The organism is Paenibacillus sp. J22R232 (assembly GCF_056269165.1).
Window position 1 is genome coordinate 922,746 of the sequence record NZ_JBWDNK010000002.1, and the last position, 57,671, is coordinate 980,416.

At 47.6% G+C, this 57,671-nt stretch carries 38 protein-coding genes and 4 pseudogenes (1 of these 42 only partly in view); 25 read left to right on the forward strand and 17 right to left on the reverse strand.

Features of this window, described 5'->3' with window-relative positions; all coding sequences use genetic code 11:
• Positions 1–290 precede the first annotated feature (290 nt).
• The 7 genes from AC0YN3_RS10385 to AC0YN3_RS10415 form a co-directional block, all read right to left on the reverse strand.
• The gene (locus AC0YN3_RS10385; RefSeq protein ID WP_475774984.1) at positions 291–908 is read right to left on the reverse strand and encodes a histidine phosphatase family protein; all 618 of its coding nucleotides are present in this window, start codon (positions 906–908) and stop codon (positions 291–293) included.
• A 53-nt stretch (positions 909–961) separates the two neighbouring features.
• On the reverse strand, positions 962–2,722 hold the full coding sequence (locus tag AC0YN3_RS10390) for a methyl-accepting chemotaxis protein (RefSeq protein WP_475774985.1): 1,761 nt from the start codon (positions 2,720–2,722) through the stop codon (positions 962–964).
• Between the two features lie 9 nt (positions 2,723–2,731).
• The gene (locus tag AC0YN3_RS10395; RefSeq protein ID WP_475774986.1) at positions 2,732–3,193 is read right to left on the reverse strand and encodes a DinB family protein; all 462 of its coding nucleotides are present in this window, start codon (positions 3,191–3,193) and stop codon (positions 2,732–2,734) included.
• A 140-nt stretch (positions 3,194–3,333) separates the two neighbouring features.
• On the reverse strand, positions 3,334–3,996 hold the full coding sequence (locus AC0YN3_RS10400) for a response regulator (RefSeq protein WP_475774987.1): 663 nt from the start codon (positions 3,994–3,996) through the stop codon (positions 3,334–3,336).
• Positions 3,993–5,216 (reverse strand): sensor histidine kinase, encoded by a 1,224-nt coding sequence (locus AC0YN3_RS10405; protein WP_475774988.1) that lies wholly within the window; start codon positions 5,214–5,216, stop codon positions 3,993–3,995. The genes AC0YN3_RS10400 and AC0YN3_RS10405 overlap by 4 nt, the downstream gene beginning before the upstream one ends.
• Positions 5,217–5,685: 469 nt before the next feature.
• Positions 5,686–6,039 carry a hypothetical protein gene (locus AC0YN3_RS10410; protein WP_475774989.1) on the reverse strand — a complete coding sequence of 118 codons (354 nt, stop codon included), beginning with the start codon at positions 6,037–6,039 and terminating at the stop codon, positions 5,686–5,688.
• 348 nt (positions 6,040–6,387) lie between these two features.
• A complete protein-coding gene (locus AC0YN3_RS10415; RefSeq protein WP_475774990.1) occupies positions 6,388–8,859 on the reverse strand; it encodes a beta-mannosidase in 2,472 nt (823 codons plus the stop codon).
• 211 nt (positions 8,860–9,070) lie between these two features.
• Here AC0YN3_RS10415 and AC0YN3_RS10420 point away from each other — a divergent pair, with 211 nt between their 5' ends.
• From AC0YN3_RS10420 to AC0YN3_RS10450, 7 genes are all read left to right on the forward strand, one after another.
• Positions 9,071–9,895 carry a helix-turn-helix domain-containing protein gene (locus AC0YN3_RS10420; protein ID WP_475774991.1) on the forward strand — a complete coding sequence of 275 codons (825 nt, stop codon included), beginning with the start codon at positions 9,071–9,073 and terminating at the stop codon, positions 9,893–9,895.
• A 177-nt stretch (positions 9,896–10,072) separates the two neighbouring features.
• Positions 10,073–10,966, forward strand: a complete 894-nt coding sequence (locus AC0YN3_RS10425; protein WP_475774992.1) for an ABC transporter permease — start codon at positions 10,073–10,075, stop codon at positions 10,964–10,966.
• A gap of 3 nt (positions 10,967–10,969) precedes the next feature.
• A complete protein-coding gene (locus tag AC0YN3_RS10430; RefSeq protein ID WP_475774993.1) occupies positions 10,970–11,866 on the forward strand; it encodes a carbohydrate ABC transporter permease in 897 nt (298 codons plus the stop codon).
• Between the two features lie 100 nt (positions 11,867–11,966).
• Positions 11,967–13,661: a type 2 periplasmic-binding domain-containing protein gene (locus AC0YN3_RS10435; protein WP_475774994.1), complete on the forward strand. Its 1,695-nt coding sequence runs from the start codon at positions 11,967–11,969 to the stop codon at positions 13,659–13,661.
• Positions 13,662–13,863: 202 nt separating this feature from the next.
• Positions 13,864–15,708, forward strand: a complete 1,845-nt coding sequence (locus AC0YN3_RS10440; protein WP_475774995.1) for a cache domain-containing sensor histidine kinase — start codon at positions 13,864–13,866, stop codon at positions 15,706–15,708.
• The gene (locus AC0YN3_RS10445; protein ID WP_475774996.1) at positions 15,701–17,335 is read left to right on the forward strand and encodes a response regulator transcription factor; all 1,635 of its coding nucleotides are present in this window, start codon (positions 15,701–15,703) and stop codon (positions 17,333–17,335) included. The genes AC0YN3_RS10440 and AC0YN3_RS10445 overlap by 8 nt, the downstream gene beginning before the upstream one ends.
• Before the next feature lie 388 nt (positions 17,336–17,723).
• Positions 17,724–20,219, forward strand: coding sequence for a glycoside hydrolase family 27 protein (locus AC0YN3_RS10450; protein WP_475774997.1), 2,496 nt, complete (start codon positions 17,724–17,726; stop codon positions 20,217–20,219).
• A gap of 699 nt (positions 20,220–20,918) precedes the next feature.
• Here AC0YN3_RS10450 and AC0YN3_RS10455 read toward each other — a convergent pair.
• A pseudogene (locus tag AC0YN3_RS10455) lies at positions 20,919–21,482 on the reverse strand (SpoVR family protein); the annotation flags it as partial.
• 315 nt (positions 21,483–21,797) lie between these two features.
• On the opposite strand from AC0YN3_RS10455, the gene AC0YN3_RS10460 reads away from it, so the two are divergent.
• From AC0YN3_RS10460 to AC0YN3_RS10480, 5 genes are all read left to right on the forward strand, one after another.
• Positions 21,798–22,745, forward strand: coding sequence for an ABC transporter permease (locus AC0YN3_RS10460; protein ID WP_475774998.1), 948 nt, complete (start codon positions 21,798–21,800; stop codon positions 22,743–22,745).
• Positions 22,746–22,757: 12 nt separating this feature from the next.
• On the forward strand, positions 22,758–23,633 hold the full coding sequence (locus AC0YN3_RS10465; RefSeq protein WP_475774999.1) for a carbohydrate ABC transporter permease: 876 nt from the start codon (positions 22,758–22,760) through the stop codon (positions 23,631–23,633).
• A gap of 171 nt (positions 23,634–23,804) precedes the next feature.
• Entirely contained in the window at positions 23,805–25,349 is a 1,545-nt protein-coding gene (locus AC0YN3_RS10470) for an extracellular solute-binding protein (protein WP_475775000.1), read from the forward strand.
• A gap of 283 nt (positions 25,350–25,632) precedes the next feature.
• Positions 25,633–27,273 (forward strand): response regulator, encoded by a 1,641-nt coding sequence (locus tag AC0YN3_RS10475; protein ID WP_475775001.1) that lies wholly within the window; start codon positions 25,633–25,635, stop codon positions 27,271–27,273.
• Complete coding sequence (locus AC0YN3_RS10480; RefSeq protein ID WP_475775002.1) at positions 27,266–29,137, forward strand: sensor histidine kinase; 1,872 nt, start codon at positions 27,266–27,268, stop codon at positions 29,135–29,137. Before AC0YN3_RS10475 ends, AC0YN3_RS10480 begins: the two co-directional genes overlap by 8 nt.
• 230 nt (positions 29,138–29,367) lie before the next feature.
• On the opposite strand, the gene AC0YN3_RS10485 is transcribed toward AC0YN3_RS10480, so the two are convergent.
• The 6 genes from AC0YN3_RS10485 to AC0YN3_RS10510 all read right to left on the reverse strand — a co-directional run bounded on the left by AC0YN3_RS10485 (position 29,368) and on the right by AC0YN3_RS10510 (position 34,661).
• On the reverse strand, positions 29,368–29,676 hold the full coding sequence (locus AC0YN3_RS10485) for a hypothetical protein (protein ID WP_475775003.1): 309 nt from the start codon (positions 29,674–29,676) through the stop codon (positions 29,368–29,370).
• Positions 29,677–29,746: 70 nt separating this feature from the next.
• Positions 29,747–30,616 (reverse strand): hypothetical protein, encoded by an 870-nt coding sequence (locus AC0YN3_RS10490; protein WP_475775004.1) that lies wholly within the window; start codon positions 30,614–30,616, stop codon positions 29,747–29,749.
• 17 nt (positions 30,617–30,633) lie between these two features.
• Positions 30,634–31,146 carry a 2-oxo-4-hydroxy-4-carboxy-5-ureidoimidazoline decarboxylase gene (gene uraD / locus AC0YN3_RS10495; protein ID WP_475775005.1) on the reverse strand — a complete coding sequence of 171 codons (513 nt, stop codon included), beginning with the start codon at positions 31,144–31,146 and terminating at the stop codon, positions 30,634–30,636.
• A gap of 66 nt (positions 31,147–31,212) precedes the next feature.
• A complete protein-coding gene (locus AC0YN3_RS10500) occupies positions 31,213–32,826 on the reverse strand; it encodes an ABC transporter substrate-binding protein (protein ID WP_475775006.1) in 1,614 nt (537 codons plus the stop codon).
• Complete coding sequence (locus AC0YN3_RS10505; protein ID WP_475775007.1) at positions 32,823–33,722, reverse strand: carbohydrate ABC transporter permease; 900 nt, start codon at positions 33,720–33,722, stop codon at positions 32,823–32,825. Before AC0YN3_RS10505 ends, AC0YN3_RS10500 begins: the two co-directional genes overlap by 4 nt.
• An 18-nt stretch (positions 33,723–33,740) precedes the next feature.
• Positions 33,741–34,661: an ABC transporter permease gene (locus AC0YN3_RS10510; RefSeq protein WP_475775008.1), complete on the reverse strand. Its 921-nt coding sequence runs from the start codon at positions 34,659–34,661 to the stop codon at positions 33,741–33,743.
• Positions 34,662–35,053: 392 nt separating this feature from the next.
• Between AC0YN3_RS10510 and AC0YN3_RS10515 the strand changes: the two genes are divergently transcribed.
• From AC0YN3_RS10515 to AC0YN3_RS10530, 4 genes are read left to right on the forward strand one after another with little or no spacing between them, the layout of a single operon-like run.
• Positions 35,054–36,226 carry a M24 family metallopeptidase gene (locus AC0YN3_RS10515; protein WP_475775009.1) on the forward strand — a complete coding sequence of 391 codons (1,173 nt, stop codon included), beginning with the start codon at positions 35,054–35,056 and terminating at the stop codon, positions 36,224–36,226.
• A gap of 27 nt (positions 36,227–36,253) precedes the next feature.
• Complete coding sequence (locus AC0YN3_RS10520) at positions 36,254–37,321, forward strand: sugar phosphate isomerase/epimerase family protein (RefSeq protein ID WP_475775010.1); 1,068 nt, start codon at positions 36,254–36,256, stop codon at positions 37,319–37,321.
• A 30-nt stretch (positions 37,322–37,351) separates the two neighbouring features.
• Complete coding sequence (locus tag AC0YN3_RS10525) at positions 37,352–39,085, forward strand: sensor histidine kinase (protein ID WP_475775011.1); 1,734 nt, start codon at positions 37,352–37,354, stop codon at positions 39,083–39,085.
• A complete protein-coding gene (locus AC0YN3_RS10530) occupies positions 39,082–40,632 on the forward strand; it encodes a response regulator (RefSeq protein WP_475775012.1) in 1,551 nt (516 codons plus the stop codon). Before AC0YN3_RS10525 ends, AC0YN3_RS10530 begins: the two co-directional genes overlap by 4 nt.
• Positions 40,633–41,541: 909 nt before the next feature.
• Here the strand turns inward: AC0YN3_RS10530 and AC0YN3_RS10535 are convergent.
• Positions 41,542–42,828: pseudogene (locus AC0YN3_RS10535) on the reverse strand (SpoVR family protein); the annotation flags it as partial.
• A 10-nt stretch (positions 42,829–42,838) separates the two neighbouring features.
• On the opposite strand from AC0YN3_RS10535, the pseudogene AC0YN3_RS10540 reads away from it, so the two are divergent.
• Positions 42,839–43,113 (forward strand): annotated as a pseudogene (locus AC0YN3_RS10540) (IS110 family transposase); the annotation flags it as partial.
• A 211-nt stretch (positions 43,114–43,324) separates the two neighbouring features.
• Here AC0YN3_RS10540 and AC0YN3_RS10545 read toward each other — a convergent pair.
• Positions 43,325–43,744, reverse strand: a pseudogene (locus AC0YN3_RS10545) (DDE-type integrase/transposase/recombinase); the annotation flags it as partial.
• Positions 43,745–44,875: 1,131 nt separating this feature from the next.
• On the opposite strand from AC0YN3_RS10545, the gene AC0YN3_RS10550 reads away from it, so the two are divergent.
• Positions 44,876–46,327 carry a cellulase family glycosylhydrolase gene (locus AC0YN3_RS10550; protein WP_475775013.1) on the forward strand — a complete coding sequence of 484 codons (1,452 nt, stop codon included), beginning with the start codon at positions 44,876–44,878 and terminating at the stop codon, positions 46,325–46,327.
• Between the two features lie 158 nt (positions 46,328–46,485).
• On the opposite strand, the gene AC0YN3_RS10555 is transcribed toward AC0YN3_RS10550, so the two are convergent.
• Positions 46,486–47,490 (reverse strand): LacI family DNA-binding transcriptional regulator, encoded by a 1,005-nt coding sequence (locus AC0YN3_RS10555; RefSeq protein ID WP_475775014.1) that lies wholly within the window; start codon positions 47,488–47,490, stop codon positions 46,486–46,488.
• Between the two features lie 410 nt (positions 47,491–47,900).
• Here AC0YN3_RS10555 and AC0YN3_RS10560 point away from each other — a divergent pair, with 410 nt between their 5' ends.
• The 7 genes from AC0YN3_RS10560 to AC0YN3_RS10590 all read left to right on the forward strand — a co-directional run.
• The gene (locus AC0YN3_RS10560; protein WP_475775015.1) at positions 47,901–49,262 is read left to right on the forward strand and encodes an ABC transporter substrate-binding protein; all 1,362 of its coding nucleotides are present in this window, start codon (positions 47,901–47,903) and stop codon (positions 49,260–49,262) included.
• Between the two features lie 171 nt (positions 49,263–49,433).
• Entirely contained in the window at positions 49,434–52,364 is a 2,931-nt protein-coding gene (locus AC0YN3_RS10565) for an extracellular solute-binding protein (protein WP_475775016.1), read from the forward strand.
• Positions 52,365–52,381: 17 nt separating this feature from the next.
• The gene (locus AC0YN3_RS10570; protein ID WP_312891140.1) at positions 52,382–53,287 is read left to right on the forward strand and encodes a carbohydrate ABC transporter permease; all 906 of its coding nucleotides are present in this window, start codon (positions 52,382–52,384) and stop codon (positions 53,285–53,287) included.
• 4 nt (positions 53,288–53,291) lie between these two features.
• Positions 53,292–54,158 carry a carbohydrate ABC transporter permease gene (locus AC0YN3_RS10575; RefSeq protein ID WP_475775017.1) on the forward strand — a complete coding sequence of 289 codons (867 nt, stop codon included), beginning with the start codon at positions 53,292–53,294 and terminating at the stop codon, positions 54,156–54,158.
• Between the two features lie 14 nt (positions 54,159–54,172).
• Positions 54,173–55,666, forward strand: a complete 1,494-nt coding sequence (locus AC0YN3_RS10580) for a gluconolactonase (RefSeq protein WP_475775018.1) — start codon at positions 54,173–54,175, stop codon at positions 55,664–55,666.
• Positions 55,663–56,283, forward strand: coding sequence for a Yip1 family protein (locus AC0YN3_RS10585; RefSeq protein WP_475775019.1), 621 nt, complete (start codon positions 55,663–55,665; stop codon positions 56,281–56,283). The genes AC0YN3_RS10580 and AC0YN3_RS10585 overlap by 4 nt, the downstream gene beginning before the upstream one ends.
• A 14-nt stretch (positions 56,284–56,297) precedes the next feature.
• On the forward strand, positions 56,298–57,671 hold the 5' portion of the coding sequence (locus tag AC0YN3_RS10590; RefSeq protein ID WP_475775020.1) for a DUF5696 domain-containing protein. The gene runs 1,206 nt beyond the window's last position; only the first 1,374 of its 2,580 coding nucleotides appear in the window; its start codon is at positions 56,298–56,300; its stop codon lies beyond the right edge, outside the window.

Here is a 57,671-nt window from a genome sequence, read left to right on the forward strand (position 1 = left end):
CGATCATCATAGGGTGTGCTTTTTGGAGTGGCTGAAAGGATAGAACGTTTGAATGGACAAAAACATACACGCATCGCGGTTGCGAGGTGTGTATGTTTTTTATTAATCAATGACCGTGATATCCGAAGAGACGACAAACATCTGAATTTGTCCTACTGTACTCGAAAACACTAATTCATTTGGTTATCCATCCTCGACTTGTGAGCTAGTAATAAAAGCTGTATTCAATCAAAACCATTGTTGTAGCACTGCCAGAGGAGGGGAGCAACTTGCCGCGCCGTAACTCCACTCTAAGAGAGTGGATGGTGGCTGATATCCCCATGCATGACGATCTTGGCAGTTTGGCCAGAGATGTCGACCCTAGATAAGCTAGCAGGTTCGATTTCAGTCGAGTTCCATAGATGCTTCATGTCAGTTCCCTGAAAATGCGCCATGAGTAGCTTAATGACGATGGTATGAGTAACAATCAGCAACGACTTCGAGGAGTGTTTCCGGATGATCTCATTGAGCAGCTTTAACGCTCTCGTTTGCACTTGAGTATACGTTTCGCTATTTTCGATCGCGAACTCTTCGGGGTTATTCCAGAAACGATCCCATTCCTTGGGGTAATGAGCTTGAACCTCCGAATGGACTTGTCCCTCCCATATCCCGAATCTCATCTCCATAAGCGATTCGGATGCTGTCAGGGGAATTTCTCTTGCTCCTCGTAAGATCTCTGCGGTTCGCATCGCCCGCGGACTTGGACTTGCGTAAATCACATCTATATCCACTTTATCCAAGACGACTTTTAAGCTCTCAGCTTGGCGTACGCCTAGCTCGGTTAAAGGGGAGTCCAGTTCCCCCTGCATGCGATGGACCACATTCCATTCCGTCTCTCCATGGCGCGTCAAGTATAGTCTCGTGCTCATGAGCAAAACCTCCGCTTCCCATAATCATGATCATTAGACCAACGAATCTCCCTCTACAACCTAAACCGTTGAACCAGTCGAAGCATGTCCTCGGAGATTCGGTTCATTGAGTCTGCCGAGGCCGAAATTTCCTCCATGGCGGCGAAATTTTGCGCAGCGGCAGTCGAAATTCCCTGTGCCAGATCATTGGAACGCTCCGCCATATGGTCGATCTCCAGCAATGACGCGGTAAATTCCTGCGAGCTCGCGGAGATCTGTTCAGAAGCCGAAGAGGTCTGACGCACGTGGTGAACGGCGCCGCGCGTGGCTAATAGGATTCGATTGAACGCTTCGCCGGAATGTTGGATGAGTTGGGCTCCGACAGTTACCTCGCGCTCCCCCTTGCCCATGGCCGCAACGGCGGTGTCGATATCTCCGCGTGTATCGCCGATCAGCTCCGCGACCTGCATGGCGGATCGTTGCGAGCGCTCAGCCAGCTTTTTCACCTCGCCGGCGACGACGGCGAAACCTTTGCCCTGATCCCCGGCCCTTGCCGCTTCGATAGTCGCATTCAGTGATAGCAAGTTTGTTTGCGCGGACAACTCGCCCATCGCTTCAGCAATCTCTCCAATGTTACGTGATCTCTCGGCGAGTCGGCTGACTATGGAAGACAGTTCCTCCACGGTGGAAGTTATCGCCCCCATCTGCTCAGAAGATTGAATAATGAGCTCATTGCCTTGTTCCGCATGGCCTAATGTGGTTAGAGAAGCCTCATGAGCCAGCGAAGAGGAAGCGGCTATGCGCTGCGCATCCTCCGCCAATTCCACCATGGCGAGCGTGCTTTCCCGCAGGCTTCTCTTTTGCGTATCGTTGCTAGTAGCAACTTCCTGCGCGGAGGCGGAGATGCTGTCCGTCGCTTCCGTCGTCTCCATGAAAGTCGCCGACAGGTCTCGCGAGGCCGACGACAAGGCGGCGGCATGATCAAGAAGCCCTCGGGACATATTTCGTAGACTGTCCCGCATTATGGTGAACGAGAGGAACAAGTCGCCGATCTCGTCGCGGCTCTGAATGATTTTGCTATCGTTTGGCGACAAATCGCCTTCTGCGATCTTCTTGACCTGTCGGTTTAACAATACGATCGGCTTGGAGAGCCGCATGGCAAACAAAATAATAACGACGGCACCGGCCACCAAGCAGCCGACTAGCGTATACAACGTGCCTTGCACGATACGATTTTGCCCCGCCTTGTAGTCTTGAATATACGATCCCGCGACGAGGGTCCATCCCCAATTCGAATCTTTCAGTGAGTACGCAATTTTCATGGCCTCTGCAGAGTTATCAGGGAGAGGCCATTTGTAGACGGTAAAGCCACCGTCCGGTTGTCCGCTCTTACTAAGCATATCCCGAATATGATAAAAACCATCGCTCGTCTGCTGATCATAGAGGTTTCGTCCCTCCAGCGAAGGGTGCGCCAGCAAATCGCCTTTATCGTTAAGTATAAAGAAGTAACCGTGTTTTCCGAGATCGATATTCGTGTTGATCGTCCTCGATCCGTCCGCTTGCTTGGGACCTAGGAGCATCTCTTTCATTTGCTCCTGCGCGGTCTCCCTGTCGAGCGATCCTTTCATCGCTGAATCTTCGAATGCCACCATAACCTCCGAAGCCATTTTGACCGTGTTACGCAGGTTCGCCCTCATCTGCAGATCGCTCTCACGGGCCGTTACCCATAGGCTCATGGCAGCCATCGTTAACATTGTCACGACGAGAATGGCTAGTGTTACGAACAATAGTTTGTTTTGAATAGAGAATCGCCATTGGTCTACTTTTATTTTCATGGGATTGCGCTACTTCAATGCTTTCAACATGGCGGCGACATTGCCAACATGGTAGGAGGCATGAAGCGCCGTGGAGACGACCAAATCTCCTATCGTTTCGGCTTTAAAAAAGTTTTCTTTCACAGGTTGTTCGATCTTTTCATGTAGCCATTTCCGCAGTTGCAAAGGCTGCGCAATCAGCTGGTCAATCAATACTTCCCATTGTGGAGGCTCGTCTTGCCAATCTGAAGGTTTCGTGCCGTAACCGAAATAAACCATGTACTCAGCCGGGAGTGTCATCTCTTGTGTATTGCCGGATAAATATAAGATATGAAGCTCCGTGGAGACGAGCACGTGTCCTAAATGCCAGATTATCGTATTGTTGAAGCCGTCCGGCACCTTATTCCGCGCATCAACCGGGCATCTTTCCGCAAACTCCAGAAGTTTGGAGTATTGGTCGTTCAGTACATGGAATATAAAGTCCTCTTTCATAGCGCATGTTCCTTCCCTTGTCCATTATCCGTCGGTCTTATTCCGACTAAATATGATTGTAACAAGGACAGCGGCTACGTAAATGTGCGAACCGTCATGAATATTCAAGTAGGTTCTATGCCAAAAGTAATGCCATTGCTTTAATGGAGACGGCGAATCGCAAATATTGCCGCCTGCGTTCGATCACGCAACCCCAATTTCGCCATCACGCTGGACAGATGGTTCTTGGCGGTGCCTTCCCTAATAAAAAGAGCACTCGCGATTTCTTTATTGTTCATGCCATCGGCAAGCAAGGCCAGTACTTTTTTCTCTTGTTCTGTCAAGCTGGCAAGATCTTCGTTCTCGTCCTTCAAAAAAGAGGGGAATTGCCTCGAGCTTCCCTCAGGACTCTTGTTCAACCCCTTCAGCAGCATCGACGTAATTTCGTGCTGAAGAACCGTTCCTCCGTTGCAGACGGCGTGAATCGCACTGACGATCGCCTCGGAAGGCATATCCTTGAGCAGATAGCCGTGCACCCCGTGCTCCAACGCCCGCAGGATAAGCTCCTCGTCGTCGAACGTGGTTAGGATGAGTATTTTGGTCTCTGGAAAATGCTTGAGGATGAGTGCAGAGGCTTCCACGCCATCCATTCCCGGCATCCGGATATCCATCAACACCGCATCGGGACGACATTCAATTACTTTGGTATAAGCTTCTCTCCCGTCTGCCGCAGTGCCGATTACCTCCATATCCGGTTCCAAATTCAGAATCGTCGCCAACCCCTCGCGCATGAGCCTCTGATCGTCCACCACGAGAATCCTCATTGTTCTGCCCCCATGGCTAGTACCGGATACGGAAGACTCACTTTCACAGCAAAGTCATTATTTCCACTCTCCCCGAAAGAAACCGCGCCGCACCATTCCTTTACTCTTTCTTGCATATTCAATAAGCCGAAACCTGGCTTCAGCTTTCCCGGCAGCACCCCGTCATTGCTTATCAACATGGAAAGCTGCCTCGCTTCGTAGAGCAATTCAATGGAGGCTTTATTGGCCCGCCCATGTTTCTTCGCGTTCGTTAGCGACTCTTGGACGATGCGGTATGCTGTAAGCTGAAGATCGCCCGGTAGCGGAACCGGATCACCCTTCAGGTAAAACCGGGTCTCGACCTCCGCGTACTTCGTGAATTCTACCGCCAGATTCTTCAGACACTCAGGCAGAAACGTCGATTGCACAGGTTCGTCCCGTATCGTTCGTACCGCTAACCGAATTTCTTGCAAGGAAGATCGCAACAATTCCTCGCATTCCGCATAGATCTTTTCGCTCTGTTCTGGACCTACTAGTCTAAGCTTGCGGGCCGCTTGCATCTGCACGATCAGTCCTGTTAATTGATGTCCCACCGAATCATGCAGTTCCCGCGCGATAGTGACCCTCTCCCTGGCCGCTCCTAATTCTTCCGCCTGAAGAGCATATTCCTGTAGCCTTTCGTGGGTTTCCCTCAAATGCGTGTACAAGTTAATAACATCCTGACGAGCGCGTTGGTAGAATTGAAGCAATACGGACACGATGCTAGCAAAAAGAATAAAGGAGCATGTTATAAAGTAGCTGATCGCGTCCAGTCGATTGTATAAGTGCAAATCAATGGCGATCATGATCGCCAGGTAGACTAAGAGAAGCGTTACGCAAGTGAAGACGAGGGATCGGAAGCTCTTCTGTAACATAAGAATAGCCAACGCTGTTATGCCAACTAGCAGTTGATTAGGAACTTGTCCTCCAATAAAGACGTAGCCGTAAGCTGCCGAAACCAGAAAGTCAAGAATCAGGATTCGTATCAATACGTTCTTGTGTGAATTGGCTTTTGGTAAAAGAAATCGAACAAACAAAAAAACGGCTATCGAAAGACCGATAAAGCTAAGCCTCCAGAAGAACGCAGTCGATGTGTGATAATAAACGATCCCTGTTACCGCGAGATTCGCAATTAGCTTTAGTGCGAAAAAGAGCTTCCACAATAGAAGAGCATTTCTGGTTAAATATGTGGCCGAAAACATAATCTCATTATTCCCTTCGTTGCAATTGCATTTTTAAAAAACCGCGCAAAGTCGCGGTTAGTGAATTCTTGTGCATGTTGGGCCTGAGAAGATTCTATCGTCGTACAAATGGTTTAGATACAGAGCTCAATACAAAGCCGAAACAATAATATTATAGCATAAACATTCGTGGAGCTTATGAATATGATTATGATACTAGAGGACTCTTATTATGTTTTTGATTCTACCTACGGTACAAAAGTAAAAGCATACCAACGAGCATGGAGGGAGACCATTCCAGCGATAATTGTACTGTCGGGATATACCTAAATTTAGAACATAATTTAGGAAATATTAAAAAACGAGATGATATAGTGTCAATGGTAATAGCCCTCATCTTGAAAGCAAGGCGGGGGCTATTTGACGATTAAATCATAGTTGAAAAAATTCATAACAGAACAGTTCATCTGCTTGTCCCGTTACTTGATGTTTATTCAAGTGAATCAGCGACCATTTTCATGCTCCGCAACAATGGCTCTATGAAAGTGTTGGAAATGTTTACTTTAATTTCATCGGCTGTGTAATGGCGCGGCTCTTTCAAAAAGAGGCATACTTCCGCGCTCAGCATAGATAAAATCGCATCCGCTCTAAATACAGGATCTATTGGAGCTTGCATATTTAATTCGTTATATCCTTCAATCAATCTCACGATTACCGAATGAACGGAATCATAGTGGTCTTTATAAAACGCGGAGCTTTGTTCCGCCTCAAGATTTTCATTTTTTAGTATTGCGACAAAAGTCTGCAAATGAGCATCAACCGATTCTAAATGAAATGCAAGCACGGTCTTGAGTCGTACTTTGAGCGATTGAGAAGAATTTTTCGGTGGATGAAGCGACAAGTTTTAACCAATGCACAAAGAATAAATGATCTCACTTATTAATAATGAGCTTTCGAATCCCGCTCGAATACGGACGTATCCTTCCACATGCAGGTTGGAGATGCTCTCCGTTTGAGTTTTATGGTAATCATAGATGACACCTGGTGTTACGCTATGACTGGTGCGATATAGATGTGAAATAATCCAATAATGACAAAGATACAGCCGATCTGAGCGAGCAGCTGCATCTTATAACGAGGTTATTCATTTCAGTCCAAAGAAGGGAATGGCGTTTCTAAGTCACTTGTTCACTTAGACGAAAGTGTCGAACAGGCTGCAGACGCAGAGCTGTTTTCGGAATTGCGACAGCGATAGCGGTGCCGATAGGCTGCTCTTCGGTACCGCTACTCGCTTCGTGATAGACGCTGACAAATCGAAGACGTTATCGCTCCAAGATGCGTCCGCATCGCCCAGATCGAGTAATACGAACTTTGCGAACGCTTCTGCACGTAGGCTTACGACGTATTGGTCTTCCTCTTCGGAGACTTCAGCAGTGATGCGAGGGTCGAGATATTCGAAGTGCTTCGACTTGACGAACAGAGCAGTCCCGCCGCTGACTTCCCGGCCGTCAGTCGTCAGAGTAAACTCTAGGTAACGCTGTCGCAGCTTGTCCGGCGTATCCAACTCGGTACCGAGCTCCAGCGCGACAACTTCCCGGCAAGAGAGCGCATCTGTAATCACCGGCATTTCCCCGGTTCGAATCACTTCGGAGCGTCGGTCGAGCAGACGCCAACTCAGCAGTCCTTCGAAGCGCTCGAGCGTATCGTTCGTTACATGCAGCGACACGTCGGTCCCTTCCTCGCAGGCAGAGACTAACACTGGGGCGAAGAAGCGCTTCGCAGCGTGCTGTGTTGCTTTCCAACGGCCGAAGTAATCGAGGCTTGACCAGGATGCTCCGGGCCAGATGTCGTTGAGCTGCCAATAAATCGCGCCCATGCACCGACCGCGGTTTCTCCGCCAGTGCTCGACGCCAACACGCATCCCTTCAGCCTGAATGAGCTGAGAGACGTACAATAGCGATTCAAAGTCTTTTGGATATTTGAAATATTCGCTGATATAGTAGAGAATTTTCTCGTTGCCGGTGCCGTTCTTCTGGTGTGCTTCCATGACGTAAGAGAAGATGTTTCGGTCTTCCGGAAGTGTAAACGACTCTACTGTCTTGAGTGACGGGAATGACTGCAACCCAAATTCGGACATAAACCGGGGGAACAAAGTCCGAAATTCGTTAATCGGCTTCCGGCCGTGCCAGACGTCCCAGTAGTGCATATCTCCGACGTTTTCCAGATTGGGATCGTCAATGCCTCCGTACGATGACGGAGACGAACGCCAGTAGAACGTGTTCGGATCAGTTTCCGCATTTAACTCGGGGAGAAATTGCTCGAATTGGAGCAGATAAGCATCACGCAGCTTCTCGCCGTACCTTTCCGTCCAGCCCCAGTTAGCCCAAGCGTATTCCAGCTCGTTATTTCCGCTCCATATGCCGAGGGAAGCATGATGGCGAATGCGCTTCACGTTGTCGATAGTCTCTTGGCGAATGTTCTCACGGAAGGCGTCATTGAAGTCATAGGCGCCGCACGCGTACAAGTGGTCCTGCCAGACTATCAGTCCTAGCCGGTCGCATGCATCGTAGAATTGATTGTCGGGATAATAGCCGCCGCCCCAGACGCGAATGCAGTTGAAGTTTGCTTCCGCACAGCTCTGCAACAGCCGCTCTGTCCGTTCAGGGCTCAACCTGCCGAATACATTATCTTCTGGGATGTAGTTGGCCCCCATGGCGAAGACGTTTCGGCCATTAACGACGAATTCGAACGATTCTCCCCACTCGTCCTTCTCTTGCCTGACAACAAGCGTACGCAAGCCGATTCGGAGCGTGCGACCGTCGGTTTCGACCTTATCGCTCAGTAAAGTGACCCGGAGTGTATACAGTGGCTGCTCGCCGTAGTTGCGAGGCCACCAAAGCTGAGGATTCGTTATTTCGAAGCTGAGCGATGTGCTGGCAGAACCTGAGATTGCATCGCGCTCCAATAAAGTACCGTCTGGCGTTTCTAACACGGCACGCACGGTCAATTCGGCGTCCGGCAGTAATCGCTCCGTTTCGATACGGACATCCAGCCGAACGGCACCGGCCTCATGGTGCTGCGTTAAGTTGACGTCGTCGATCCGGCCTTGATCATAGCCGAGAATCGATATGTCTCGCCAGATGCCCGCATCGGGTATTTTTGGCCCCCAGTCCCAACCGAACATGCTATGTGCCTTGCGCAGATGAGAGATGCCCGGCACTGCGTCGGCGCAGCTTGTTAGATGAAATTCCTTGTCTTTCTCAATGACGAACCGCGTTGCTGAACGGATGACGACTCGAATTTCGTTAAGCCCGCTGCGAAGTAGATCCTTGACGTTAGTCTCGTAGGTACGGTGCATATTATCTGTATTCAGCACGAGTACACCGTTAATCAATACCTCGCATAGCGTATCCAGACCTTCGCAGCGGAGCAGAACGGTGTCGCGCTCGAGCAGTTTCGGGTCCGCCTCGAAGTTTCGTTGGTATTCGTAATCAAATTTCGTCAGCGCCAGAGCGTCCATTTCGTTATCTCGATAATAAGGTTCTTCCATTTTTCCTGCTAGAAGCAGATCGTTGAAAACAGAGCCGGGTACGATGGCGTCGATCCATTCGTGCTCGTCGGTTCGCTTCATTCGCCAATTGCCGTTCAGCGATAGTAACTGCATTTCAATACCTCCTGATTTTTCGCTTAATATTTGTGCAAATTGCGTATTCTTCCAAATCCAAAAATGGAGTCTCGCAAACAGAAACAGCTAGATCATAACATCAGTAACTCGGTATGTCTTGTAATCAAATCGCGAGTTATTGTGCTATATTAACATCAGATTTCCGTTCGTATTCAATTGGAACAAGGGGGAATAAACGATTAAAGCTAACATGCTTTGCGCTGCAACGTTAATCGATCCGCAGGTGCAATCCAATTACCATATCGTAGAATCTATTACATACGCTTATCCACTACATGATCACGACTTTTACGAGATCTTCGTCATCCTGTCCGGTCGTTGCATGCATCTAATTAATGGTGAAATTCAGACGCTTGAAGAGGGAGAGATGGTTTTCATCCGCCCTGGCGACAAACACGGCTACGACTTCTGCGGCGAATCTGACTGCAGGTTCATGAATGTCAATTTCTATTCGGAAGCGGTTGAGAGCGCCTTCGATTTCTTAGGCAGTCCCAGTTTTTCAGCGAGGCTGAAGCGGGCGAAGCAACCGCCTCTCCTCCGACTAACACCGCCCGATATGGACTCTTTGATACGCAAAGGCAGTCAGATCATGGTTTACGCTACGATCGATAAGTCGAAAGCGCGCTCGGCGGCTCGCAGCTGGCTGGTTGATGCGCTGGCGCTTTACTTCTTTGAGGATCGGGATGAAAATCAGAAGGCGATGCCGGCGTGGCTTGAGTATCTATTGCTTGAGTTACAGAAGAAGGAGAACTTTATAGGTGGTTTGGCCCGTCTGAACGAGCTGTCCAGTCGTAGCACGGGGCACTTGAACCGCGTGTTCAGACAGTATTTGAAGACGACTCCGACCGCTTATTTGAACCGGTTGCGCCTCACCTATGCCCGAAACCTGTTGCTCACGACGAACCTGGATATTATAGAAACTGCTTATGAAGCAGGCTTCGCTAATCTGAGTCACTTCTATCATCTTTTCAAGAAGCAATTTGGCGTATCCCCAGGGAAAATCCGCTCCAGATGAACGTATCGATCCTCCTTTTAGCCTACAAGAGAGATAGCTAACCCACATAGCTATCTCTCTAGCGCAGTTGGAACTGTTTTTTTGATCAAATCCAATCATAGAGACAATAATCCCATCGTTGTGACATTGTTGCCATCTGTGGCCCGCCCGTATAATGGGACCTAGAGAGGTGATCTTATGCTAGCTAGAGTAGCCAAATACCGTTGGCAATATGTCATGATCGCACCAGCCGTCGTCTTGTTGTTCCTGTTCAGCTACATTCCGATGGCAGGTGTTCAGGTTGCGTTTAAAGACTTTCACATCGGCAGCACGATCTGGAACAGCCCGTGGGTCGGGCTCGACAATTTCGGATTTTTACACGACGAACAGTTCTGGGTCGTGGTTCGCAACACACTGTGGATTGCTGCGCTTAAGTTCGTCTTCGGTTTCCCCGCACCGATTTTTCTAGCGCTACTCATCAACGAGGTCCGGCACAGCGGGTTTAAACGGTTTGTGCAGTCCGTCAGCTACTTGCCGCACTTTTTTTCTTGGATAGTCGTGGCTTATATTCTACAGTCGCTGTTGACGCTAGACGGTGGACTTGTTAATCAATTCATAACTGACCTCGGGGGCGAACAGATCTTCTTCCTCGGCTCTACCGAATGGTTTCGGCCGATGATCGTGGCAAGCGGGTTGTGGAAGGAAGTGGGCTGGAACACGATTTTGTACTTGGCTGCGATTACGACGATCGATCCGCAGTTATACGAAGCAGCTCGGGTGGAAGGAGCCGGTCGGCTGGCTCAAATTCGGCACATTACGTTTCCCGGCATTCTCCCGACCGTCTCGATTGTGCTGATTCTGAGCATGCCGAGCCTGATTGCCGTCGGGATGGACCAGATTTATCCGCTAATGAATCCGGCTAACCAGCCAGTCGCGGACGTACTCGACACGTACATTTTGCGCAACGGCCTACAACAGGGTTACTTCGGGCCTGCGACAGCAATCGGTTTGCTGTCCTCCGCCATCAGTCTCATTCTTGTGCTAGGGACAAATCGGTTGTCCCGACGGCTAAATGGGGAGGGACTCTGGTAACCTATGAAACGTTCCGCAAGCGAATCGATCGGTCAAATGCTCATTATAGGGCTTCTCGCGCTACTCTGTCTTTCTGTGCTGTATCCGTTTTTGTACATGCTTGCCATCTCACTTAACGTCGGCAGCGACGCAGCCAAGGGCGGCGTCTACCTGTGGCCTAGGGAGTTCACGCTGTCGAACTTCCAGGTCGTGCTAGGCAACGCAGTCATCCGTCATGCGTATGGCATCACCATACTGCGTACCATTATGGGGACAGCTCTTGGCTTGCTTATCACCTTGCTGGCGGCTTTCGGATTGTCCTACCGCGGGCTTCCGCTGAGGGGGACGCTACTTGGCTACGTACTTGTTACGATGTTATTCAACGGCGGCCTTGTTCCGTTCTATATCCAGCTTCATCATCTGTCACTGCTCAACTCGTTCTGGGTGTATATCATCCCGAGCGCCTTCTCGGCGTGGAACATGTTTGTCATGATGAAGTTCATTCAGGGTATCCCCGATGCGCTTATCGAATCGGCTGAACTAGACGGCGCCGGTCCTCTGCGAACGTTGTGGTCGATTATAGTTCCATTGTCTAAGCCAATGCTTGCTGCGATCGGGCTGTTCATCGGAGTCATGCACTGGAACGACTGGTTCGCCGGCGCCTTTTTCGTCTCGGATCAAGATTTGATTCCAGTACAAACTTTCCTGCAGCAACTCCTGTCGGCACAGGACTTGTCGACTGTACTAGGTTCCAACAACAACGTTGAAGCGATGGCCCGTGGAACGCGACTGTCAAACATAACGTTGATGTCGATCAAGATGGCAACTGTCATGGTGAGTGCTATCCCGATTCTGTGCGTCTATCCGTTTCTTCAGAGGTACTTCGTTAAAGGCGTGCTCATTGGTTCTGTCAAAGGCTAGCCGCTAAGCGGCCGAGCAAACATCGCGCAATTATTGCGCCATTTTACTGGGTATAACGCTTCACCCTATACCAAATTGAGAATAGAAAGGGGACACATCCATGTTTTTACAGAAAATGGAAAAAAGGAAGAGTATGATCGCATTTGGGCTCACCCTGTTAATGATGGGGATGGCAGCATGCTCTAACGGGGGAGGCAACACCAACGAACCTGCTTCGTCCGGAGCCAGCACGTCTGCGCCTGCTACGTCTGATCCGGAAAATTCTGCAGAGCCGAAGGCTTTTAAGCTTTGGCTTGGCTGGAACGCTACGATCAACAACGACAGCATGGTTCAAACGTATTGGCGGGATAATGAACCGAAGATCGACGTCCAACTGGAAGCGACGCAGGGGGACAGTTTGACAGCGCTTAATCTGAAGCTGAACGGGGGAGGCTTCGATGACGCTGCAGTATTCGCTCGTAATGATGTTGTCAATTCAGCAATGATTCGTTCTGGTCAAATACTACCGCTTGAGGAATATTTCAACATGCCAGAAAAGTATCCAAGCCTTGCTGCCATACCGAAGAAGTACTTAGACGCAATGAAGGACGCGGACGGCCATATCTGGTCTATTCCAGGCTGGTTCGACCAAAATCCTGACAATCCATGGCCGGGCTGGGCTTCTCTCGGGTGGTTTATTCGGACCGACGTGCTCGAGAAGACCGGACTGACGAAAGACGACTTGAAAACGATAGATGGTGTTGAGAATTATATAAAAGCCGCCTCTCAAGTGACGGACGCGTCAGGAAAGAAACTCATACCGTTCGGCTTCCTTTCAGAAGCTAGCGACGAGAACGTCATCTTAAGCACATTCGGCGTCTCGACGGCAACGGCGGGTGGCGTCATTCCTGTTGAGAAGAATGGTGACGACTACCAGTTCATCTATGACGATCCACAGTACAAGGCAGCCTATCAGTGGATGAACAAGCTGTATAGTGAAAATCTGCTCGATCACGAAGTTATAACAGACAAGACGGAGCGTTATCGGGAAAAGGTGAAGTCCGGACGCATCGCAATGAACGCCGGGGGCTTCTTCAATATGGATGCGCACATCTGGGAAACACTCGACGGCCCAACTGAAACGGCATGGTTTTACGACACGATTCCTTACCCGCAAGTACCGGGCGTCGACCAAATAGGGGCGAATCAGATCGTTAATCCGTACCCAGGAAACGATATCTATATTAGTAAGAATACGAAAAACCTCGATGCGGTACTTTCGTTCATGAATTACATGCTGCAGCCGAAACCGGAAATGCAGCAAATTGCTAACGAAGGCCCGGCAGGCGTCTTCTGGGATTGGACTGACAAGCCGTTAGGGAAGTGGCAGTATACAGATCCGGCGTATCAAGTTCCTCACGACTCCGGGGATGCAGCGAGAAAGGCAAGCACGACGCCGGAGCTGTACGGCTTGTCCTCCTACAGCAATGAATGGTATCCGTGGTGGAACGTTGCGGTTATGGAGCCGAAGGGTCGGCAGAAGACGATCGACTTTACGGAAGCGATTGGCAAGATGGGCGGAGTTCGTGTAGCCGAGCAGTACGACCGGGTGAAAGCCAAAACCGGCGGGCTGTGGGAGAAGTACTTGCCGGAGCTTGAGAACGTGCGTAAAGAGTACAAGGCTAAATTGCTGATGGCCAAAAACGACGAGCAGTTTGAGTCGGTGTGGAATGACTTCCGTTCCGCGCTAGAAAAGCGGGCCCACTGGAGCGAACTTAAGGAAGAATGGCATGCGGAGCTGCCTCTGACGAGCTGATCGCCTGCGTCTCCGAAGTTCGAAAGGAAGCCGTCGTGTACATGATGGCTTCCTTTTCCGGATTGTGGAAGACTTCGAAGCTAGTAGACAAACAGCCCGACGAGCTATGGAAGTTTTCCGCTGCATTCCTGGTGAGAGATTGTATGCTTGCCGAATAAAGGTGACCGTATTATACTCCGTTTATCGAAGGGGAGGAAAACGCTTGAGAAGACATCTAGAAAAGTGGATCATCGGGGTTACCCGTAAGATGAACTTACATAGTAAAATTCTCGTGTTGTACGGTCTTATTCTGCTGCTACCGACGCTCGCGCTAGGGACAGGGGCTGTCTATCTGGTTATACACAGCTTTAATCAGAGTTATATGTCTGCTGCTGACGAGGCGGTTCGGCAATCGGCTAGAATGGTGGAATTCAGCAAGATGAGTTACGACCTGCTAGCGGTAAGGACGGCAACTGACGGAGAGTTGATCGCTCGGCTCGGACGTGAATATACAGATATGCCTGAGATAGTAGACACCGTCAATTACGTCGACCGAACATTTTTGATCACGAGTAAATATTTGCCTGGTATCGCTGACTTCCGTATCTATCATACGAACGAGTCGCTCGTACAGGACGGTCAATTGCTGTGGCGGCCTGAGGATCGGAATTTGTCCGGCATGGACGAGCGGTCCTGGTACAAAAAAGGGATGGAATCGGACACGCCTTTGTTATGGAGTAATGTACCGAACAATCCAAAGATGAACATCATCACCCGCAAAATCATTGGCCCGAGCGGCGAATTGCTTGGTCTGGTTTACATTTTGCTCAATTATGACGCCGTTTTTGGCGAACTGCTTGATCATCCGTTTAAAGGTAGTGGCAAACTCTATATCGTTGATATGAAGCATCGTATTCTGACTGCCTCCGACCCAGCCAGTATTGGTAAGCATATTCTACTGAAGGGTGAAGCCGCTTCTTACAATACTCTGGTAAGCGATGTCGGTACGATTGAGAATGGTGGAAACGTACTGGATTTAACTCAGACACAGGAATTGCAGATCATCAAGCCGTTACAGTCCGGTTGGCAGGTTGTCGCATTGATTCATAAGAAGCGCATGGATCACCAGAGTCTATCGATCCTGTTGCTGATCGTTGGCATTACCGCGCTTTTCCTGTTGTTATCGGTGTCGCTCATGATGGTGATCGTTAAGAACATCGTCTGGCGTATCCGCAAATTAGGTGCCCGTATGAGCGACGTTGCTCAGGGTGAATTCGATGTGACGGTGCTCAACCAAAATCGGGATGAGCTTGGGGATCTGGAGAACGTTTTCAACTCAATGTCTGTGCGGCTTGGGAGGCTCGTTGAGGACATAACCCGCGCTGGGCTCATGGAGCAGGAGCATGCGTTCCATTCGTTGCAGGCACAGATTAACCCACACTTCATCTACAATTCGCTCGGTCTGCTCCGATGGAGGGCGATGGATGTGAAAGATGACAAGCAGATACGCATCATCGACGCGTTAACGACCTTCTACCGACTGACACTAAACAACCAGATCAGCGCCATTCGCGTGAGGGACGAACTAGACCATGTGAAGGCTTATTTGGACATCTGCCAGTTCCGCTATCCGGGCCGTGTGCGCGTCGAATGGGAGATCGAGGAGGCTGCACTCGACTGTTATACGATTAAAACAGTATTGCAGCCGATTGTCGAAAATTGTTACCAGCACGGAGCAATCGCACGTCAGCCGGACGCCCGGATCGTCATTTCCGCCGTTGAAGTAAATGGACGGCTTCGCCTATCCGTATACGACAATGGCCTAGGCATAGCGGAGACGACGAAGCGGGAACTTGAGGCGGGCACTTACGTGAGGACCTCGTCTAAGGCATGGAGCAACGGGAATGGCCTTGGCATCGCCAATATTAGAAAACGGTTAGCACTTTATTTTGGTGGAGATGCGACGTTAAAGTTCCTCGGGGAGCGTGGCGTCTGGACGAGGGTCGAGCTGGATATGCCAACCCGGTCTTCGCCGCCGCAGATCAGAAGGGAGACTCAAAATGATTAACGTGCTAATTGTCGACGATGAACCGTACAACCTATATGGACTAGTGGACAATATCGATTGGGAATTACTTGGCTATGGGGCCCCGTCACTTTTCGAGTCGGGGGAAGAGGCGCTGGAGGCGCTAGGAAGTGCATCGTTCGATGTACTGATTTCCGACGTGGCGATGCCCGGTATGACCGGAATCGAACTCGTTGAACAAGCGAAGCTACTGCACCCGCAGCTGCAGGTTCTCATGATCAGCGGTTACAGCGAATTCGAGTTCGTACAGGACGCCATTCATGTCGGTGCACAGGCCTACGTACTGAAACCACTCAAGCCGGACGAGGTGAGCAGCCGATTGACGTCGTTCCGAACAACCATCGAGAAGATGCGCCAAGTCGTCGATCAGACAAACGAACTAGAGAAAAAGTTAACTGGTAGCATGAAGCTCGTCAAGGAGCGTTTCGTCAGTGATCTGATTGCAGATATGCCGCTGACAAACGAGCTAATCGTGTCGTGGAAGGGGCTGTTAGAGCTCCCAGACATCTTAGAGGGGTATCAGGCTATAGTATTTGGCCTCGATTCGTTCGGCACGGCGGGACGCGAAGCGAAGGAGCGGATGCTTCTCGGCAACGGCTTTAGACAGACGGTCGAGGTCTCGCTGTCCGATATGGAGTCGGTTTACATCGCTCAGACGAGTCCAGAGGAACTGGTCGCCATACAGTTGAATTCGTCCTCGGAGGAGAGAGTCAGGTTGGAGAAACAGCTTGTCTTCGTTCAGAGCATGATGCGCGATCGCTTTGGTGCGCAGGTAACGATCGGTTGTAGCCGCCTGGCCGACCGATGGGAGGACTGCGTGCTCGTGTATAAGGAGATCAAGTTCGCGATGGCTAAGTCGCGACTTGTTGAGGATGGGCAAATCGTCCGATACAACGGCAGCGACGCGAGTGAGTTTAAAGATTACCGGTTGCGCGAGGAACTGATTCCGAACATTGTCCGACTCATGGAAGAAGGAGACGCGGCGAAAGTAGGCGGATATATGAACCGAATACTGGATGTTGTTCTGTCCCAAGAGCCGGTTTCCTACTCGTATGTACAGGCGTTCGGTATGAGTTTTCTAAGCGAGTTGATCCGAACCTTAAAATGGAACAACGCGCCGGAAGGTGACGCGAACCTCCTCATGTGGCGTCGCATGCTCGATTGCGGGAGCTCTGGCCAGATCGTGGAGCTTCTCGTAGAATACGTGGACCGTTACATGCAGGTCGAGAAGAAGGACCGACTCCAACAGCAGCATCACCTAATTCGTAGGGTAGCTGATTTTATCGAGGAGCGTTTGCAGGAGAATTGGACGGTAAAACAACTCGCCGAGCACTTTGATCTGAACGCTAGCTATCTTAGCGTGCTATTCAAGCGAGAGATGGGCAAGACGATCTCGGAGTTCGTACAGGCGACTCGAATTCAGATGGCGATCAAGCTGCTGCAGGACCCGAATATCAAGATGTATGAGGTGGCAGACCGAGTTGGCATCCAGACGAAGGCCTACTTCACGTACTTGTTCAAGAAGATAGTAGGCTGCACGCCGCAAGATTATCGCAACTACGGGTACAAATCGGATGAAGAAGCGAAGTTGCGAGTTTCGCGCCAGTAAGCAAACGGGGTAAGCCGGTAGATTCAACGCTTTTAGACGACAATGGTTAACAACCACGTCGACTTCCGACGATAGCTTAGAATATCCTGTAACGATTACGGTAACAACGCCGTCCACGACACTGACGATAGTGTTATTACCTACACAGACGCCAATTTAACGTTTCCTCTTCGGATTGATCCAGCAAGGTCGCGCGCCAGCCACAACATTTCTTTTTAAACGATGTTAATAGGATTTTCATACCTGAAAGCGCTTTAATACATCTAATCTAATGGTCGTCTCAGCTACTATGAACTAATCAAAGAAAATGCTGTCTAACCAGAATACACCTCCAATGATCTACTAAGCGTTCTTGATGTTACTCTATCAAAATGAAGGAGTTGATTTTATGAAGAAGGCAATAAGTAAAGGAATTATAAGTGCTAAGAGGTATGCAACGATCAAACCGGCAGTCTCGATCGTCCTGGGACTCACCATGTTGCTGACCGTTATTTTAGGAGGGTACGGCTTCGCACCGCCACAAGTCGCGGAGGCTGCGAACAACGGATTGGCACTTAAGCCGCTCATGGGATGGAGCAGCTACAGTATGCAGGTGTATTCTGGTAATGGCGCCTGGATCACGGCGGCGCAGCTCAAAGCACAGTCGGACGCGATGCATCAGAATCTGCAATCTCACGGATACGAGTACATCAACGTGGATGCAGGCTGGAACGATGGCATAGACGGTTACGGTCGACCTGTTCCGAGCACGACGCTTTATCCGAACGGATTGACCGAAGTCATTAATTACGTGCATGCCAACGGGCAAAAGTTCGGCCTTTATTTTATTCCGGGAATCTCGCCTCAAATCTATAACGCCGATCTGCCGATATACGATGCACCTGGTTGCTCGACGCAGGACATTGCCGTCCAACCGCTGACTACCGCGGATTATTGGGGCTTGGGCTACAAAATTGATTTCAGCAACCCATGTGCCCAAAAGTACATTGATTCAATCGTAGATTTAATCGATTCGTGGGGCGTCGATTTCGTAAAGTTCGACAGTGTTACCCCCGGCTCTGGACATAATAATACGTCGATCGATGCCCGCGATGACGTCATCGCTTGGTCGCAGGCGCTGAGCGCTCGCGGCATATGGTTCGAGCTCTCATGGGCACTCGATCACAACTACATTGACACTTGGAAGCAATATGCCAACGGATGGCGGGTCAATTGGGACGTCGAATGCTATTGTGTCAATACGGCACTTACGAGCTGGCCGAACATCGCGCGGCTGTTCCCAGATGCGGCAGTCTGGTGGAGGGACGCTGGCCCGGGCGGTTGGAACGATTTCGATTCTCTCAACGTCGGCAACGGCGCAATGGATGGCCTTACACAGGACGAGCGGCGGACAGCAATGTCACTGTGGGCGATGTCCTCAGCACAGCTATATATCGGCAACGATCTTACAAACCTAGACGCCTTCGGTCTGGCATTACTGACAAACGACGAAGTGATCGCCGTCAACCAAGCAGGTAGGCCAGCCCATCCCGTATCTACCTCTACCAACCAACAAGTCTGGTACGCTAACAACGGCGATGGCACTTATACGGTCGGATTATTCAATCTTGGTTCCACTGCCGCGACGGTGACAGTCAATTGGAATGACATCGGCCTAAACGGGGCCGCGACGGTTCGCGATCTCTGGAGCCACAGCGACCTCGGTTTGTTCAACACGGGTTACAGTTCTATCAATTTGCCGCCACACGCATCGCGATTGCTAAAGGTGAAGGTAGCCGGTGGCTCCGTGACAGCCAACAATGACGATACTGGCGTCAAGTATACGGGAGCCTGGCAGCGCAGCTATAACCGTGGAATCGGTGATTATCAAGATGATGTACATTTTACCCAGACAAATAACGATGCCTTTGAGTATACCTTCCAGGGCACTGGGATTGATCTGATTACGGAAAAAGCTCCCGACCAAGGTAATATTGATATTTATATCGACAACGTCTTTAAAGGAACGGTCAATACGTATAATGCCACGCGGCAGATGCAGCAGACCGTTTACAGCATAAGTGGACTTACGAACGGCACACATACTTTGAAAGCCGTCAAGAAATCCGGTACTTATATGCTTCTCGACAAGTTACGCTTTTTCGTGGCGTCGCCGCTTCTTGTGAACGATACGGATCCGGGCTTCACGTATTCGGGTGTCTGGTCGCTAAACAGCGCCAGAGGTTTCGGAGATTATCAAGACGACGTCCACTTCACACAGACGAACAATGATTCCGTGCAATACACATTCAATGGAACGGGGGTCGACCTCGTCACTGAGAAGGAAGCAGCGCAAGGCGAAATCGATATTTACATTGACAATGTCTTTAAGCAAACGGTTAACACCTACAATCCTTCGCGCCTTGTCCAGCAAACGGTGTATAGCATAGGCGGTCTCCCAAGCGGTACGCATACGATCAAAGCTGTGAAAAAAAACGGTGCTTTCATGCTAGTCGACCAGTTGAAAATAAAAAGCCAGCGCATTCAGTATAACGACACCGACCCCAGCATCGTCTATACAGGTTCCTGGTCGCTGAATAACAATCGCGGTTTCGGCGATTACAACAATGACGTACATTTCACACAGACAAACAACGATTCATTTCAGTTTGCTTTCACAGGCACTGGCGTCGAACTCATAACAGAGAAGGACACGTCACAGGGCAATATCGACATCTACATCGACAATGTGTATCAGACGACGGTCAACACGTCGAGCACAGCGCGGCAGGTAAATCAAGTCGTTTACCAGGTGACGGGATTGACAAGCGGAAGCCATACGATTAAGGCTGTCAAGAAATCCGGTACCTATATGCTGCTCGATTCCATTCGAGTAATGCCATAAGAGATCATAGTAGACAGCAATGGAATCGTCAAAACCGGATGGAGATGCCCCAAAAGTAGGTTTATTTACTTGACAAGACAGTGCATTTGATGGAAAAGTCAGTAAAAATAAAGAAATGGCGGTGCTAGGGAGGCTATCTTGATATGCTCCTTATACGGTAGACAGGTGAAATAATCAAAGCCTGTTTACTGTAGGGGAGCATTTTCTATGCCTGGAAATAAACCGGATGCTTTGGAAAAATTGGCTATTCTTCAAGAGGTCGAAGCTGGTCACATCGGAGTGAGGATAGCTGTTAAGAAGTATGGCTGATCCACGACTACGCTTGCAAATTGGCAACGTTGTTATCGATTATACGGTTACGAGGATTTTAGATCCGCACAGACAATCGTAGTTATTCTGAGAAAATTAATCAGCAAGCGGTTATGGATTATCTAAACGGAGGGGTGTTGCAGAACCAAATCATAGATAAGCACAGGATCGCTAGTCGAGCAGCTCTCTTCAATTGGACTAATAAGTATAATGGTCATAGCAGCTTAAAAACCTATGCAGGTAGAACAACAGCCATGACCACGGGACGGAAGACAAGATGGCAGGAGTGGATATGCATTCGGGAAGTTATTTTATTATTACGCTAATGCTAAAACGCAAATCAAAAACAGGATTCTAGGATCCTGTTTTTGATTTGCGAAAATATGAAGTTTAAACAAATTTACGGCTTGTTATCTTACCATCGCAGATAATCACGATCTTTTTATCCTCAACGAACATCTCCAGATGCAAGCTTTTCCCCAAAAGATGAACGACATGGGGAAGCGTGCGTTCCACATACTTTAGATCCAGCTCCATGCCTTCATATTCATGAATAAGATACAGCTCACCAACACGGTTGAAGTCGCCGTCTTTCACCATCAGACTAGGAAAACCACCGTTAACCTTGGAGTAGACGAGTTGACCACGAATGTTTTCCCACGATTTATCGATAAGCTTTCATTCTAGATCCTTTTTCTCGAAAACGTACAGATCGAGATCATTGACCAAATCCTTAGTCAGATCATGGCGTAGGAAAGAGATATCCGAGTCGAGCTCGCGAACCTCGAATATTTTTTCTTTGCCCTTGCCGGGAACGCGGCCGAAGCGGCGCTGCTCCTCCGCAGTCGGATTATCGAAGCGGCGCTCGATATCCTCGAATATTTTGAGCCGCAGCGAGAAACGCGAATCCTCTGCTGCCTTTTGAACAAGTGAGGCTGCAGGGAGCGTTTTATCCATGGGAGACGTTCCTCGCCCGGAATCCATAGAGGGCAAAAAGTCATGAATCTACGGATTGTGCTCATGACTGTTCTCTATCGGTCATGTAGGTAAACGTTTACGATCGAAGGTGGACGATCGCTGGCAATCGGGCAGCTCTGATTTTAAATATCAACAAACGCAGGGTCGATAGGAGGCTTTGCGTTTTTTGCGTTCCCTGGTCACGTAGCAAACTGTGTCGAATAAGACCAGAAATAAAAGGATCGACCGCTACTCCCCATTCGCCGCTTCCCCTACAATGAGAGACAAGACAGAGAAAAGTAGGTGGAGAACGTGAGCAAACGTAGCGGAGGAGAAGGCGCTCTCCTTGGAACCGGCGGACGGCGCTGGAAGCTGATTCGAGGCAACTTAGACATGTATTTGCTGCTTATACCGGGCCTTGTATTCTTGTTATTGTTCAAATACACCCCGATGTACGGCATCGTCATCGCCTTCCAGGACTTCAACATCTTTGGCGGCATATCCGGCAGCGAGTGGGTAGGCACGGCGCAGTTCGAGCGGCTATGGCATTCGGACGAATTCCTGCAAGTGCTGATTAATACGCTGCTCATCAGCTTGTACAAAATAACGATTTTATTCCCGATCCCGATCGTCATGGCGCTTATGCTCAACGAAGTGCGGCGCATGTTCTTTAAGCGAACAATCCAGACGATCATCTATTTGCCCCATTTCCTCTCATGGGTCATTATCTCGGGCTTGTTCCTTAACATCCTGTCGCCAAGCGGCGGGATCGTGAACGAAATCATTCGTTCGCTCGGCGGAGAGCCGATCTCGTTCTTTACCGACAACGGCTTGTTCCGAAGCTTGGTCGTCTTCACGGCCGGGTGGAAGGAAATCGGCTGGAACGCCATCGTCTTTATCGCCGCGATCGCGGGCATCGAGCAGGAGCAATACGAAGCAGCGGCCATCGACGGAGCGGGGCGGATCAGACAGATGTGGTCGATTTCGCTGCCGGGCATGCTGCCCACCATCGTCCTGATGTTCATCTTGCGGATCGGCAGTCTGCTGGAGGCGGGGACGGAACAAATTCTTACGATGTACAATCCGCTCGTGTACGAAAGCGGGGACGTCATCGGCACCTTCGTGTACCGAATGGGTCTCGGCCAGCAGGATTACAGCTTCAGTACGGCGGTTGGCCTATTCAATTCCGCGGTCGGCTTCCTGCTTATCGTCATCGGCAACATGCTCAGCCGCAAATTCCTGAATCGCAGCATCTGGTAAGGAGGAACATTCATGTATAGAAGAACGGCCAAAGATTTTGCGCTCGACGGATTCATTTATGTCGTGCTTGTTATGATGGGACTTATCACGCTGCTCCCGTTCGTCAACGTCTTCTCCAAGTCGATCAGCGAAGAATGGGCGATTCTGGCCGGACAAGTAGGGATCTTCCCGGTCGGCTTCCAACTCGATACGATGAAGTTCGTCGTCACGAACAGCCAGTTCCTGAACTCGTTGTGGATATCGGTGCTCATAACGGTCATCGGCACCTTCGCGTCGCTGCTCATTACGGCGCTGACCGCTTACCCGCTGTCGAAGCGCGAGCTTCCGGGCATGGGCATCGTCATCGTGTTGTTCATTTTCACTATGATGTTTAACGGGGGCATTATCCCCAACTATCTATTGATCCGCGAGCTGGGACTCATCAACAATTTGGGTTCGCTCATTTATCCGGCGCTCATCAGCGTATTCAACTTGCTGGTCATCAAAAGTTATTTCGAAAGCTTGCCGACAAGCCTTGAAGAATCGGCCAAGCTCGAAGGCGCGAACAATTTCACGATTTTGTTCCGCATCATTTTGCCGCTAAGCGGTCCCGTGCTTGCGACGATCGGCCTGTTCTACGCCGTTCAATTCTGGAACGACTACTTTCACCCCATGCTGTACATTAACAGCTCGTCGCTCAAGCCGTTGCAATTGTACCTGCAGGACATCGTCATGAACGCGGATACGTCTTCGGCGCTCGATAAGTCGGCCGACGATCTCATGAACGTGCCGGCGGAAGGCGTTCGGTCGGCAACGGTCATCGCATCCACGATTCCGATCTTGCTAATATATCCTTTCTTGCAGAAATATTTTATCAAAGGCGTGCTGATCGGCTCCGTCAAAGGTTGATTTATTAATCGCAGCCGGGCAAGACAGAATCCGAGGGCATTAACTTTTCCAGCAGCTTCCCGCGCGATGAGCGTCAGGGCATGTCTTCAGGTACCGGAGAATCGCCCGCCATCCGGAACGTTGATGGAAATTTAATGATATAGATTATACTAATTGCAGGAGGGTCTCATTATGCAAAAAGCTTACAAACTGATGTCCGTCATGGCTATGTCCGCGCTTCTGGTTACGACAATGGCTGCTTGTTCCGGCAACAACGGCAAAAACAACGAAGGATCCGGCAACGGAACGAACGCGGGAACCGAAGCGACGGCCAAGCCGGACGCGGAGAAGCCGGGCCTGAAAAGATTGAACGTATGGCAGAATGACGATTACAATGCATACCCGGTAGCCAAGCTGCTCGAAGAAAAAACGGGCTATAAAGTGCAATACGATATGCTGCCCCAAGATAAATGGGCGGAGAAGCTGAATCTGATCATGTCCTCTGGCGAAGCGTACGACATCGTTAGTTCTTACAGCGACATGGCACTATATTCGGATTACGCGCAGAAAGGCGCCCTTGTCGATCTGACGCCGCTTATCGAAGAATTCGGTCCAAACATCAAAGCGGCCATCAAGCCGGAATCGATGGAAGCGCTAAAGGTGAACGGCAAACTGTACGCGATCCCGACAACCGTCACGTATGAAATCAACAGCTCCATCTTGATTCGCACGGATTGGCTCGACAAGCTGGGTCTATCCATGCCGACGACGACCGACGAGCTGACGAACGTGCTGAAGCAATTCAAGGAGCAGGATCCGGGCGGCAACGGCGACCGTAACGTACCGCTTACGATCAAAGGCGACCAATCGATGATCGACAACCTCGTCGGCGCTTTCGGCATCGCCAATACATGGAACGACGTGGACGGCAAGCTGGTGCCGCGCGTTATGGATCCGGCTTACAAGGACTATGTCGCTTACGTAGGCAGCCTGTACGAGCAAGGGCTGATCGACCGCGAATTCGTAGCCAACAAAGACGCTACGGCGAAGGAGAAATTCGCGAGCGGCGTGGCCGGCGCCATCGTCGTTCACTGGGCGGACATTCCGGCCATCTCGGATTCTCTTACGAAGACAAAGCCGGAAGCTAAATTCGCTTTCATTCCGGCGCTTAAAGGTCCGAACGGCGAAGCAGGCTTCGCGGCTAACGCGGGCTTCGACCGTCTGACGTACATCCCGAAAGCATCGAAGAATCCGGAAGAAGCCATCAAGTGGATCAACGCGAGTCTGGAAACGGAAACGTTCAAAAACATGGCGATCGGCGTCGAGGGCACGCACTATAATGTAGTAGACGGCGCTTATGAGCCAATCCAGCCGATCTTCACCGACGAGCGCAACCTGGCGAATAACTACATGGCTGGTACGGATGAAGAAAACTATCCACAATACTGGCAGGCGCGCGTTCGCAAAAATCCGGTGATGTTCGAAGCGTTCAGCTTCCTGAACAACGAGACGACGGCCGAAGCGAAAATCAAAAACGTGCTGGGTCTTGCTCCTTACATGCAGCAATACTCCAAAACGAATCAGCAACTGGGCACGATGGTTGGCGACTACACGGTTAAATTGATCGCGGGCGCCGAGTCCATCGAAGGACTTGCCGATTTCCAATCCAAGTTCATGTCGTCCGGCGGGGAAGCCGTATCGAAGGAAATTAACGATTGGTACGCGACGACCAAATAACGACAACAGGATAAGCGGCGGCGATCACTTGTGGCGCTCGCTGCTTTCTTGTACGATCTGCCCTCCGGTCATGGCAAAACGATCGCGCCGCAATATTCCCCATTCTTGCTTCGCCCATAATTAAATGACAAAATGAAATGAAAAACGAAGGCGTATCGGTCTAGTTCCATTGCGAGATGGCGTATCCGTTCGGGATGCAGCGATCGACAAGCTGCATGCCGAGCTTGCGAAGCAAGACGCTAAACTGTTAGGTAATTAAAAAGAAGAAGGGAGATGGCGGGCGATGTATAAACTGCTTATCGTGGACGACGAGCCGACGGTTCGGGCGGGTTTGCGTTCCTATTTCGATTGGGCTGCTTACGGGATCGAGGTCGGGGGCGAAGCGGATGACGGGGATGTCGCGCTCGAGATGATCGCCCGCGATCGCCCCGATCTGATTCTGACGGATGTCCGGATGCCGAGCATGGACGGCATTACGATGTCGCAACGCGTCTCGGAGGAATATCCGGCCATCAAGATCATTTTCGTCAGCGGGCATGACGACGCCGATTATCTCAAGTCGGCGATGAAGGTCAGCGCGGTCGACTATATATTCAAGCCGGTTAATTTGCAGGAGCTGAGCACGGTCATTAAGCGCGTCGTCGCCGATCTGGACGCGGAGAGCTCCGAGCGGATACATAAGCAGGAGCTGCTTGTTAAGCTGAAGGAAGGCATGCCGCTGCTGCGCGAGAAGTTTCTGCTCTCCATGATCGGAGAAGGGGTGCCGAAGCCTGAGTTGGCCGAGCGGGTGTCGTTTCTGGGTTTGAATTTGCCCGTGAACGGCTCCTACTGGGTTATGGTCGTTTCCGTGGACGATCTTGCCGATGTCATGGCGAGCCGTTCCGAGCGCGACCGCCAGCTGTTATGGTATTCGGTGCTTAACATTTATCAGGAACTGCTCGACGCTTATATGCGAGGTTACGTCTTCGAGCACCGGATCGGCGAATTCGTGGGCGTTCTGCAAGTGGCGGAGCCGGGTGGCGATTCCGCGACCGAAGCGGCGGAGCCGTTGTTCGCGCTAGCCGGCGATCTCAGGACCAATTTGGAGCGTTGGCTCAAGATCGGCGCGACGATCGGCATTAGCGATATAGCCGGCGGTTTGTCCGGACTGGCGCGTGCTTACAAGCAAGCTCGCGAGGCGGCCGATTATAAGTGGTATTTGGGTAAAAACCGCATCATCACGATGGATAGTCTCGAGGGCGCCGAGCCTGAGGACGGCGCCATGCGACGATACGATTACGAGTTCAACGAGAAGCTGATTTCCGCGCTTAAGGCGGATGACGAAATCAAAGTCGGCGAGGCCGTGGAGTCGATTTTCGCGAGCTTGTCTTATAGCAGGCCAGATGGCTTGAAGTACGTTCGCAATCTATGTTTGCAGTTGGTCCTTGCGATCGGTCAGCTTCTCATGGAGCTTGGCACGGGGGATCCCGAGCTGGAAGCCATGGAAGCGGAACTGACGGAAGCGTTGTACGAGAAGGAGACGCTGAGGGATATGCGAAGGTTGATCGAATCGTATTTGGCCACCGTCGGCGAACGCATCCGGGAGAAAAGGACGGGCAAGGTCGCCAATGTCGTGGAGCGAGTGCGCGCGTATATCGAATTGAACTACGCCAATGGCGGACTCACCGTAGCCGATATTGGCAAAGCGGTCTATTTGTCCTCCACGTACGTCAGTCTATTGTTCAAGCAGGAGACTGGGCAGACGGTCGGCGAATATTTGACCCAAGTGCGCGTGGACAAGGCCAAAGTGCTGCTGCTCGATCCGCAATACAAGTTCTACGATATTTGTTACGCGATCGGCTATACCGATCCCAGCTACTTTACGAAGCTGTTCAAAAAAGTGACTGGCGCCACGCCTAGCGCATACAGGGACTCCCATGCGTAAAGTCCGGGAAGCCGCTCTGCGCTTATTATCGCCGCTGCGCCGTTTCTCGATCCCGCGGGCTTGGCTGATCGCGTATCTGCTGCTCATCGTGCTTCCGGCGGGCATTTTCTTGTACGGTTATTACTCGCGTTCCGCGGATATTCTGAGGAATGAGGTCGTTCGGACGATGCAGCAAGCGCTCAAGCAAGCTGGGAGCAACCTCTCCTACCGGCTCGAGCGCATCGAAGATATAAGCGACGCCGCGTTCATGAACGCCAACCTGCATTCTTACTTATCGATTAATTCGGGCGATCAATCCATTGGCACGCAGATCAAGGTCATCGAGGATTTGCGATATTTGGTGGAGACGGTGCAGTCGAATTCCGACGTGTACCGCATGCGGCTGTTCGTGGATAAATCCAAGCTGTACGCGGAAGAACGAATCAATTTTTTTACGCTCGATAGCTTGATGGTCAGGCCGTGGTTCCATGCCATCATCGAGGGCAACGGCGGCATCGTATGGACGGGCGCCTATAAGGAATCTTATCTCGGAGGGACCGACGAGACGATCATGTCCGCCGCGCGCATGCTGAGAGATCCGGGTGATTACGGCAAAGTGTCGGGCGTGCTCATGATCGACGTCCGGCAGGACATCGTCTCCAAGATTCTCTCCGAGCTGCAGTTCTCTCCGGGCATGGCGGTTTATCTTGTTGCGCAGGACGGCACGATCGTGTATCATCCCGACGCCGCGCTGATCGGCAAGGCGGTTGATCCGCGTCTTCGGGATGCTATGAATGGCGATGTCGAAGGGACGAAGTCGTTAACGCTAAACAACGAGAAAAACGACGTGCTGTTTGCGACGCTTGCGCCTGTGGGGTGGAAGCTGGTCGCCCAGGGAACGGAATCCCAGCTGTCGCCCGCTACGCAGCTGTTGACGAAACGGTCGGAGTGGCGCTCGCTGATCGAGTATATCGCGTTGTTCCTGATTTTGCCGTTTGTCCTGTTAGCGATTATCGTGAGGGGGATGAACAGGCGCGTCAACCATGTTATCACCGTCATTCGCAAGGAAGGCAAGGAGGGAAGGGATGCGATCGACGGGCTGCAAGAGCTGCCGGCGGTTAATGGGGACTTCCATATGCTGGAGCGAAGCGTCGACCATCTCATCCTGAGGGTGCGAACGCTCGTCGAAGAGAATTACACCGCCGAGATTCGCGAGCGTGAGGCTCAGCTGTCGGCGTTGCAGGCGCAGATCAATCCGCACTTCCTGTACAACACGCTGGATACGATCAACTGGATCGCGATCGGCAAGGGCGCGACCGACATTAGCATGATGATCGATAGTTTAGCGAAGTATTTCCGCCTGAGTCTCAATAAAGGCAACACGATCGTCAGCGTGACGGACGAGCTGCGGCTTGCCGAGGTATATCTCGAAATTCAGCAAAGCCGTTTCCTCGGCTCGTTCGACTTCAAGGTGGCGGCGGGCGAGGAATTGGAGGCGTATCGGATGCCTAAGCTCATTCTGCAGCCGATTGTCGAGAATGCCTTGCTGCACGGCATCCGCAAGGCGAAGGATCGAAAGGGACGGATCGATATTGCGGTGGAGCTGAGCCAAGGCAATCTCGTATTCGTGATATCGGACAACGGCATCGGCATGGACGAGGAGCTGTCTCGTCGTCTGCTGACGGAGGAGCGGGTCGGTCCCGGCGATCATACGGGCAACGGAAGCTCCTACGGCTTGTTTAACGTGAACGAGCGGATCAAGCTGTATTCCGGCGAAGGGTATGGCCTTAGCATCTCTTCTCGGCTCGGCGTGGGCACTTCCGTCACGGTCCGGATGAAAGCGGCGCTTGCAGCCTCCCGGGATTCTGCCGATAATGAGGAATGAAACAAAGGATGTGAGACTGGCTGACTTATCCGATCTCTGCACCTGCCGTGCAACGATCTTCGTACAACTATTAGGGGCTTGGCTTTGCATTGCCATAGGCGCGAAGTGGTAAGGTCTGAGCGTGAGTTTAAATACAATCCATTCAAAAGGATATGTATCTGCAGCTCTTTACGTTGACTCTCAGAAATAAAAGAACACCAGGAATCCTGGTGTTCTAACTGTTGCTATTGTTATTCGCCTTTTAGAGTGAAGACTTTGCCTTTAAAGGTACCAATTTCGTAGTTTTGAACGTTGACGGGGATCTCGGTTGTATCCGTCCATTTTGGAAGATCAGAGCCTTCCGTGTAGCTATTATAGCTTTCACGCAAAACTTCCATAAGGCGTGCTACCATTGCTTTAACGTCCCGATCCTCCATGGTGTAAACGCCTTTACCTTCATATTTGAGAGCAGTGGTCGGCTGATTAGCCACGTCTACGGTTAATTCCAAAGGTTCGAAGTTCGAGAAATTAAGCTTCTCGACATACAAATCTTCTGTCACTAAACCGCCTTCTACGCGATGGGCAAAGTCCAATAGCTGTTGGAGTTAAGCGTGAAAAATCATCGCTTCACTAAAAATTCACCAAAATGATTGCCGCAACCCCGATCATCATACCTACCCATCCGGCAAGAGACAAGCGTTCGCCGAATCGGAATCGAGAAACAAGTAGCAGGCCGATAATGAGACCTCCGCTCACGGCTGGAAATAAATATGCGCCGGCAAGTCTAGGCGTCAGCCATACGACAAGGCCGTTTCCGAGACCAGTCGTCGCCGATAACCCCAGAATAACGGAAAGAGTTCTCTTGTCGATCATCGAATTTGTACAAATACGTCCAGATTTCATGAACGTGCCTAGCACCGCAAGCACGGATGCCGATAGAAAAGAGATGCTGAGAAATGCTGTGGTTTCTCCTCCTACGGCCAACTGATGAAACTTGCCAAACACCGAGAGCAGCCCGTTGAGTACAAATGCCGAGAAGATATAAAAATACCATTTCCGCTCGGGTCTTCCCCCCTTCCCTTTTCCTTTGCCATCTATCACCAAAATGCAGTAAGACGAGACAAGAAAGAAGAGGATTCCTGCTCCTTGAGCCACACCAAACTGTTCACCCCAAAATAGACTACTTGCCAAAATTGGAATGAGCATGCTGGCGGAGAAACAATAGGATGAGTAGGTTATCGGTCCCGTGGAGAGCGCTTTCGCATAAACAATCATCAAAAGCGAAAAGTCAATGCCATAGAGAACGCCAATGCCTGCCGTCAACGGGCTGATTTCCAATCTTCCAGAAATAGCCCATACGATCAGGCAGCTCACGCCAACCAACAGCATGTAAGAAGCATGCAACACATAAGATTCTGGCCTATCACTTCGAACTCTCTTTAACAAGAGAGTTTGGAGGACGAATAACAAAGCCGCAACAAATGGAAACAATACATACACTCTTTATTTCTCCTTTATTATATAGAAGCAATGATATCGTTCAGACGGTAGTACGCGATCTTATAAACTTCCTGTAGCGCTTGGTCTCGTTCTTCCTCTCTATCCGTTTCTAGACGCGTCTGCAGCGCGGCATAAATAGAATTTTTATCCTGATTGCGCACTGCCATGATGAAGGGGATGCCAAACTTCTCTTGATAAGCTTGGTTGCAACGAGTAAATTGGTCATATTCTTCGGGTGTTAAAGCATCTAGCCTCGCACCGCGCTGTTCTTGGATCGAAGTTTCCGTCATCGCGAGTTTGCTGCCTAACTCGGGATGTATCCGAAGCAAGATTAGTTTTGTCTCCAGCGAAGATTGCTCCACTATTTCTCTCATCTTATCAAACATATATTTAATAGATGGAAAAGGGCGATACTCCCAAGCCTGTTCTGCAATCCAAGGAGAATGCTCGAATATTCCACCAAACAATTCAACAAAGCGAGCTTTTTCTAGTTGATTAACCGTATTAATTGATAGCTTTTCAACATTCATCAGGATTCTCCTTTCGTATTAAGTGCAGGGGGAACTTGTCTTCCCCCTGCAATTCAACTCTTCATTCTATTTATTCGCTAAAAATGTATCGATTTGCTTTTGCATTTCCGCTTGGACCTCGTCGATGCCCGCTGCTTTCATCTGTTTGATTAGCTCCGCCTGACCTTTCTCCACATCATCGATAAGGCCATATTCTAGCGGTACCGCATAACGAAGCATGACATTGCCAACATTGCTGAGTTGATTTTTGACTTTAGATGTATCAAACTCGAAGGTTTCGAGCGAGAATTGCTGCACATCTTGCTTCCACTTTTCCTTCAGCGCCTCCGCTTTTTCCGGATAAGAATCGTCCACGCGATTAAGAGGTGAATTCCAGCCCCAGTTTGAGAAGCCAGTGTAGTTAGACGCTGCATCTGTGAGCGCCAATTTATCGTCTCCGACCGCTTTGTAATGCTTGCCTTCGATTCCATACATAGTCAAGTCATGGAGTTCTTTATCGTTCTGTAACAAATCAACCAGCATGAGCGCGCGCTCCTTTTTTTTGCTCGTTGCATGGATGGACATTCCGTTTTGGATTGGCAACGCCAGCCGCTTAAGACCATCTGGCGTTAAATCCGCGAGCGACATTTGCAGGTCTGTTTCACGCTCAGCCTCTCCCAGATTTTGTGACAGGATGCCCAGATTGTGACTTCGCGACATGACCTTTCCGGCTTTCATTTCCTGCCAGAGATCACCCTTCGTATTCAGCAAGTTTTTAGACCAGACATTATGATCAGCCAAATCCTTGTAGTACTTTAAAGTTTCCAGAAATTCAGGTGTCTCATAGACATTAAACAGTTGATTCGATGTAGACGTCCTGTCGATGGCAAGAGGCGCATCATGTGTGGGAATAAACCACCGATTGCTCTGCTCAATAAAGATTTCGTCTAGATCATGCCATTTCCATCCATCAGATGGTCTTGCGCTGTAAGCGGACACGCCTTTTTCATTCGCTGCAATCGTCTTGAGGTATGTGGCGAACGAAGCGGCATCGGTTACTGGCTCGAGATTATATTTCTGCAGCATATCATCACGCAGCATAACGAGCTTGTAGACGAACTCTTCATTACTTTGAGGGACCATGTAAATCTTGCCATTAATCTTGGTTTGCTCCCATGAATCTTTCGGTAATGCTGCCCACGTATTAGGGGCATACTTCGCAAGCATGTCCTCTGTCAGTTCCGCAAATCCACCCTTGACCGCTTGATCCTGATAAGCAATCCATCTGGCGGAGTAGATCAAATCAAAATCTTCATTACCGGCAAATTTCAAAGGATATCTCTGCGTGTAGTCCGACCAGTCGAGAAACTCTACATCGATTGTGGCATTGATTTTTTCCTTTACCAGTTCATTTGTTTTTGTCAAAACTTCATCGAAATCAATCGGTTTTCCGCCTATCATTACCATTTTCAACTTCACTTCCTGAGAAGTATCCACTTTTGAATTCGAAGCGGTAGACGCTTCACCCGATGACTGATTCACGTTTGCAGTCGTTGTGCCTTGGTTTTTATTGCTGCATGCCGATAATGCCATGACCAAGACCAGCAGTAATGCGAAACTAAATAGAGACTTTTGAATCTTATGCATACTAGTTCCCCCACTCATATGTTTTGTTTTATAATAACAGTTTCCTATGATCATCCTTTGACAGCGCCTATCGTCAACCCTTGTACAAAATAACGCTGAATAAAGGGATAAAGCAATACAATCGGTCCTGTGGCCACTACCGTCATGGCCATCTTTAAACCTTCCGACGGAATTGTAAAGTTAATAGCTACACCCGAGGCCATGATCGCTTTCTGCATCCCATCCATGTTCCCTAACATTCGATACAAATAATATTGAAGCGGCATCTTGTCTGCGTCGGAAATAAACAACAGAGCATTATACCAATCATTCCAGTAGCCCAAGGCCAAGAATAGACCAATTGTGGCCAGCGCTGGCTTAGTCAATGGAAGAATTAGCTTGATAAAAATCACAAAATCATTCGCGCCGTCTATTTTGGCAGATTCAGTGATCGCCTCCGGCACTCCAAGCATGAAAGACTTCATCACAATGATGTAAAAGACATTAAACAAGAGAGGCAATATTAAAGCAAGATAACTGTTCTTCATGTTTAAACCGTCCATCATGAGGAGATACCAAGGAACGAGACCGCCATTAAACAGCGTTGTGAAGAAGAAATAGAAAGATAGAGCGTTGCGCCATTTGAAATCTCTTCGGGAAAGCACATATGCAGTCATGGCAGTTAAAAACAGTCCCATGAAGCTTCCGATTACCGTAATGCCGAAAGTTACGCCATAGGCGCGTATTAGATCCTGCGGATATTCGAACAAGATCCGATATGCCTCAGTCGAGAACTGAATAGGGAATAACGGGTAGCCATGTTCGATGATCGCGCTCTCATCCGAAAATGAAGAAGAGAGAACGATCAGAAAAGGCATCAGGCATAGGGCTGCCATGAGTACTAGTGATGTATATCCGATAATTCCAAGCCATAATTGGTCTCTATCTCGAATTTTAGATGTTGATGTCATGTGGGTTTCCTCCATCAGCTAGAATAAAGCGCGATCCTTGTCATATTTACGAACAGCATAATTAGCGAGCAATATCGTGACAAAGCCTAGAATGGATTGATAAAATCCGGCTGCGGCAGACATCCCAATCTCATTCGATGTAATCAGAGAGCGGAAGACAAAGGTGTCCACGACATCGGTTGCCGAGAAGAGAATACCGTTATTCCCGACCATGTTATAGAACATTCCGAAGTCTCCTCGAAAAATATTCCCCACAGCAAGCAACACCAGGATGATAGTCGTCGGCATTATTGCAGGAAGTGTTATTTTGCGAATCCGCTGAAACACATTCGCTCCGTCGATTTCGCTCGCTTCGTAAATTTCCGTATCAATGCTTGCAATCGCTGCCAAATACATTACGGCTCCATAGCCCAAGGCTTTCCATGCAGAAACAGCGACCAGGATGAATGGCCAATAGGCTGGCGTATTGTAAATGTCCAGCTTTTCCAATCCGAAAAATTGAAGCACGGAGTTCAATGTCCCCACATCATAGCTGAACAAGTTATAAGCGATAACGCCAACGACTACCCAGGAGATGAAATAGGGCAGGAATAACAAGGATTGAATCCACTTTCTGAACCGTTTGCTTCCCATTTCCGTGAGAAATACTGCCGCCGTAATTTGGAGCACATTATTCACGACAATAAAGGCTAGATTGTATAAAAAAGTATTACGTGTCACACTCCAGGCGTTTCCTGAGTTAAAGAAAAAACGGAAATTACCAAGTCCGATCCACTCACTATTGAATATCCCCCCGCTGTAGGTATAGTCCTTGAACGCTAACACAATTCCAGCCATCGGAATATAGGAGAACATCAAGAAATAAAGGAACGCAGGTGTGATCATCAACAACAGAATACGATAATTTTTTACATACCTCCAAAAACCATATATACCCATCTAGGTAACACCTCCTTGTTATTTGAATCAGTCAAACTCAATTATAGCTCGCTATTTTCACCAAATTTAATGCAGGTATGCAACAAAAAATAGTACTAAAACACCGATTTCTTCTATTCTCTCCCTTTGTTGCGAGAGGCTTGACAAGACATTGCCACGTAAGCGTTATACTTATAAGTCGGCCGACTGTTCACACTATTATATCTCGTTGCTTTCTCCCGATTTAATGCAGGTATGCAACAAAATATAGTACAAAAACACCGATTTCTTCTTTTCTATCTTCTTGCTGAGAGGGGCTTGACAAAACATAGTCTCCTGAGGTTTATAATAATACTTACAAGTCGGCCGACTGTTCACACAACTCAATTTTGACGTAAAAGGAGACCGCTATCATGATTCTGTCATCCGAAATTGCTTCTCGAATCGCCTTGCTTCAGGTACAGTTACGCAAGAAAGAGTTCAGCGCCTTCGTGTCTTATTGCTCGGGACCCAGAGAGAGTGCCGGAACTTTCCGATATCTAATGGGTTTCTTTCCGTTTAACACTGATGCATATCTCGTTGTTCCAGCCCATGGACAACCTATAATTATCTCAAACGATAAGAATCGTGTACGCGCATTTAACCTTTGTGTCGGTGATCAAGCCAAGGTGGTCAAGACCCCTGACGTGATTGGAACATTGATTGAGATTCTTACCGAGATTGTCCCCCTTGGGGCAAAAATCGCGCAAAGCGGTGAATTTGATTTGACTGCAGCTGGACTTGCGGACTTCAATCGGGCTTTGAAGAACTATGAGGTTGAAGAAGGAACATCGATAGTCAACGTGCTTCGTCTGAAGCGAACTCTGTATGAGGTTGATAAGCACAGGCAGGCGACGGAAATTGCTGACAAAATGGTTGCACACGCCATGAATATAGCTGCGGTGAAAGGAATTACCGGACCAGAAATCATGGCCGAGGTGGAGTATATGGGCCGCCGTCTAGGTGCAGATATGGCGGGATGCTGGCTGGCAATCGGCGAAAAGCCGAGTACAACTTATTTTGATTTCTTTGAATTAACAGAACCAGTGGGCCCCCGTTCACGTGTGCAAATCGGTACGACGGTTTGTCTAGACGGATATTATTCTCAAGTGCTGCGAATCGGAGCTTTCGGAGAGCCGGATCCCGAACTTGTAACGGCGATAGACCGCATCATCAAGATGCAAGATGCTATCCTCCCCAAACTCACATCCGGAACGCCAATCTATGAGATTGTCGATATGCTAGAGACCATGATCGATGGGTTCTGTCCCTACTCTCGATCGACCGATCCCTTCCGCTTTCAATCCGTTCACGGCATGAGCAATAGCTACAGCGATCCGGGCATGTCCCCTTTTCTAAACGCTGATCGCGACCGAAGCCGCGATTCCTTCTCTCCGTATGTCCAAGAGAATCAAGTATTCGAAATTCATCCGAACTTTACACTGCCCAATCTGGGGCATGTATGCAGCGGCGATCTTGCGGTAGCAAGCGATAATGGTGGTTATTGGCTTTCAAAATTCCCACGCGGGATTTGTAGATTAGGGTAAAAAATTCAGAAAGGTGGTTGAACAAACATGCGCATCGGAGTAGATGGGAGATACATGCCTCAGCCTCGGTCATTGACCCCGGTTGAGAAGCTCGAATATGCAAAAGAACTGAAGATGGAAGGCGTCTTTTTCCGTACTATCCTCGATATTAGCCCTACGTTGGACGAGGGTGTACTGAGAGAGGTTCGATCCAGAGCGAACGAACTTGGCATGTATCTGGAGGCAGGATTAGGCAAAGTAAATCCGTATGCGATGGCAGAATCCCCGGAGCTTCGGGCGATTGGCGACGGAGATACTTTGCTCGGATTCCGAAGAATGATGGAAGCTGCGGCGGCCCATGGCATGAAGGAGCTGTGGGTGGCAACCGGCGGATCCAAGCCGTACCGGGGACGCTTGGGGACGGATCGATTCCGGACTGATGCGCCATGGGAAGATCAGTTAGAAGCGACACGGAGGTTCCTGCTGCTGCTGCGTCCAATTGCGCTAGACTTGGGTGTTCACATCAACCTGGAGACGCACGAGGAGATTAGTACCTTTGAACTAGTGCGATTGATCGAATCAGTTGGTGACGATATACTAGGTATTGTCTACGATACGGCCAACAGCCTAATGCGTGGGGAGCACCCTATCATGGCCGCGCGGCGTGTGGCACCTTACGTGCGTCAGACGCATATTAAAGATGCCTATGTCGAGTTGGTTGAAGGGGGAGCGTATTATTGCTCCCAACAATTTGGTTTCGGTATTTTGGATTTCAAAGCCATTCTGGCGGAATTGTATCAGCATAATTCCAATTTAAATCTGTCCTTCGAATGCAACGTACCACGCAATGGAAAAAAATTTGGAACGCCACATAACATTGAGCTTTACAATCCGCTCTGGATTGAGAAGCATCAAGATCTTACCCGCGAAGAAATGGCGGCTTATTATCAAATGGCTTTCAAGTACACAGAGCGGATCCGTAAACAGGAAGTCAAGAATTGGCTCACACTGGATGAGCAACGATACGAATTCGAGGAAGCGGTTCAAGCGCTGGATGATTCCAGGCAATATATCGAGAATATTTGTCAGGAGCTAGGTATTCCCAGAAGCGAATAGAGACCAGACCATCCAAAAGGAGGAGAAACCTTGCGTGCTGCCTCCGGACGTTATGTGCCGTTCATGTACAAGCTGATGATCCCTTACTTGTGCTTGGCTCTTCTCACCGACTTAGGTGTCGGCTATGTGTCATATACGATTCTGATCCGTTCAAGAACGGAAACGATAAAGACCAACTTGGAGGTCGGCATTAAGCAGACCCGGGATAGTATTCGCTCCCAGATGGACAGCGTTACTCAAATATCGAATACCTTATTCTCCAGCATTTCGTTCCAACGAGCTTTGCAGAAAAAGAACGATCGGCTCGGCATGTATTTAACCATGATCGACGAAGTTCAACCCCAATTGAATGCACCTTTAGTGTTTTTTGGAAAGAGTATTCGAATTGTTTTATATACCTTCAACGAACAGATGCCTGCCGTTACGGGGAGTCATATGGAAGCGGAGATCGTAGGCAAGGATTTCTTCGTCAAGCCGGTTGAAGATATTGCGAGTCTCGCGTGGTTCAAGCATCTCCTTGTTACTGGCAGTGATAATGTCTGGCTTCAGACGGAAGACGATCAGCAATTCGACAACATATCGTATGTTCGGCGATTGATATCATTTCAGGACTTCCGGACAACGATCGGCTATGTGCAAATTTCGATATCGCTCAAAGAGATGCTGGACGATTTCTCGAGCTTTCCACTGCAGGAGGGAATTCAGCTTCGGTTGAAGAAGACAGACGGTAGCGTTCTTTATCACCGGGACGAAACGGAAACAGACGCAGAGCTGCAGGATACCGCTCTTGTACTAAGCGAGCCCGTGCCGGACAAACAATTGATCATCGAAGCGCTTATTCCTAATGTATATCTGTCCAAGGATACCGGGCGACTGCGCGTACTTCTGTTGGTAATCTGCAACCTCGGCTTTATTTTCATGGCCTTAGTTGGATTTGCGGTGGCGCGATGGTCAGGCCGCAAAATGAACCGAATTATGAAGCTTCTTCGAGTGTATCAAGGCGGTTACTTTCAAATGCGAATCAGCCTATCCGACAACGATGAATTTGGCCAAATTGCCGGCGCATTTAACGAAATGGCCGATCATATGCGACAACTTATGTCTAGCGTATACGAAGAGGGGCAACAAAAAAAGCAAGCGGAGCTGGAAGCTCTCCAAGCTCAGATCAATCCGCACTTTCTATATAACACACTGTCTTCCATTAGCAGCCTCGCAAACCTCGGAGAGACTAAGAAGGTCACTCATATGGTGCAAGAGCTATCCAGGTTTTATAGACTTACGCTAAACCAAGGGGATATGCACGTTACGCTGCTGCAAGAGTTGGAGCAGATGCTGACCTACCTCGCTATCCAGAGAGTCCGTTATGCAGATGCATTTGACTTATACGTAGATGTTGATCCGGATATTCTTCAGGCGAGAGTCATGAAATTGATTTTGCAGCCTCTGGTCGAAAACATCTTTAAACATGCCTGGCTGAGCAATACGATTGCAATCAGAATCGTCGGACGACGAGTCGGCAACGACATCGAGTTGAAAGTGATCGATAATGGTTTAGGTATGCGTAAGCAAACGGTAGAGGAACTGATGAAAGGCCTGGCCAAATCGAAGGGCTACGGCGTCGTGAACGTTTATGAGCGGATAAGGCTGAGATATGGTGATAAGTATGGCCGAAGCATCGCGAGTATTTATGGTGGAGGCACGACCGTTCGTCTGTTGCTGCCAGCGGAATGGAATGCAAAGGCTGAGGGGGAGAACGTAACATGAGCATAAGAGTATTGGTAGTGGACGACGAAGCGGCGGATCTCGAATGGATGCGCAGAAGGGTCGAATCCGCCGCCACGCTGGATTTAGAAGTACTCGTGGCGACAAGCGGTTTTATGGCTCTGGACGTCATCAAGGACAAGCCGGTGGATGTTATCCTAACCGATATTCAAATGCCTATCATATTGGGGACAGAATTCGCCCGGAGAGCCAAGGAACTGTATCCGCAGGTGAAAATTGTGTTTATTAGCGGTCACGCAGACTTCAGCTATGCCAAACAAGCCATCGAGGTACATGCTGCAAATTATTTGCTCAAACCAGTCCTAGACGGTGATTTGTACACCCTTTTGGCATCGCTGTGCCGTTCGATTGAAGAAGAGAGAAACATATACGAGACAGTGTCTCTAGCTACTGAAGAGCTTATCTTGCGCTGGCTGGATAGCAATAACGGCCGCATGACATCACAGCATTTGGAACAAGTGCTCTCACCGCTGTTCCGGGCGGGGACAGCGGTGGGAATGGCTATCGCAGAATTTGATGCTTTGGATCATATGTCGCCTCACGGGAGTCAAGTTGAGGAGAGAAATGCCGCCACATTGGTCTACGAAGAAGTGTTGAAGTCAGGGTGGGCGATGCCGATCGTCATGGCCGATGGGCACTTGTTGCTCCTGTCACATGTGCCGGAAGCTGAATTCGAAATACATCTGCAACGCATGGTAGATAATGTTTCCCATATACCGTTCACGACAACCATTGGCCGGGGACAAAGTTTCGAAAGGCTCGATGAAATAAGAGTATCTTTCTTACAAGCCAAGTCAGCCCTGAAGAGTAAATGGACCTTCGGCAAAAACCGAGTGATTGGCCCCGAAATTCCGAATACTCCTTCAATGGACGATTCGATTCCCTGTGACGATGAACTTCGACAATTGTTCGTGGCCATCGAAGCTCACCGGCTTCATGACATTGAGGCATATCTTCTTTCCTTATTCGAGGATAAGTATGGGAAATGCAGTAAGGAAGACGTGTACGCAATGATCAACAATCTGATCTTGTACTTACAAACCAACCTGAAGCGGCATGATGAGGATTTCGACAAGTTTACAGCGTGGAATTCATTAAATCCCGAGCATTTGTTCCGCTTCGAGACGGTTAAAGAAACATTGGAGTGGATGCGGGATTGGCTTTTTGAACTGTCTAACCATCTTCATATGAAGCGGCAAGGGCATGGCCGCAAACTGATCGAAGAGGTGAAGATATATGTAGAAGAGCGATTGGAGCAGCGAATTACTTTGAAGGAAATTGCCGCTCATTTCGATTTTACCCCCAATTACTTGGGGCATCTATTCAAAAAAGAGATGAACGAATCGTTCAGCGATTACTTAAGTGCGCTTAAAATAGAGCGCGTTTGCTTGCTACTAAAAAATCCGAAATTAAAAGTTTATGAAATCGCCGAGCGCTTTGGATACATTAATATCGTTTATTTTCATCGTCAGTTTAAACAGGTCATGAATATGACGCCAGGTGAGTTTCGCAAGAAAAATAAAATATAATGCTCTTGGTTTTGGCAACGAAACATTTCTCCCGGAGCTTGCCGTTTGAACTGGTAAGAGGAGCCTGCAACCGCTAGTGTATCGTCCGGTTGCAGGCTCCTTTTAACATATTTAAGCTGTCATAGTCTATGTCGTTGATTCGGCATTTCTTATCCATTTCAATAAACAGGATTGAAAATACTCTTCACTGCTCATAGTGAGCCGCCTCCACTGCATGGTTTTTCTCCTGTCCTCATCGTATATTCCCCGAAGAAATCAACTATTCGCTCTCTTACTTGTTGAAAGAATATAAGTATTATATAGAACGCAACGCAAGTAAAAAACGAACAAAGTCACGTTATCCACCAAATTGGGTATTGAATAGTAATAAGGACCTGTCGTGATGAAAGTAAGTACCGCAGAAATTGAGAGACTCAAAGTGTCTATGAGAGAATTGTTTATTTGAAAATAGGATCACCACAGATTTCGAGAAAGTGATTAAAATAGTAAATGAAAGAGAAAAGCCGTTAATTGGACTGTTTGATGTCACCAATCGAACGTTGAACGACTAAGCTCAAGGGATTGTTTTATGCGTACTACAGGAAATATTCTCTTAATCTATCTGAAGCTGCCATTGAGTTCCAGAGATTATGATAATTGGGTAGTGTTAAAGTATAGCCATTACGCTCCCTAACGGGAAACGTTAGTTCAGAGAACTATTAGCACTTCTATGTTTCCAACAAGTAAGAGTCCTTCTCTATATACGGAGAAAGTACTGAGAAAAAAGTCTGTATATAAAGGGGGGCAAGACCCCTCGTCTCCCTAGCATATTGATTGTGCGGGAAGTTATTTTATTATTACGCGTATGCTAAAACGCAAATCAAAAACCGGATCCTAGGATCCGGTTTTTGATTTGCGAAAATATGAATTTCAAACAAATTTCCGGCTCGTTTTCTTCCCGTCGCAGCTAAACACGATCTTTTTATCCTCGACGAACGTCTCCAGATGCACGTTTTTCCCCCAAAGCTGAACGACCTGTGGAAGCGTACGCTCAACGTATTTCAGATCAAGCTCCATACCTTCATATTCATGTATGAAATACAATTCACCTACACGGTTAAAGTCGCCGTCTTTCACCATCAGACTAGGAAAACCTCCGTTGACCTTGGAGTAGACGAGCTGGTCGCGAATATTTTCCCACGACTTATGGGTTATTTTCCACTCCGGTCCTTTTTTCTCAAAAATATAAAGATCCAAATCGTTAACCAAATCCTTAGTCAGATAGTTACGAAGGAAGGAGATATCCGAGTCGAGCTCGCGAACCTCGAACATCTTTTCTCTGCCCTTGCCGGGGACGCGGCCGAAGCGGCGCTGTTCTTCTGCTGTAGGGTTATCGAAGCGGCGCTCGATATCCTCGAATATTTTCAAACCTAAATAGTAGGGATTAAGGGTATGCCTTGACGGCTGCACGACGGAAGAGTTGAGCTTGGCGAATTCAATGGTTTCTTCACTGGTTAGGTCCAGCTCACGAATGATGCGTTGATGCCAATAGGAAGCCCAGCCTTCGTTCATGATTTTAGTCTCTATTTGTGGCCAGAAGTAAAGCATTTCATCGCGAAGCATAGATAGAATATCACGCTGCCAATCTTGAAGCGTAGGGGAGTATTCCTCAATGAACCAGATTACATCTTTTTCGGGTCTTGGTGGGAAGCGTTTAGCATCTAATGCTTGGGATTGTGCTGCTGATTCAGCAGCAGCTGTCCGATCAGGATCTAGATTCCATAAATCATCATACTGCGAGGCAGGGATGTTCCATTCTGAGCGTTGACTGTCCTTTTGTACCATTTCGATATAGCGTTTCTTATCTAGCTGATAGGGTTTTATAAGTGTTGGATCGACGTGCTCTTGTATAGCTAGTATGGCATCAATAAACTTCTCAACAGCCTCAGTGCCATGATCCATTTCATATTGATGAATACGATCTGCAGTCGCTGACATGCTTTCGACCATATTCCGATTCGTCACCCCAAAACGAGCATTATTCTTGAAAAAATCACAGTGAGCAAGAACGTGAGCAACAATAAGCTTGTTTTGAATTAAAGAGTTACCATCAAGAAGAAAAGCATAACAAGGGTTAGAGTTAATGACGATTTCATAAATTTTGCTCAATCCGAAATCATACTGTAATTTCATTTTATTAAAGCTTTTATCGAAGGATAATAAATATGATAAGTCAAGAAACTACAAGAGCAAGCAAGGTAACCGAGAACTGCATGACATTTTCAAGAGCCTTGCGATCCGACAAATAGCCGTTACACGCACCAAGAAAGAACCAAGGAATCCACATTTTCATGCCCATTATGAGCAAAGACTAGCAGAGGTAAAACAAAGCAGCAAGCAATTGTTTGCATTATGCGTAAACTGGTAAATAATATTTACGCTATGATGAAAAACAAATCCGTTTACGTGATGCCGACCTCACCGATAAAGCAAGCAGGATGATATAATTGGCGGTAATTGGATTGACATTCCAGTTGCGACCTTTTTTATTCTAAGTTCCGTTTTATTAACTAGGATACGTATGAAGGGGAATTGACGAATCCTTTAAGTCAGAATCTTTATTCGTATGTTCAAAATAATCCTTTGATTTATTCTGATCCGAGTGGGCATGATGCAATGATAATTACGAATCCTAGTCTAGCCAATGTAGTTAATCAAAATGAAACTGCTCCAGATGACGAAGACTCTGGAAGTTCATCTGGTTCACGAACTCTGTTTTCATGATTTTGTAGGTGGCTACTGCTACAGCATTGTCGTATGGACAGCCTTTCGCACGTAGAGATCGACCGATTTCAAACGTCCCCAGAAGCTCGTCTATCTTTTGATTTTTAAACTCGCTGCCGCTGTCCGTATGAAACCACTGAATCTGACGTAAATCGCCCTGGACGCTCGAAAAGGCACGAGAAATCAGAGCAGCGTCTTTATTCGGACCTGCACTGTGGCCAATGATCTCTCGAATGAACAAGTCGAGCAGCACACATATGTAATGCCAAAGGTTCTGAACCTTCACATAAGTCAGATCGCTGACAACGGAGCGCTTTGCTTCCTCCTGCTCGAACTCACGGTCCAGACTACAAGCCCTTATTTTTTCTGTCCAACTAAATGTAGACGATCCAGATTTGATTTAAAATGAAAAAGACTGCAGTCATATTGGCTGCAGTCTTTTATTTACTTAAAGATATTTCTCTTGATTGTTGTTGATATATGCCCGCGTTTTATCGAGTATATCGGTTGTTTACCCTGATTCAAATTCAAGCCAATCTAATGGAATTTAAGGATTCATATTGCCACGTGCAACATTTCCGATTACAACGATGAATAACACATTTCGCTGTTCGACCAGCATGGAAGGTTTTGGGAAACTAAACCGGTGGATGATTGAGTTACAGCAGAAACACCTGGGTATGCTTCGTACATTGATGTCTTTTGTTATAGAAGAGATATACGTTCTAGTAAAATGATAGAAAATGATCTCGCTTCAGTTAGGAGCAGTCTTTTTGTCTATTCAGATGGGCCAAGTTAACTGGCTGGTGATGATCATGATTTACAGAAAGGGATTTACGATGAGAAGAAAGTGCTTGCTCAGGTGGAGGTCACCTATGATGACGGTGTTGTAGAGATATTAGCGGCAACAGACGAATGTTGAGAGCTGACTGACAGTCCGATTTCTTTTAATAACTGGTATGGTGGCGAAGATTATGATGTCATGTCAGAATTGGATGGCTGGGACCTATCGGACATGGTCCGATAGGCTGAAACGATGCGATCTTCACATTGGGAACAAGATCAGATTTTAACGTTACTAGCCTTGTGAATATCATAACAAATGTTTGTTTTGTTATTTAAAAATTATATTGCATAACATATGTTATTTGTGTTATGTTCTTGATAACGAATAAAACTGTGTTTAATCCTTCTAAGATGCCTGAAATAGAAATGCGACGAAGTTTAGCTCTCTAATTACCGTTAAATGGTTAAGATGAGTTGTGTTATTGTAAGCGCTTTATAATTTGAGAGGATGGAGATGGCTATTCGAAAGCTAAGAAAGCAGTTCTATCTAATATGATGTAGGAATATGCAAGCGGAGCGGTATGAAGGGGGTGATTCGCAAGAAAAAATAGTAAAATATTTTTCTACTATCATCCAGATTAAGCATTAAGGAAGCAAGGCAAAATATAAAAATAGTTGGAGGGATTTAGATATTATGATAATCAAGAAACTAAGAATGACGTTTATGGTTGCCATTATTTTGGCTTTAATTGTTCCATTTATCGCCAGTGAGAAAACCCATGCAGCTAACGGATTTTATGTAAGCGGTACCAATTTGAAAGATGCCAACGGCAATAATTTTGTCATACGTGGTGTCAATAATCCTCACGCTTGGTTCGATACACAAGCTTATAATGCACTAAGCACAATTAGCTCCAAAAAAGTGAATGCTGTCCGAATCGTATGGTCGACCAGCGGCTCGGCATCGCGTTTACAGCAAATTATTGATCGCTGCAAGGAGCTAGGAATGATTGCAATCGTTGAATTGCATGATGTTACAGGCTCTAACAGCGCATCCGGTTTAAATGACATGGCCAATTACTTTGCCAGCAGTGCAGTGAAATCTATTTTGACGAGCAATGAAAAATATGTGTTGGTTAATATCGCTAATGAATGGGGGGATCACAGTCTCTCGGACATCGCATGGCGAGAGGCTTATAAAACAGCAATTTCGACGATTCGAAATGCGGGCATTCATAATACAATTATTGTTGACGGTTCGGGTTGGGGACAAAATGCTTCACCTATAAAAGCATACGGCAATGCGCTTCTTGCGCATGACCCGGATCATAACATCATGTTCTCCATTCATATGTACGGTTCATGGAACGATTCCAGTAAAATTGGGACCGAACTTCAAGCGATCAAAAATTTAGGATTGGCTGTCATGATAGGGGAGTTTGGTTATAACTACAATAACGGAAACAATAATCTTGGCAGTCAGGTCAATGCTCAAGAGATTATGAATCAGAGCCAAGCTAAAGGAATTGGTTACATGGCTTGGTCATGGACAGGGAATGATTCGGGTAATGCTTGGTTGGATATGACGACTAGTGATTGGCAAACGCTTACAACTTGGGGAAATCTTATTATTAACGGAACAAATGGAATTTGGGCCACATCCGTAAAGGCAACTGTATTTAATGGAAACAGCTCGGCCTTATATGATTTTGAAAGCGGTAATACGCAGGGGTGGACGGCCTTAAACGTTACTGGCGGTCCTTGGTCGGTTACCGAATGGGCTGCAACTGGGAGCAGCTCATTAAAGGCTGATGTCACGCTCGGTGGTGGTCAATTTACGCTGCAATATACAGGTTCAAACAATTTCATCGGTAAGTCCGCGATTTCTGCTAAAGTGAAGCATGCTGCTTGGGGAAGTGTAGGAAGCGGTCTGCAGGCGAAGCTGTTCATTAAGACGGGATCCAGCTATACTTGGTACGATTCTGGAACTGTGAATATAAATGCAACGGGGACATCAACACTCTCTTTAAGTCTTTCCGGAGTATCCAATTTAGGCGATGTGAGAGAAATAGGCGTTCAGTTTCTGTCACCTACGAACTCCAGCGGAACATCTGCCGTTTTTGTGGATAGCGTAGTGTTGCAATAACGATTCTCTCGTTACCTAATCTGTGAGATAAAGCGAGGCTGGCTGATTCTCTATTTTTGATTGAATGGAATTGGCTGACGGAGAGTTGAGAAACATCAAAAGAGAAGGTTTAGCTTTAAGGCGTAAAAGCTTTAAAGATAAACCTTCTTTAATATGCTTTAATTTCTTACCATAACCTCTGCTTGAATAAGTATTTTCTCATAGCTTGTGGTGGGATTGAGCAGGCGCCAAAGCATTTGATCAACAGCCCGTTTTCCTAGCAGCTCCTTATCGACATTTACGGTTGCCAAAAATGGTATTTGCGGATGCGTATTATCGAAGCCTGTAAAAACAAGATTTTCAGGTATCTCCATACCCATATCCCTCAAGGTATCCAATGCGAATAATGCAAATGTATCATTGGCGCAGACGAACACCTCAGGCAAGCCATGCTCTAAGACAGCAGCCTTAAACGTATCATGGAAAGTATCAATCTCTGGTCCCTTTAGCGAGGGGATCTGTTTTAATTCGATATCATGGTCTTCAAGAGAAGAGTGGAATCCAAGATACCGTTCGTAAAAACTTTGTGCGTCTCTGATGTTACCTATAAACTGATAGCTTTTGTATCCTTTTGAAATAACGGAACTCATAATCTCTCTCATGCTGGATAGGTTATCCGTGAAAATAGAATCGCAATAAAATTTTGGATCATAATGATCCACCATCACGACTGGAATGCCTAATCTTTTGATGTCTAACAAAACAGGCGTGGAAATTGATCCGACAGTTATTATTCCCATGATTGCTTCGGGATTTAACAGAGAAAACATGGAGTCGTCCGTTGGCTCAGTTAAGGTTAAAATGTTCATGCCTTTCTGATTGAGCCTTAGGGATATGCCGTTAAAAATCGGACCCCAATATAACGAATCAGTATTCTGATACCGCACATTCGGAAAAAGCACAAGAATCGTACCTGACCAACTCCGCGATTCAATGTCCAGAAGTTCTTTTGGAACGGGTGCGGCCTGTGTATCCTTAAAAAAACCGAGCTGCCCTGCCGCTCTTAATATAAGCTCTCTTGTTTGCGGGCTTACGCCTGATTTTCCGGATAATCCTCTAGAAACCGCGAATTTTGAAAGCCCCGTATAATCAGCAATAGATTGGATAGTTACTTTACGCCTCATGATTGTCATCCTATCTTATTTTGTTTTCGTAGTTTGTAAGATTATTTCCTCATCAAGGAATCATTCATCTTATTTCATTAATGAAATTTTATATTTTGTTATTTTGTTATTTGATCTAATATAACGGGTTTTTTTGTAGATTACAAGCGCTCAATCGATAAAGTGTGTGCATCATAGAAACTTGGATTGTTATTTAAAATAACAAATAAAAAACAATTGACCAATTTTGTTATCGATGATACATTTGTTATGCACAAAAATAACAAAACAAAATAACAAAACAAAACAAAAATGAGGTGATTGCTTGTTGGATTTGAGGTGAAATTTTTTTTGTATGTTTTGCAAGCGCTTTAAAATGGAAGTGATTACTTTATACCAACTGATGAATGTAAAAAACGGGAGGTTCGGTCATGAGAAAAATACAAGGGTTATCTATCTTAGTGTTATGTTTCATGCTTATTCTTACAGCTTGCAGCGGTGAGAACGGCGGAAATAAAGGAACGAATAACGAACCAAAAGAAAGCGCTGTCACAGATGCAACAGCAGCTCCTGAGGAAGCAAATGCGACGCCGGAGCCAGTGGATATGGGTGGCCGCGTGATCAGAATCGCAGCATGGTGGGATTTGAAGCCAGCTGGAACAACAACCTCTGAGAAAGAGCGACTAGCAAAGATTGAAGAAGTAGAGAAAAAATATAACGTTAAAATTGAATTCGTAAACGTTCCTTTTGAAGAATACATGCCTAAATTCACGGCTACCGTTTTGACAGGTGAACCGTTTGCCGACATCGTTCAAATGGAATATAAAGCAGCACTGCCTGCAGTTTTGAAAGGCCAACTGCTTCCGATTAGTGAATATACGACAACGGCTAATAATATCAACAATGAAGCAAATCTAATGGCGAAAGCTCCTCCAATTGCCGGCGAGGTTTATGCATTCGATAACCCGGGCGCAGGAGGAACAGCTATGCACTACAATCGGGATTTGTTCAAGAAGCTTGGGCTTCCAGATCTTCAAGAACTATACACAGGCGGGCTTTGGAACTGGGATAAGTTTTTAGAGATCGCTAAGCTGGCGACAAAGGATACAGACAATGACGGTAAAAATGACGTGTATGGTTTTTCCGGCTGGTCAACTGATATTTTTCGTAACTTCACTGCCGCAAACGGAGGGAAAATCGTTGACGAGGCGACTGGCGTTCAAGGCTTGACAGATCCAAAAACGATTGAAGCGGCTGAATTTATAAACCGTTTATACAATACGGAAAACGTTGTTAAAGTAAAAACTGGCGACAGAATGAATTATGAAGAATTTAATACTTTTAAAGACGGCGACGTAGCAATGTTCCAAGCCCCGGCTTGGAATATCGGCGAATTAACCTTTGATATCGGCGTTGTGCCTATTCCAAACGGTCCGCAAGGAAGTCCGGAAGTAACCTTTGCTAACCCAGGTCAAGCCGCGAAGTTTATTCCGAAAGGCGTTAAGGATGCGCAGTTGGTTTACCAAATTTATGAAGAAACATTTGACATCACTCAAACGGAAGAGTTCCCTAGCCAAGAGTGGCTGGAGGGTCTCTACAATCATGAGGAAGACGTAGCCATGCAGCGAGATCATATTACAGGCACTGGGCAAATTTTGCTGGACGACGCTTATCCTGAATTTCCTACCGGAAAGTTTCTTACCGATATTCTTGTGAATAGTCAATCGGTTACTGCGACTGCAGAGAAATATAAGCCGGAAGCAGAAGCTTCCATAGCCAAGCTTGGCAAGTAAACATACGCACCGATTTTAATATACAGGCGGGGGATGTCGATGTAACCTCCCCCGCTAGTATGATCACGCAGAAAATAAATGATTGAAGATATAGGTCATATTTCACCATAAGACGTAAGCTTCCCCGCCTAAGGACGGAGAAACCGTTTACGCTTGTAAGGAGGACTTCTCGTGATTAGCAATTTGCGGCTAACCTATGTGGCAAGGAAGATAGTCCCTTTTGTTTTGGCGGTATTCATTGCACTTCCTTTAGTACCTAAGGTACATGCAGTCGGAAGTCCGAATCTTGCTTTAACGGAGGATACAGTCAGCACTGAATCTAACAAAAAATCGTCCTATAATGAGCAAAAATATCATGATTATTTATCGCAATATGAAGCGGCTGCGAGACCAGAACGAGAGATTATATTGGAAGCAGCAAAATATTCCAGTGTGCAAGGGACTGAATTTAAGAAGCTTGAAGATTTCGAGGGGATGGACGGAACCTCCCTATTAACAGGGGAATCAGGCTCAGTGGAATGGTCTTTCGATGTGCATGAAGCGGGTTTATATCATTTGTCCTTGCTCTATTATCCTATTGAAGGGAAAAGTTCGGCTATCGAACGGGATTTGAGCATTGATGGAGAACGCCCTTTCAGGGAAGCTGCCTTCTTACAGTTTGACCGTATTTGGAATAATCAGAAGTCTGAGGTTGTACGAGACAACCAAGGCAACGAACTAAGACCAAAGCAAGTAGAAAAGCCAAGATGGAGCGTAAAGTCGTTTCAAGATTCAGACGGATATGAGAACGAGCCATTCCTATTTTATTTTTCGCAGGGCAAACATACGATTGCGCTTGAATCGACAAGGGAACCGATGGTAGTTAAGCACTTGAAATTATTTCAACAGCCTTCGCCATTAACCTACGATCAAGTGCTTCAACAATTTGAAGCGAAGGGCATGAAGGCGACGGAGGGCCAATTGATAACGGTTGAAGGGGAAGCCTCGATTGCGAAATCGTCGCCAACCTTATATCCTCTCAGCGAACGTTCAAGTGCTGCTGTAACCCCGTATAGCGCTTCGAAAATAAAAATCAATACCATCGGCGGCCTAAATTGGCGTCTTCCGGGCCAATGGATGGAATGGGAAATCGACGTTCCTGAAACCGGGTTTTACAATATTGCATTTAAGACACAACAGAATTACGTCAGAGGCATTTACTCGACTCGAAGATTGACCATCGACGGCGAAATTCCTTTTAAGGAAATGGAAAAGGTTGCCTTCCGCTATAAAAGCGCTTATCGGCTTGATGTGATGGGCGGCGATTCTCCCTATATGTATCGTTTGGAAAAAGGCAAACATACGCTCAGTCTCGAGGTTAGCCTTGGCGAATTCGCGCCATTAATCCGAGAAGTCGAAGGCAGTCTTTATAATCTGAATGAAATGTATCGCAAAATATTGATGATTACAGGAACGAAACCAGATGAATACCGAGATTATCAGATAGACAAAAAAATTCCTGACTTGCTTAAGGTATTTGATGAAGAAAGTATACGTCTTAAAGACATTGCCAAACAGCTTGTCAAATTATCCGGACAATCCAGTGACCAAGAAGCCCTTCTCAAAACGATGGCTGTTCAATTGGATGAAATGATTGAAAAGCCGGAGACGGTTCCGAGAAGGCTCGGGGCTTACAAAACAAATACTGGCGGACTTGGCACATGGGTTCAGCAGGCAAGGCAGCAGCCGCTTGAGATCGATTCGATTTATGTAGCATCACCTGGAAAAAAGTGGCCGAAGAAAGGAATGGGCTTTACTTCTAAGTTGAAGCATCAGACATCGACTTTCATATCCTCGTTCTTCACCGATTACAACCAGATTGGAAATATTTCTGAAAATGACGAGCAAAAATCGATTACGGTTTGGATTGGAAGCGGACGAGATCAAGCCAACACCATGAAGGCCATGATTGATGAAAATTTCACTTCGGTGACGGGCATCAATGTCAATCTCAAGCTTGTTAACATGGGTACTCTTCTGCCTGCTACTTTGGCGAATCAAGGTCCTGATATCGCAATGCAAATCGAAAATGATTTGCCGGTCAATTTTGCGATGCGCAACGCTTCAGCCGATTTGACTCAGTTTGCCGATTTCGAAGAAGTAAAAGAACGGTTCCGTTCTAGCGCTATCGTTCCTTACAGCTATGATGGCGGTGTTTACGCATTGCCGGAAACACAAACATTCAACATGCTCTTTTACCGCAAGGACGTGCTTGACGAGCTGGAATTAGATATCCCCCAAACCTGGGATGACGTGTCTAACCTACTTGCCGTGCTTAGTAAAAACCATATGCAATTCGGTTTGCCCGTCGTCGCGCAGGCTGCTGTGCAGGGGCAAAATATTCCGCCTAACTCGATGTACGCAACGCTGTTGTTTCAAAACGGAGGGGAGCTTTACCGCAACGGAGGCAAAGAATCCGATCTCGATTCACGGATTGGAATTGAAACGTTCAAGCAATGGACCGAATTTTATACGGATTACAAATTGGAGCGTGAGTATGATTTCTCGAATCGCTTCCGTACAGGCCAGATGCCGATTGGGATCGCGGATTATACCACGTATAACCAGCTTTCCGTATTCGCACCTGAGATTCGCGGCATGTGGGGCTTCGCGCCCATACCGGGAACCATTCAACAGGACGGCTCCATTCATCGCGATGTTCCAAGCGGCGGAAGCGCGGTTGTCATGATGAAAAAAGCCAAAGACAAGGATGCGGCATGGGAGTTCATGAAATGGTGGACAAGCGAAGCGACGCAAACAGTGTTTGGACGGGAAATGGAAGGTTTAATGGGCGCCGCTGCGCGTTATCCGACAGCGAACATTAAAGCTTTAGACAGCTTGCCATGGCCTGTGGACGACTATGAGAATTTGAAATCGCAATTTGAATGGGTACAAGGCGTTCCGGAAGTGCCAGGCGGTTATTTTACGGGGCGGCATCTATTTAATGCCTTTTATAAAACGGTAGTCGGGCAAGTGGAAGCTCGCGAATCCATTATGGACTATGTCCAATATATGCAGGATGAGATCAGCACGAAACGGAAAGAGTTCGGGTTACCGCAATAATGAGGGGAGGGTCAAGCATGCAAAATTGGTGGAACCTGAAGTTGCGGGAAGTGAAAGCCAATAAGCATTCCTATGTTTTGCTGGCGCCGTATATGGTGTTGTTCGCCTTGTTTACCGTGCTTCCGGTTTTGGTGTCGGTCGTACTTAGCTTTACATACTTCAATATGCTCGAGTTTCCAAGATTTGTAGGATGGCAAAATTATACGCGATTATTTTTAGACGATGACGTGTTTCTCATTGCAGTGAAGAACACGCTGCTGTTCGCCGTCATTACCGGCCCTATTAGTTATATCGCTTGTTTTGTTTTTGCATGGATTATTAATGAACTGTCACCGAAGCTCAGAGCGGTCATGACGCTAGTATTTTATGCGCCGTCCATTTCGGGGAACGTCTATTTCATATGGCTCATGATCTTCTCCGGTGACCGTTATGGCATTGCGAACGGAATTTTGCTCAAATTTGGCTTTATCCTAGAGCCGCTGCAGTGGCTGAAAACCGAGGATTATATATTGCCGATCATTATCCTCGTCCAACTGTGGCTCAGCTTAGGAACAGGCTTCCTTGCTTTTATTGCCGGACTGCAAACGGTCGATAGAACGTTGTACGAGGCGGGGGCTGTAGACGGCGTTAGAAACCGTTGGCAAGAGCTTTGGTTCATCACATTGCCTTCGATGCGTCCGCAGCTCATGTTCGGAGCTGTCATTCAGATTACGACCGCCTTTGCGGTTGCAGACGTTTCAATAGCTCTCGCAGGTTTTCCTAGCGTGAACTACGCGGCCGAAACGATTGTTACTCATTTGATCGATTTCGGAACTACCCGTTTTGAGATGGGTTACGCTTCTGCCATCGCATCTGTCTTATTCATGATTATGGTGGGGTCGAATCTCATCGTTCAAAAACTTCTTCGCAGGGTAGGTGAATGAGTACATGAACTTCACTTTTCGAATCCCGAGAAAACGGGTCAATCGATCGTTTTGGGGCAGCTTCTCGTTATTCGTTTTACTGACTGCGTTTGGAGCATTTATGGTCGTGCCGCTTATCTATGCGGTCAACAATGCGTTCAAACCTTTGGATGAAATTTTTATGTTCCCTCCAACACTATTTGTCCGCAATCCGACTATGAATAATTTCATTGACTTATTCGGGTTGTTGGGCAATTCCTGGGTTCCGTTCTCGCGGTACATTTTCAACACCTTTTTTATAACGGGAATAGGAATAATCGGTCATGTCCTGCTTGCATCGGCTGCCGCTTATCCGCTTGCCAAGCATAAGTTTCCAGGTAAAAGCTTTATGTTCAGCATCGTAGTTCTATCACTGATGTTTACGCCAGCAGTTACTGCTATACCAAACTATATGATTATGTCGTGGTTAGGTCTGATTGACACCTATTGGGCAGTCATCATACCCGCATTCGCTTATTCACTTGGTCTGTATTTAATGAAGCAATTTATGGAACAAATTCCCGATGTGCTGCTTGAAGCGGCTAAGATCGACGGAGCGAGCGAATACCGCATTTTCTGGACCATTGTCATGCCAAATGTAAAACCGGCATGGTTGACGCTTATTATTTTGCTGTTCCAGATCCTTTGGGGCAGCGATGGCAATGGTTTCATTTACAGCGAGCAGCTTAAGTCGCTCCACTTTGCCGCTAACCAGGTTGTAGCTGGAGGCATTGCCCGTGCAGGAGCAGCAGCAGCGGTAGCGCTTATTCTAATGAGCGTTCCAATTACGCTGTTTGTTTTCTCGCAAAGCAGAATCATCGAAACGATGGCTACTTCTGGAATGAAAGATTAAAGGGGGAAACGCACATGTCAGCGAAAAAATGGTTTCTCGTCTTCGCGGCGGCTTCCCTATTGCTCATTCAAGCTGCGCCTTCACCGGCGTCCGCTGCGTCGACGCCATACGAGAGCTACAATTATAACTTTTGGGAAGAAGCGGTTCCGGCTCCTGCGGCATATGTACCTAAACTTTCGATTTCCGGAGCAGACATTGGCATAGGCGACTTTGTGGAGCCAAGCGATATGGTTGTCTCTTCAAGCGGCATGATCTATGTCGTTGACAGCGGCAACGCTCGCATCGTCAGCTTAAACGACCAGTGGAAGCTTCAGCACTTGTTTAACGGGTACGAGAAAGACGGGGAAACGGTAGCTTTTAAAAATCCATCGGGGCTGTTTGTTGATGAAGAGGAAAATCTTTATATTGCAGATACGGATAATGGCCGAATAGTCGTGCTTTCGAAAGATGGAAATCTGATAAAAACCATTGAGCAGCCTGCGTCCGATGTTTTACCGAAGGATTTTAAATTCATCCCGTTAAAGGTGACGGTCGACCGAGCCAAAAGGATCTACGTCGTAGCCAAAGGCATTTACGAAGGCATTATGCAGTTCGATGAAAAAGGCCAATTTATCGGCTATGTCGGTACAAATAAAGTTCAGCGCGACTATACGGAAGTATTTTGGCGCTTGCTTTCGACCAAAGCGCAGAAAGCGCAAATGGTGCTGTTCATCCCAACAGAATTTTCGAATATTGACATTGATGCAAAAGGTTTTGTGTACGCAACAAATATTGATCCTGATTCCAAGGAACCGGTTAAAAGGCTTAACCCTTCAGGTGAAGACGTGCTGAAGCGGTTTGGCTACTTCGATGTCGTTGGCGATATTCGCTACCGTATTGCCGTAGGCCCATCGAAGTTGATCGATGTAAAGGTGATTGGGAACGGCATGTACAGCGTTCTTGACGCTAATCAAGGTAAAGTCTTCACCTATAATGACGAGGGCGATTTGCTCTATGTATACGGAGGTAAAGGAAATCAGAAAGGTACCTTTAAAATTCCGGTAGCTGTCGAGCATTTGGGCGAAAATCAGCTTGTACTTGATCGCGGCAAAAGCAATATCGTTGTCTTTGAACCGACGAAGTTTGGTTCCAGCGTAAATAAGGCTGTGAAGCTGCACTATAATGGCGAAGATAAGCAGGCAGTACCGATTTGGCAAGAGGTTCTGCGATTAAACAGCAACTATGATATTGCCTATATAGGCATAGGCAAATCTCTGCTAATGGATAAGAAGAACGGAGAGGCGCTGAAATATTTCAAGCTCGGCATGGATCGGGACAGTTATTCTGTTGCGTACAAAAGGTATCGCAGGGAAGTTATGAAGGAGCATTTTGGAACATTCCTGACCGTACTGTTGGTCTTAGCAGCAGTATGGCTGGCGTTCAGATTGGTAAACTTTCGCAGGCAAAAGAGGAAGCTTACGATTTCGAATTTCGCTTCGCAAACCCTTAAGGAGGGCAAAACGCTATGAAGCAGGATTTCATCACGTTTCCGCTGCATGTCATCGTCCATCCGTTCGACGGCTTTTGGGATATGAAGTATGACAGCAAAGGAAAAGTAAAGGTTGCCATGACTTTTTTGCTGCTTGTTATCATTGCCGTTATTTTGAGAAATCAGTTTGCTGGGTTTCTCGTCAACTATAACGATCCGCGTTATTTGAATAGCTTGACGCAGCTGGTAACGATCGTATTTCCATTCTTTCTGTGGTGCATATCCAATTGGGCGATAACCACATTGATGGATGGAGAAGGAAAGTTTAAGGAAATTTTGATGGCAACAGGGTATGCGTTAATTCCACTCGTGATTATATACGTACCTATGACAATTGCCAGCCGTTTTATGGTTAAGGAAGAAACGGCTTTTTATTATTTGATGATGACGTTATCAACCATATGGTTTCTAGTGCTGCTTTTTGTGGGGACGATGACCGTGCATCAATATTCAGCTTTTAAAACGATTATAACGATGGCGCTGACTGTCATTGTCATGGGAATCATCGTATTTCTAGGTACGCTGGTGTTAAGCATGCTCCAGCAAATGGCGGATTTTTTCATTAACATTTATCGAGAACTCATTTTCCGTACGTAAAGGAGGCCGCATCCGTGAAAAATCGTAAAATGCTGGTTGCGGTGTTGGCCTGTACCGCAGCCATTTGCATTGCCGTCATCTCCGCCATATGGTTTGCGAGTCGTGGAGTTAAAGCCGTTGAAGCAGCCGCTTATATGAAAGTGACAACCGAATTAGAGACAGGAAGCGCGATAAAGGCATTGCCGGATTCATCACAAGGATTACCGGGAATGAAGCTTGTGGCGGACAACTCTGAATTATCGTTGTATTATAACGCCGAAACGACGGAGGTAGCCGTAAGGGATAAGCAGCAAGGCCAGGTTTGGTATAGCAATCCGCCTAATCGGAGTAAGGATACTATCGCTTCAGGCTTTGAGAAAGAGATATTATCATCACAGGTAACTGTTTTATTCCGTGACGCGGTTGGCACATTGGATACCTTCACCAACTTCTCACAAAGCATCGGGAATAAGCAGTTTACGGCCGAAAGCATCGAGAACGGGATTCGTATTACGTATACGATTGGCGATACTTCAATCGGCGTAGATGCTTTGCCGAAATATATAAGCAAAGCCAGAATGGAAGAGAAGGTACTCTCCAAACTTGATAAAACAACGGCCAAATATGTCGGGCTTCGCTATTATCCGAAAGAGGATAATCCGGATATTTTAGAACGTCTGGACGCGCAGGTGTCCATGCAGCTCGTGCTTAACAAAATGACGGCTGCTTTTGCGAAGGCGGGCTATACCGAGGAAGATCTTGCTTTTGACAATCAGGAAAATGGAGGGGCAAGCGCAGGCGGATCGTCCAAGCCAAATTTCGTTATTCCTTTAGAATACCGTATTGACGGCGGTTCATTGGTTGCATCCGTTCCGGTCAATCAAGTAAAAGAAAGCGGCGAATATCAAATTCGCAGCATAGAACTGCTTAACTTTTTTGGAGCGGCGGATAATGAGAATGAAGGCTACATGTTCGTGCCGGACGGAACGGGCAGTCTGATTCATTTGAACAACGGTAAAGTGAAGGAAGAGCAATACGTGCAGAAGGTGTATGGCTTTGATCCGAACGATAACAGTTTCAGGCGCGGCCAAGTGAGCGAGAGCGCCCGAATGCCTGTGTTCGGAATGAAGGCAGGCAGCGCAGCATGGTTTGCCGTTATTGAGGAAGGCGATGCGGTCGCCAGCATATCGGCAGATATTAGCGGCAAAAAAAATTCCTACAATTATATTCATAGCAGCTATTCGCTGCGCGGTGAGGACGAGCTGGAACTTTATACGGGTTCTACCATCCAAGAGATCCAACTTCTGAATGAAGAAATTTATAAGGGCGATATTCAAATCCGCTATAGTTTTCTCTCTGGTGTCAAGGCGAGCTATTCGGGAATGGCAGAGCTTTACCGTGACAGGCTC

Coding starts and splice junctions, on each gene's coding strand:
- AC0YN3_RS10385 (WP_475774984.1), bottom strand. CDS start 908: ATGAGCACGAGACTATACTTGACGCGCCATGGAGAGACGGAATGGAAT.
- AC0YN3_RS10390 (WP_475774985.1), bottom strand. CDS start 2,722: ATGAAAATAAAAGTAGACCAATGGCGATTCTCTATTCAAAACAAACTA.
- AC0YN3_RS10395 (WP_475774986.1), bottom strand. CDS start 3,193: ATGAAAGAGGACTTTATATTCCATGTACTGAACGACCAATACTCCAAA.
- AC0YN3_RS10400 (WP_475774987.1), bottom strand. CDS start 3,996: ATGAGGATTCTCGTGGTGGACGATCAGAGGCTCATGCGCGAGGGGTTG.
- AC0YN3_RS10405 (WP_475774988.1), bottom strand. CDS start 5,216: ATGTTTTCGGCCACATATTTAACCAGAAATGCTCTTCTATTGTGGAAG.
- AC0YN3_RS10415 (WP_475774990.1), bottom strand. CDS start 8,859: ATGCAGTTACTATCGCTGAACGGCAATTGGCGAATGAAGCGAACCGAC.
- AC0YN3_RS10420 (WP_475774991.1), top strand. CDS start 9,071: ATGCTTTGCGCTGCAACGTTAATCGATCCGCAGGTGCAATCCAATTAC.
- AC0YN3_RS10425 (WP_475774992.1), top strand. CDS start 10,073: ATGCTAGCTAGAGTAGCCAAATACCGTTGGCAATATGTCATGATCGCA.
- AC0YN3_RS10430 (WP_475774993.1), top strand. CDS start 10,970: ATGAAACGTTCCGCAAGCGAATCGATCGGTCAAATGCTCATTATAGGG.
- AC0YN3_RS10435 (WP_475774994.1), top strand. CDS start 11,967: ATGTTTTTACAGAAAATGGAAAAAAGGAAGAGTATGATCGCATTTGGG.
- AC0YN3_RS10445 (WP_475774996.1), top strand. CDS start 15,701: ATGATTAACGTGCTAATTGTCGACGATGAACCGTACAACCTATATGGA.
- AC0YN3_RS10450 (WP_475774997.1), top strand. CDS start 17,724: ATGAAGAAGGCAATAAGTAAAGGAATTATAAGTGCTAAGAGGTATGCA.
- AC0YN3_RS10465 (WP_475774999.1), top strand. CDS start 22,758: ATGTATAGAAGAACGGCCAAAGATTTTGCGCTCGACGGATTCATTTAT.
- AC0YN3_RS10470 (WP_475775000.1), top strand. CDS start 23,805: ATGCAAAAAGCTTACAAACTGATGTCCGTCATGGCTATGTCCGCGCTT.
- AC0YN3_RS10475 (WP_475775001.1), top strand. CDS start 25,633: ATGTATAAACTGCTTATCGTGGACGACGAGCCGACGGTTCGGGCGGGT.
- AC0YN3_RS10480 (WP_475775002.1), top strand. CDS start 27,266: ATGCGTAAAGTCCGGGAAGCCGCTCTGCGCTTATTATCGCCGCTGCGC.
- uraD (WP_475775005.1), bottom strand. CDS start 31,146: ATGAATGTTGAAAAGCTATCAATTAATACGGTTAATCAACTAGAAAAA.
- AC0YN3_RS10500 (WP_475775006.1), bottom strand. CDS start 32,826: ATGATCATAGGAAACTGTTATTATAAAACAAAACATATGAGTGGGGGA.
- AC0YN3_RS10505 (WP_475775007.1), bottom strand. CDS start 33,722: ATGACATCAACATCTAAAATTCGAGATAGAGACCAATTATGGCTTGGA.
- AC0YN3_RS10510 (WP_475775008.1), bottom strand. CDS start 34,661: ATGGGTATATATGGTTTTTGGAGGTATGTAAAAAATTATCGTATTCTG.
- AC0YN3_RS10515 (WP_475775009.1), top strand. CDS start 35,054: ATGATTCTGTCATCCGAAATTGCTTCTCGAATCGCCTTGCTTCAGGTA.
- AC0YN3_RS10520 (WP_475775010.1), top strand. CDS start 36,254: ATGCGCATCGGAGTAGATGGGAGATACATGCCTCAGCCTCGGTCATTG.
- AC0YN3_RS10530 (WP_475775012.1), top strand. CDS start 39,082: ATGAGCATAAGAGTATTGGTAGTGGACGACGAAGCGGCGGATCTCGAA.
- AC0YN3_RS10550 (WP_475775013.1), top strand. CDS start 44,876: ATGATAATCAAGAAACTAAGAATGACGTTTATGGTTGCCATTATTTTG.
- AC0YN3_RS10555 (WP_475775014.1), bottom strand. CDS start 47,490: ATGAGGCGTAAAGTAACTATCCAATCTATTGCTGATTATACGGGGCTT.
- AC0YN3_RS10560 (WP_475775015.1), top strand. CDS start 47,901: ATGAGAAAAATACAAGGGTTATCTATCTTAGTGTTATGTTTCATGCTT.
- AC0YN3_RS10570 (WP_312891140.1), top strand. CDS start 52,382: ATGCAAAATTGGTGGAACCTGAAGTTGCGGGAAGTGAAAGCCAATAAG.
- AC0YN3_RS10575 (WP_475775017.1), top strand. CDS start 53,292: ATGAACTTCACTTTTCGAATCCCGAGAAAACGGGTCAATCGATCGTTT.
- AC0YN3_RS10580 (WP_475775018.1), top strand. CDS start 54,173: ATGTCAGCGAAAAAATGGTTTCTCGTCTTCGCGGCGGCTTCCCTATTG.
- AC0YN3_RS10585 (WP_475775019.1), top strand. CDS start 55,663: ATGAAGCAGGATTTCATCACGTTTCCGCTGCATGTCATCGTCCATCCG.